Raw genomic sequence first — 55,417 nt, 5'->3', positions numbered from 1 at the left:
CTTAATGGCAATCGTCTTTCTTATGACAATGCTCATTGTTCGCCCCGATTTTGGCGAACTGCTCCGAGGCTGCATCCCGACAGTCCCGAAGGGCGGACTGATGACATGTCTTTCCCTCATCGGAACGACCGTTGTTCCGTACAACATGTTCCTGCATGCTGCAAGTGCCCAGAGAACATGGCATACAAAGGAAGAACTTCCGCTCTGTATGTTTGGCACAACCGTACCGATGATCATCGGCGGTGTTATCACAGGTTCCATTATGATCACATCCGCAGTGGTTATGCGCGGCATGAGCGTTAACAACGCAATGGATATGGCTGTACAGCTTGAAGGTACACTCGGACGTTTCGCTCAGCCTTTCATGGCATTAGGACTTCTCTCCGCAGGTATTTCCAGTGCGCTCTGCTCTCCGATCAGTGTCTCTTACGTATTAGCCGGACTTTTTGACTGGAAGACAGACGGCTCCGATAAACGTTTCTTAGGAACAAGCGCAATCATTCTGATCGTCGGAATTATTATTTCCGCAATTGGCACCAACCCGTTAGCACTGATCATGACTGCTCAGGCTGTAAATGGAATCGCACTCCCGGTCGTTGTAGGTGTTACTCTTTACCTTGCAAGCCGTCAGAGAATTATGGGTGAATATAAGAACTCCATGCTCCAGAACATTATTGGCCTGATGATCTTTGCGATCTCACTGATCCTTGGTATTTCAAGTTTTATTGGTGTTTTTGCCGGTTAAAGCATTAACACATACATGCACATGAGAGGAGGTGAATATATGCTGGAGGAAGTTGCGAAAGATGCCTGGGAGTATGGGCGAAAATTTCTTCTGCAGGGAAAAGTCGCAGATTATATCCCTGAGCTTGGGAAAGCAAATCCAGTACATTTTGGACTATGTATTAAAACAGAAGATGGCCGTCATATCGAATTTGGCGATTCCGAATGCCGTTTTACTATACAGAGTATCTGTAAAATTGTTTCCCTCGCAGCAGCACTGCAATACATCGGTGAAGAAAAGGTCTTTAAGAATGTGATGATGGAACCGTCCGGGGATGCGTTCAATTCAATTTTAAAGCTTGACACAGCGAGCAACCGCCCGTTCAATCCAATGATCAATGCTGGGGCCATTGAAGTTGTAAGTCTTCTGGCAGGGCGTTTCTCTTTCGAGAAGATGCTGGAATTTATCCGCACCTTATGTAATGACAATGAAATCGTTCTGGATGAATCCGTCTACCGCTCCGAAAAAGCGACCGGCGACAGGAATCGGGCGATCGGATATCTGTTAAAGAGCAAGGGCGTGTTAAAGGGGGATGTTCTCCAGACTCTGGATCTCTACTTTAAGCTTTGTTCCTTAAGTGTAAACGCCAGATCATTATCCGAATTAGGTCTTCTTCTTGCAAACGGAGGTATTTCCACCACTACCGGAAAACGCCTTCTCGACAAAAAAGTCGTCCGAACATTAAAAACCCTTATGCTGACCTGCGGCATGTACGACCGTTCCGGAGAATTTGCCGTTCGTGTGGGAATCCCATCCAAAAGCGGTGTCGGCGGCGGAATCCTGTCCTGCGTGGGAGGCCGTATGGGAATTGGAATCTATGGACCGGCACTTGACGAAAAAGGCAACAGCATCGGCGGCGGATATACACTGGAATATCTCTCTGAACATTTGAATCTTCACATCCTTGATTCCGCCGATGCAAAAGAAGCATAAAATTAAGTCTTTTAATGCGACATATACAGTTTTCATGTAACTGTTGACTGCTTCATAACCATAAGTAAAAAATTGCCCTCGACAATGGGGCAATTGAGCAAAGAAAGGAAATGACATTATGAAAAACAGCAAACCAACGATTTATGATCCGGCGTTTTTACCCAACAACATTTACAGCGGAGTTCCGTCCTGGCTGAATCTTCCGGTTCTTGAAAAAGAAAGTGAACTTTCCTCCATGGATGCCGTTGTCACCGGTGTTCCGTGGGAAGGCGGATGCACGATCGGCGGATACTCTTCCTGCACAGAAGGACCGAAAGCAATCCGTTCTGTATCGATCCGCTATACCGGCTATCTTCCGGACTTTGACCTTGATGCATTCGATTACTTAAAAGTCGGTGATTTCGGCGATGTCGCATGCAGAAACGGCGACTATCCGCTCACCTTTGCAGCGATCAGAGAAAGAATCAGCCAGATTGAAGATGCAGACGCTCTCCCGATCACCTTCGGTGGAGACCATGGAATTGCCTATCCGATCATCAGTGAGATTGCAAAACGTCATCCAAAGCGGGTCGGCGTTCTCCATATTGATGCCCATCTTGACAATTACTCCACCTTTGGTGATGATGAATATTCTCGCTGCTCTCCGTTCTATCAGCTTTACAATGATCCGAATATGGATTCCACAAAGATCGTTCACATCGGTATCCGCGGACCGCGTAACCATAAAGAGGAATTTGCAAATGCAAAAAAATACGGTGCAACTGTGATTCTCGCAAGAGAGATCAAAGAGAACGGCTGGAAAGAATCCATCCGAAAAGCAATTGAGATCGCCTCAAAAGATACCGATCTGATGTATATCACTGTTTGTTCAGACTGCCTTGACGCAGCGAGCATGCCGCAGGGACCGCAGGACATGTGCGGATTAACATCTTATGAATTGTGCATGATGCTTCACGAGGCCGGACTCGCAGGTGCAAAGGGCATGGATTTCGTGGAGATCTATCCAGATACTCTGAGCTACCAGACCGCCGCACACGATGCATGCTGGGCAACTCTCTATTACCTGAATGGACTTGCAGAGAGAAAGAAAAACGAGGGCGAACAGAAATAACTTCTGAAAGACGCAGCAGTTCAGCCAATCCGTGGTCGGACTGCTGCTTTTTTATAAAAAGAATCAAAAAATCAATTTTCTTACCGGTCTGTAGCAGCCGGGACTTTGTACACATGAAGGAGGAAACCACATGAAGACAATTTACGATGTACCGATCATTTTGAGAAGAGAAATTGAAGCGCTTATGGTCAAGCCATTTATCGACGCGTTTGAAAAGGAACTCGGACATGAAAAAACATATGAGATCGTAAAAAAAGTCATCTTCGACATCGCCTTTAAAGAAGGTCAGGAATATGCGGAGCTCTTCGGAAGAAATGACCTGCAGGCAATCCGTATGCAGATGGAACCCTGGTCATCGAACGGTGCCTTAAACCTTGCATGGAGCGGAGACGGAAAAAAACATCTTTGTGAAGACGTTCTGGAATGTCAGTATGTTGCCATGTATGAACGTATCGGGATGAAGGATCTCGGAGCTGTCTTATCCTGCGGACGCGATGAACCGTTTTACAAAGGCATGAATTCCAAGATCAAAATGACAAGAACAAGAACTCTGATGCAGGACGGTAAATGCTGTGATTTTGTATTTGATCTGGAGGAATAGCTGTGGACGTTCTGAAATTCGTAAAAGCGAAAAATGACTATCTCGGCAAGATCGAGGGCGGTGGACTTTCTTGAAAATTCAAATAACGAATGACATCATATTCCCCTATATCCCCCATTCCTTGCTGGAGAAATTTTCAGAATTCCATGACAGTTAAAAAGTGGGACTACTCACCGACGCTTTGCTCGCCGGACAGCAATCCCACTTTTTATTTATTGATTTCTCTGTATATGATTTTTATTATTTTTGCGAAATATCAGGCGTTCTTTTCCTTCTCTTCTCTCTCCTCGCGCTCCCGCTCCGCCTGGGACTTTCTCAGGTAGTCCGGCTTATGCTCCATGGCAGTCTCCGTCTTTCCCTCCGCAAAATAGACAGCACCGAGAGCGGCCACAGATGCGGCTCTCTGGCGGTTTACATGCGCCGGGGCAAGATCATAAGGCACGGTCATCTTCTCCGCGATCTGCTTCTCATAAACAGGCACACCGTCACCTAAGAAGATCACGCGCTCGCCCATCGCGTTCAGTTTTTCGATCAGCTCACCCATATCCATCGCATCCTGATCCATCACGGTCTCAAATTTCTTCTCAAAGCGATAGATTCCCGTGTAGACCTGGTTTCTTCTCGCATCCATGATCGGACAGATCAGTCCGGATGCACCGAACAGGTTGTACGCTGTCGCGTCAAGCGTCGGAACATGGATCAGCGGCTTATTTAATGCCAGTCCAAGTCCCTTCGCCGTCGCAGACCCGATTCTGAGGCCCGTAAAGGATCCCGGACCGCCGGATACTGCGATGGCGTCGATCGTATTCAGATCGATCCCCACAAGTTTTACCATCTCATCGATCATCGGCAGCAGGGTCTGCGAATGGGTCATCTTAAAATCCACCGTATATTCCGCCATCGTGATCCCGTCCTCATAGATGGCCGCCGATGCCACCAGTGAGGAACTTTCAATTCCTAAAATCCGCATCTATTTTTCCTCCACCGTGATCTTTCTGTAATCGAAGCCCTTTTCCAGGTTCTTCTCGATGGTGACAGTCTTCACATGCTCCGGCAGGATCTCCTCGATCATGTTGGACCACTCAATAAGAGTCACGCCTTCCCCGTAAAAGCAGTCTTCATATCCGACTTCATCCATCTCGCTGATGTCACCGATCCGGTACACATCAAAATGGTACAACGGCATTCTTCCGCTGTCATACTGCTGGACGATCGTGAAGGTAGGGCTGTTTACCGGCTCCGTGATCCCGAGTCCCTCAGCAAAGCCCTTCGTAAAAACTGTTTTTCCGACGCCGAGATCGCCGTTCAGGCAGATCACTTCGCCTGGCTTTGCCTGTCCCCCAAGCATTTTTCCAAAGGCGAAGGTCTCCTCCGGTGCGTTTGTTTCTTTTATCATGCCTTTAATCCTTTCGTCTTCTTCGGCGGAAGATTCCGCTTGCAGAAATCGACAAACTCCTGTTTTCTCCCTTCAATGGACCGGAATGGCACAAGATATCCGTTTGTCGGTCCGACCTTGATGATATACATGTTCGGGATCCGAACGACTTTCCAGATCTGATCCCATTTCAATTCTCCGGTCACACCGGCCTGTTCAACCCCGATCTGCTCATCCGAAACGTCAAGATTGATCGGCGTTGAGTATCCGGTCGTTTTCGCATGCGCCTTTGCCTTCATCCAGATCATGATCGGCTGGACAAACACAAAAAGGATGATACAGCCCAAAAGCATGACTCTCTGCATCACTGCCACTGAGCTCCATGCGTATCCGAGGATCCCGATGACCAGGATCAGGAACACGAATGTAAAGATCCCGGCAAATCCCGAATACGCGCTGTACATGGAGAAATCAAAAATATCTCTCGCTGTCATTTTTACCTGAATTTTCATACCAGTTTTTCCTCTTCAAATGCCGTCCGGATCCGGTTCATACACTCCTCGATGACGCTGCGCGGGGAAGCGACGTTGATACGCTCAAATCCGCGTCCCTCCTCACCGAAGATATATCCCTCATCCAGAGCGACCTTTGCTTTCTTCTGCATCAGTTCTTCCAGTTTTTTCTCATCCCGGTCAACGTATCCGTTGAGATCAAGCCACGCGAGGTAGGTTCCCTCCGCCTTGACGAGATGGGCCTTCGGAAGGTATTTCTTTAAATATTCGTCGATATACGCGAAGTTTCCATCCAGATAGTCCTTCAGCTGCTCCAGCCACTCTTCCCCCTCTGTGTAGGCCGCGATCATCGCCGTCATACCCAGAGCGGAAGCGCCATCCATGGACAGGCTGCCATTCACATAGTCTTTCCACTTTTTCTGAAGTTCCTTATTGTGGATCACGATGTTGGAGGTCTTCATTCCGGCAAGGTTGAAGGTCTTGCTCGGCGCCGTGCAGACAACGATCCGGTCCGCATACTCCGGAGCCACATTCATGATCGGTATGAATGTCACACCACGGCGGATCAGGTCGCAGTGGATCTCATCGCAGATGATCCATTTGTCGTACTTTTTACAGATCTCAACCGTCTTTTTAAGCTCGTCCTCCGTCCAGACACGGCCTGTCGGGTTATGCGGGCTGCACACCACGAGAACCTTGTTTGCCGGGTCCGCCATCTTTCGATCGAGATCTTCAAAGTCGATCCGGTAAGCGCCGTTCTCATAGATCAGGGCATTGTCCACCGGAATGCGGCCGTTGCTGTTGGCCTTATTCGTAAATGGATAGTAGATTGGCCGCTGGAGGACGATCCCGTCCCCTGGTTCCGTGAGGAGGTTGATGAGCGCTGCATAGGCCGCCACAATGCCCGGACAGAAAAACAGATTCTCCCTGCTCTCCTCCCAGCCGTAGCGCTTTTTCATCCAGCCTGTCACCGCGTCCATGCACTCGTCTGCCTCGTACATGGTATAGCCGAAGATCTTCCGGTCGATCCGCTCATGGAGAGCCTTTAAGATCGGTTCTGCGCAGGCAAAGTCCATATCCGCGATCCAGAGGGAGAGTGAATCCTTGTCCGCTCCCTTTGGCAGGCGCTCAACCTTCACTGCATGGGTTCCTTTACGGTCGATCACTTCATCAAAATTATACTTCATGAATGACTCCTCCATTTCTTCGGCTCGCCGGAATATTCTCCGTCTGGCCCGTGTATTCCGTCAACTAAACGTTCCTTCGTATCGATAGTTTAAAATTTATTCCTCATCCAATATCATAGATAAGGAAATCCTCTTCTTCGCCATATCCACTCCGAGAACCTTCACCTCAACGATATCCCCAACGCTGACCGCCTCAAGCGGATGCTTGATATACTTCCTGGACATCTGGGAAATATGCACCAGACCGTCCTGATGGACACCGATATCTACGAAAGCGCCAAAATCGATGACATTTCTGACGGTTCCCTTTAAGATCATTCCCGGCTTTAAGTCCTTCATATCAAGGACATCGGTCCTTAAGACCGGCTTCTGCATCTCCTCACGCGGGTCGCGGGCCGGTTTTTCCAACTCTTTCACAATATCCTTTAAGGTCTCCTCACCGACTTCAAGCTCCTCGGAAAGTTTCTTGTAATCTGTGATCTTTTTGCTGATTCCGGCCGCGCCGCCCTTCGCGATCTCCTCCGGTTCAAGCTTTGCACGCTTTAATAACTCCAGCGCTGCCTTATAAGACTCCGGATGTACGGAGGTTCCGTCAAGCGGATTGTCCCCGCCTGCGATTCTCATAAATCCGGCACACTGTTCAAATGCCTTCGGGCCAAGCTTTGCAACCTTTAAGAGCTGGCGGCGGTTCGTAAACGCGCCGTTCTCCTCACGGTATGCGACGATGTTCTTCGCGATCACCTTGGAGATACCGGAAATATACTCTAAAAGGGAGGCGGACGCCGTATTTAAGTCGACACCAACCTTATTTACGCAGTCTTCAACAACATTTCCAAGAGCCTCGCTCAGATGTTTCTGGTTCATATCATGCTGATACTGGCCGACACCGATGGACTTCGGATCGATTTTTACGAGCTCCGCAAGCGGGTCCTGGAGACGTCGTGCGATGGAGACGGCACTTCTCTGTCCCACATCGAATTTCGGGAATTCCTCTGTGGCAAGCTTGCTGGCAGAATATACGGAAGCTCCTGCCTCATTTACGATCACGTACTGGACGTGTTCCGGGATCTCCTTGATAAACTCCGCGATGATCTGCTCGGACTCTCTGGAAGCCGTTCCATTTCCGACGGAGATCAGGGAGATCTTGTATTTCTCGATGAGCTTTTTTAAGGTCTTCTTCGCGTCCTCCACCTTGTTCTGCGGTGCGGTCGGGTAGATGACCACGGTATCCAGGACTTTTCCTGTGGCGTCAACGACTGCTAACTTACAGCCGGTACGGAACGCCGGATCCCATCCCAATACCACGCGGCCTGCGATCGGAGGCTGCATGAGAAGCTGCTCTAAGTTCTTTCCGAAGATCTTGATGGCACCGTCCTCCGCCTTCTCGGTCATGAGATTTCTCACCTCACGCTCAATTGCCGGGGCGATGAGACGGTTGTAGCTGTCTGCGATCACTTCCTGTAAGACCGGAGTTGTCACCGGGTTCTCTCTGGTGATGACCATCTTATTTAAGTAGCGTAAGATCTTCTCCTCCGGAGCCGCGATCTTTACAGTCAGGATCTTTTCCTTCTCACCGCGGTTTAAGGCGAGAATCCTGTGTCCAGCGCACTTTCTTACAAGCTCCTCGTGATGATAGTACATCTCGTAAACGGACTCTGTCTTCTCGTCCTTCGCCGCGGAGACGATAGAACTTTCCTCTTTTGTCACATTGCGGATGTAGGCACGGTATTTTGCCACCTCGGAGATGCGCTCCGCAAGGATATCCTTTGCGCCGTCAATGGCCGCTTTCGCGTCTGCAACGCCTTTTTCCTCGGAGACATACTGGGCAGCCAGTGTTTCAATCGGTTCTTTTGTCACCTGCAGCAGGATCGTATCGGCCAGCGGCTCCAGGCCTCTCTCCTTCGCCATGCTGGCTCTTGTCTTTCTCTTCGGGCGGAACGGCAGGTATAAATCCTCCACCGCCACCATAGTCTCGGCTTCCTCGATCTTCTTCTTTAAATCAGCCGTCAGTTTTCCCTGATCCTCGATCGATGCGAGGATCTGAGTCTTGCGGTCTTCAAGACCTCTCAGATATTTTAATCGTTCATCCAGGTTTCTTAATACCTCATCGTTTAAGGAACCGGTTACTTCCTTCCGGTATCTGGCAATAAACGGAATCGTGTTTCCCTCGTCAATGAGCTTCACAGCCGCCTCGACCTGGCTCATTTTCACTCCCAATTCCGCAGTCAGTACGCCTAAAATGTCCATGTTCTTTCTCCTTCTAGTTCTACCCCGGAAAGCATAAAGCCGCCGGAGATGTCATTCTCCATTATAATTCAATCCATGCTCTTATGCAACTTAAATGTGGACATGGACGGCGTTTCATGTTAAACTATACGATAACTGTTCCGTATTATTTTTCTTAACCATCGAGGAGCTGACCAGCCTTTTTTATCAGGGAACAGTGCTATGAGCATTTTGGCGGCAGCGCCGCAGAATTACAACAGGAGGAATTTTCATGGCAGATTACGAAGATCAGAATTCATCTGAATATAAAGATATGAACCAGGAAACACAGGCTGCAGATCAGAATCCACAGAACGGACAGCCGATCCCGCCTCAGAATAACGGACAGGATCCATACTGGTAGAATCCACAGAATGACGGACAGATCCCGCCTCAGAATCCTGGACAGAATCCATACTGGCAGAATCAGCAGAACAGCGGACAGTTCCCACCGCAGAACGGACAGCCGCCGTATTGGCAGAATCAGTACAATAACGGACAACCGCCCTACTGGCAGAACCAGCCGCAGCGCCCGAGACGCGAAAAGAACTCCTTCGCGACGATCTCCCTGATCAGCGGGATCTTCGCTCTCTTAACGCTCTGCTGCTTCGCCTTCCCGGTCGCTATCATCTGCGGCGTCGGGGCAGTCTGCTTCGCCATCATCTCCAAAAAAGGCCAGCCCTTCAGAGGCACCGCAGCAGCCGGAATCATCCTCGGCGTTATCGCCATTCTTCTCGGCATCGGCGAGTTCTTCTATGTACTCACCATCACAAACTTAATGAAAGACCCGGCAAACGCCGCGGCATTCAACGAGTTCTTTGAGCAGTTCCAGCGACAGCTCGGAATAAACTAAACACGAAAGTCACAAAGACCATAGACACATTATTTATCAGATAGTGTCTATGGTCTTATTTCGTACTATAAGTCCGCTCAACCTGGCCACCCGCTCACTCGCAAACTCGCGATTACGCGCTCTATTGCCTGCTTCGCAGGCTGTTTGCACGTTAGTAGCGCAGGGAAAGTAAATCTCTGCTTCGCAGCCGCTTGTATTTCCTCTGCGCTCACTAAAAGAAGACCGACAGAACACGCTCACACGTATTCTACCGGTCTTCAGCGATTTCGTATTAAATTAGAATTAAACGAGCTCGATCAGAACTGCCATAGCACCGTCGCCCTTACGCTGACCGATCTTGATGATTCTTGTGTAACCACCGTTACGGGAAGCGTACTTCGGAGCGATCTCGTTGAACAGCTTGTTTGTAAGATCAACTTTCTTTGTGTTTTTCTTCTTACCAGCTGCTGCTGTCGGAACCTCTGTTACGTCATAAAGAGCTTTTACCATCTGTCTTCTTGCATGAAGTCTGGACGGCATGTCCTTCTTGATTTCCTTCTCAACTTCGTCGTATACAGTAACTTTCTTACCGTCAACAACTTCTTTTACTCTCTTGCCGTCAGCGTCCTTGCGGGCAACCTTAGCTGTAACTTTAACAGTCTCGAAGTTATCTTTCTCTTTTACTGCAAGAGCGATCAGGCTCTCAACGATCTTTCTTACTTCTTTAGCTCTAGCCTCAGTTGTAACGATCTTTCCATGATATAAAAGGTTTGTAGCCTGGATTCTAAGTAATGCTTTTCTCTGACTGGAAGTTCTTCCGAGTTTTCTATAACCTGCCATGATTTAATTTCCTCCATTTGTGGAACAGCCGCCCACGCTTCTTTGGACTTACTGGGCTGCCGCCTTTTTCTCCATAATGAGTCGCTCTACGCCCCTTCTGCGCCCTTCGGACTTACCTTCCGGGTGAATGTATCACAACCAAAATTTACTGTTCGTCACTGGAATTGAGCTGTAAGCCCAGTTCTTTTAACTTTGCAAGTACTTCCTCGAGGGACTTGCGACCAAGGTTTCTAACCTTCATCATATCCTCAGAAGTGCGGCTGCAAAGCTCTTCAACGGTATTGATACCTGCTCTCTTGAGACAGTTGTAGGAACGAACGGATAACTCCAGCTCGTCGATGTTCATCTCAAGAACTTTTTCTTTCTCGTTGTTCTCCTTTTCAACCATAACCTCTGCAGTCTTTGCATTCTCAGAGAGGTCGATGAAGAGATTCAGATGCTCGCTTAAAACTTTAGCAGCAAGGCTGACTGCCTCGTCCGGATCCAGTGTTCCGTTTGTGTAGATCTCAAGTGTGAGCTTATCGTAGTCTGTCTGCTGACCAACACGGGTGTTCTCAACAGACATATTGACACGCTCAACCGGTGTATAAATGGAATCTACAGCGAGAACTCCGATCGGAAGATCGTCGCTCTTGTTCTTATCAGCGCTTACGTAGCCACGGCCGTTGGTGATCGTAAGTTCCATGTAGAACTTGCTGTCTGCGCCGCCGCTTAAGGTTGCGATAACCTGATCCGGATTCAGGATCTCGATATCAGCATCTGTCTGAATGTCAGAAGCGTGGATCACACCCTCACCCTCGAACTCGATGTACGCAGTCTTCGGCTCGTTTGTATCACTGTTGTTCTTAATTGCTAAGCTCTTGATGTTCATGATGATCTCAGTTACATCTTCCTTAACGCCGGCGATGGAACTGAACTCATGAAGTACACCATCAATTTTCACCTGGCTGACAGCAGAACCCGGTAAAGAAGAAAGCATGATTCTTCTCAGGGAATTTCCCAGAGTTGTGCCGTAACCCCTCTCAAGCGGTTCTACGACAAACTTTCCGTATCTTTTATCTTCGGAAATCTCAGCAATCTCAATGTTTGGTTTCTCAAAATCGAACACAAAAAGCCCCTCCTTTTGGGTATGCTTTGACAAATGCCACGAAGCGTTCTTTTAGAACACAAAGCATCCGGCCGGAAATGGCCAGATACTTTGTAAAAACCGCTCCGGTGAATTATTTGGAGTATAACTCGACGATGAGCATCTCGTTTACAGGAACGTCGATCTCTTCTCTTGTCGGAAGAGTTTTGATCTCGCCCTTTAAGTTCTCATGGTCAGACTCTAACCATGCCGGAACAAGACGGCCAGCTGTGGTCTCGAGAACCAGCTTGTAGTGGTTGTCGCCTTTGTTCTTTTCTCTGATCTCAACAACATCTCCAGCCTTTACAAGGTAGGACGGGATGTTTACGCACTTGCCGTTTACAAGAACGTGCTTGTGGTCAACGATCTGTCTTGCTTCCTTTCTTGTTCTTGCGAAACCAAGACGGAAGATAACGTTGTCAAGTCTGCGCTCAAGAAGGATCATAAGGTTTTCACCTGTCTGTCCGTTTAAACGCTCAGCCTTATCGTAGTAGTTACGGAACGGCTTCTCCAGAACGCCATAGATGAACTTAGCTTTCTGTTTTTCTCTTAACTGAAGACCATACTCACTGATCTTCTTGTTTGCTCTTTTAGATTCTCTGTTGGATTTTTTATCTATTCCTAAATAAATGGGATCAAGGTCAAGGGATCTGCATCTTTTAAGAACAGGAACTCTATCAACTGCCATTTTACTTCCTCCTAATTAGACTCTTCTACGCTTTGGCGGACGGCATCCGTTGTGCGGAACCGGTGTTACGTCCTTAATGCTTGTTACTTCAAGACCACATGCCTGAAGGGCACGGATAGCAGCCTCACGGCCAGATCCCGGTCCTTTAACCATAACGTCTACGGATTTTAAACCATGTACAAGAGCTGCCTTAGTTGCAGTTTCTGCAGCCATCTGTGCTGCATATGGGGTAGATTTCCTTGAACCTCTAAATCCCAGACCGCCTGCACTTGCCCAAGATAAGGCATTACCCTGTGCATCTGTTAATGTCACGATTGTGTTGTTAAAAGATGACTGGATGTGCGCCTGTCCGCGTTCAACGTTTTTCTTTACACGCTTTTTTGTCACTTTTTTAGCAGTGGACACTTTTTTAGCCATTTTAAACTAACCTACTTTCTCATTTACTGAACCCTGTTTCCTGTCTTTAAAACATGCAACGTGATTCAAAACATTTGTTACTGATAATTATTTCTTCTTGTTTGCAACAGTCTTTCTCGGACCCTTGCATGTTCTTGCGTTTGTCTTGGTCTTCTGACCACGGCAAGGAAGACTCTTTCTGTGACGAATACCTCTGTAGCATCCGATCTCCTGAAGTCTCTTGATGTTTAAAGCGATCTCACGACGTAAGTCACCTTCAACAGTCTGAGTCTCAGCGATTACTGCTGCAATGTTCTTTACTTCGTCATCGGTTAAATCCTTTACACGTGTGTCAGGATTTACACCAGCCGCAGCAAGAATACGGTCTGCACTTGCTCTACCGATACCGTAGATATAAGTTAAGCCGATTTCGACACGTTTTTCCCTTGGTAAATCAACACCTGAAATACGAGCCATGAGTGGTACCTCCATTTAAATATTGTAGAAATAGTTATTGCCGACACAACAACGCACTCTCGCGTTTCATGTCAAAGCCGCGCGAAAAAATACAGGCAAATTGCGGCATCAGCCCTGTCTCTGTTTGTGCTTAGGATTTTCACAGATAATTCTGATACTGCCTTTTCTCTTAATAACCTTGCACTTCTCGCAAATCGGTTTTACTGATGATCTTACTTTCACAGTAATTCTCCTTTCCTTCGTAGTCCGCTTCCCTTTACTGCCGGAAACACACCGATTCCGTGCCATCTGGGAACGGCATTACGGGTTGCTATACCTGTATAAAAAGCACCTGAAAATGGGCATAATACAAGCGTTCCAACAAAGTTCGCTTGAGCATTATAACACTTCCTTGCCGGAAAATCAAGCGTTTTTATTGGTTTTCTTCAACTTTTTTAGCCCTTTGTCAAGGATACTATTTATCTCTCCAAATAATACGTCCCTTGGATAAATCGTAAGGGGACATCTCTAATGTTACCTTATCACCCGGAAGAATACGGATGTAGTTCATACGCAGTTTTCCACTGATGGTAGCTAATACCTTGTGACCATTCTCAAGTTCAACCTGGAACATAGCGTTCGGCAGCTTCTCAACAACGACGCCTTCGATTTCGATTACGTCAGCCTTAGACATAAAATTTACCTCCTGTTTCGTTTCTTAATGATCTGGACATGCTTTTTATTTTTCCGGAGGACCCGGCCGTTTTCTGCAAGCAGAGAAACGTATGTTCCAAGATCCTCCGATATGACATAAATTTTATCCTTGTCATTTCCGGCAATCGATCTTGCCAGGAATCCCGGGGTCATTTCCATGCTGGACCCTCCTATTCAAGGCCCGGGCGCAGGGAAAGGATCTCCGGCTCGCCCTCAGTGATGAGGATCGTATTCTCATAGTGAGCGGACAGGGCATGATCTGCTGTAACAACGGTCCAGTCATCGTCCATCCAGATTACATCCGGTGTGCCGGCATTGATCATCGGTTCAATGGCCAGAGTCATACCCGGCTGTAAAAGGATTCCCCTTCTCTTTGTCGCAAAGTTCGGGACCTCCGGATCTTCATGAAGGTGGGTACCAATTCCATGTCCAACCAACTCGCGGACAACGCCATAGCCGAATTTTTCGGCGTATGCCTGGATTGCCGTGGAGATATCATTCAGATGATTGCCTGCTTTCGCAAATTTAATACCTTCGTAAAAGCACTGTTTTGTGACATCCATCAGTTTCTGTGCTTCCGGGGAGACGTTTCCTACTGCCCAGGTGCGGGCTGCGTCGGAATGGTATCCCTTATAGATCGTCCCCGCATCAAGGCTGACGATATCGCCATCCTTTAAAATACGGTGCTTATTCGGGATTCCATGTACGATCTCATCATTTACGGACACGCAGATGGATGCAGGATATCCATTGTAATTTTTAAAGGAAGGAATACATCCATGGCTGCGAATCAGACGCTCTCCCAGCTTATCGATGTCCAGAGTGGACATTCCCGGGTGAACAGCTGCATGCAGCTCCTCGTGCACCTGCGCCAGAATTTCTCCGGCTTTTCGCATCAGTTCGATCTCTCTCGGCGATTTAATTGTTACTGCCATTATTTTAAGCTCCTAAAATCTTTGTGATAGCCTCAAATACCTGTTCCATATTCTGCGTTCCGTCTACGGTGTAGAGGACGTGCTTATCCGCATAGAAGCTGATGAGCGGGCGCGTCTGCTCATGATAAACAGAAAGACGTTTTGTAACAGTCTCCGGCTTATCATCGTCTCTTAAAATGAGTTCAGCGCCGCACTTGTCGCAGATGCCTTCCTTCTTCGGAGCAGCATATACGATGTGATAAGTCATTCCGCACTTTACGCATGCACGGCGGCCTGCCATACGGGTAACGATCTTTTCGTCCGGTACGTCAACATCGATCGCGAAATCGATCGCCTCTCCCTTTTTGGCAAGAGCCTCTGTGAGGGCCTCTGCCTGCGGGATCGTACGCGGGAAACCATCGAGAATGTATCCCTTTTCGCAGTCCGGCTGGCTGATTCTGTCCATAACAAGATCAACCGTCAGTTCGTCCGGAACAAGAAGTCCCTGGTCCATGAATGCTTTTGCCTTCTTGCCAAGCTCTGTTCCGTTCTTAATGTTTGCCCGGAAGATGTCTCCGGTGGAAATGTGCGGGATTCCGTACTTTTCCGCGATTCTCTGTGCCTGGGTGCCTTTTCCGGCTCCCGGTGCGCCCAACATAATGATTTTCATAATTGTAATTTCCTCCACTCGTCCTAAAAAACCGAAAAAGCGGGCGAAAAGCATCTTTCCGCCCGCTCCGATTTTCAGCACGCAGCTGCTGCTATTTCTCTATTTGATCAATCATTTAAGAATCCCTTGTAATTTCTTACAAGCATCATAGACTCCACAGCCTTGATCGTCTCGAGGATTACACCTGCAATAATGATCAGGGATGTGCCGCCGAAGGAAAGATTGCCGACAGAGAAGAGACCGGATGCGATGATCGGGATAATGCACACGATCACCAATCCGCAGGCACCGATAAATACAATATAGTTTAAGATATTGTTGAGGTAGTCTGAGGTTGGCTTACCTGGGCGGATGCCCGGGATAAAGCCGCCGGACTTCTTCATATTATTAGCAACTTCCAGCGGGTTAAACGTAATGGACGTATAGAAATACGCGAACAGTACGACTAATACGATATATACGAGCATACCAATGGAGTAAGCCGGAGCTTCCGGTTTAAACCAGTTGGATGAGCTCAACGCTAACAGGATCTTTCCACCGATGGTTGAATAATCAACGTGGAAGAACTGAGCGATCATAACCGGCATTGACATGATTGAAGAAGCGAAGATGACCGGAATAACGTTCGCGGTGTTTACCTTCAACGGAATGTAGGTAGACTGTCCGCCGATCATTCTGCGGCCCTGCATCTTCTTGCTGTACTGTACCGGGATCCGGCGCTCTGCATCGTTTAAAACGAGGACAAAGACAACGATCGCAACGATAATTGCCAGTACAATGATGCCTGATACAGTTGCGACTGCAACTGATCTGCCTGCCATAAAGCGCTCATATAATGTCATCATATCCTGCGGAGTACCAGATACGATATTGATCAGAAGTACGATGGAAATACCGTTTCCTACTCCATTGTCTGTAATCCTCTCGCCAATCCACATCAGAAGAGCGGAACCTGCGGTCATAGCGGCTACGACCGTAAGATATCCCCAGATGTTACGGTGGTCTTCGAGAAGAAGTCCCTTTCCGCCAAGGCCAACTGCCATTGCGCAGGACTCAAAGAGAGCCAGGCCGACGGTAAGATATCTGGTGTACTCTGCAATCTTCTTTCTTCCATCCTCACCGTCCTTCTGCATTTCCTCAAGCTTCGGAATTGCAATTGTGAGTAACTGCATAATGATGGAAGATGTGATATACGGGGTGATACTCAATGCGAAGATAGACATGGAGGAGAAAGATCCTCCTGTGATCGCATTAAAGAATCCCATTCCAGAGTTCTGCAGATTTGAAAAGAAATCATGCAGATAGCTCGGATCAACGCCCGGTATCGGAAGACAGCAGCCGATTCGGATGACTACAAGCATCATAAAGGTGTAAAGAAGTCTGTCGCGGACTTCTTTCACCTTAAATGCTTTCTGTAAGGATTTTAACATATTAGATCACCTCGCAGGTTCCACCTACTGCCTCAATTTTAGCTTTTGCGCCTTCACTGAAAGCATTGGCTTTAACGACAAGTTTCTTTGTTAACTCTCCGTTACCAAGAATCTTAACGCCGTCCTGCGGGTTTTTGATCACACCTGTCTCCAGTAATGTCTCAACGGATACTACGGAGTCATTCTCAAATCTCTCTAATACACTTACATTAATTCCAACGATCTCCTTGGAGTTGATGTTTGTAAATCCTCTCTTCGGAAGACGTCTGTATAACGGCATCTGGCCGCCCTCGAAACCAGGTCTCGGTGCGCCGGAACGTGCCTTCTGGCCCTTATGTCCCTTACCAGCTGTCTTACCATTTCCAGAAGCGTGGCCACGACCTCTTCTGAAACTATCACTATGCTTAGATCCTTCAGCAGGATGTAAATTAGATAAGTTCATCACTGCACCTCCTTACTTTATATCAATTAGATTTCTTCAACTTTAACCAGATGTCTGACATTCTGGATCATGCCTCTAACTGCACCATTATCCGGCATCTCGACAGTCTTGTGCATCTTCTTTAAACCAAGTGCTTCGATTGTCGCTCTCTGCTTCGGAACAGCGCCGATAGGGGATTTTACTAATGTGATTTTTAACTTCTCTGCCATTTTATTATCCTCCTATTAGCAAACAACGTCTTCAACAGATTTGCCGCGGTTCTTAGCAACCTCTTCTGGAGTCTTTAACTTTGTAAGACCTTCGATTGTTGCGAGAACTACGTTTGTCTTGTTGTTGGAACCTAAAGACTTTGTACGGATGTTCTTGATGCCTGCAAGCTCTACTACGGAACGAACCGGACCACCAGCGATGATACCAGTACCTTCCGGAGCTCTCTTGATCAGTACGGAAGCGCTTCCGAACTCGCCAAGGAAGTCGTGCGGGATGCTCTTGTTCTCATCCATCGGGATCTCTACAAGGTTCTTCATAGCAGCTTCTTTACCTTTACGGATAGCTTCCGGAACCTCACCTGCTTTACCAAGGCCTGCGCCTACGTGACCATTGCCGTCTCCTACTACTACCAGAGCGGAAAATCTCATGGTACGTCCACCTTTAACAGTCTTGGATACGCGCTTAATGGCAACAACTTTGTCATTTAACTCTAACTGACTTGCGTCAATGATTGTACGCTTCATGCTGTTTTCTCCTCTCTATTAGAATACGAGACCAGCCTCACGGGCTGCATCTGCTAATGCCTGAATCTTACCCTGATAAATGAAACCGCCTCTATCGAAAACGACCTCTTTGATGCCTTTCTCGATTGCTCTCTTAGCTACTACGGTTCCGATATATGCAGCTGCATCAACGGTATCTGTGTTCTCTAACTCTGCTTTGATCTCTTTCTCAAGAGTGGAAGCAGATACTAAAGTATGTCCAACGGAATCGTCGATGATCTGAGCATACATATGATTATTGCTTCTGAACACTGCTAAACGCGGTCTCTCTGCTGTACCAGCAAAGCGATTGCGTAATCTATAGTGTTTTTTTCTGCGGATTTCGCTTCTTGACTGCTTGCTAACCATTTTTACACTCTCCTTAAATTATTTCTTACCAGTCTTACCAACTTTGCGTCTGATAACCTCATCAGCGTACTTGATACCTTTGCCCTTATACGGCTCCGGTCTTCTCTTCTCTCTGATTTCAGCTGCATACTGGCCGACTTTCTCTTTGCTGATGCCCTTAACGATGATGATGTTCTGTCCATCAAGAACAGTCTCGATACCTTCCGGATCTTCCATCTCTACCGGATGGGAGTAACCAAGGGAAAGTGTGAGCTTCTTGCCCTGCTTCTGAGCTCTGTAACCAACACCGTTTACCTCAAGCTTCTTCTCGTAGCCTTCAGTAACACCCTGGATCATGTTATGGATTAGCGTTCTTGTAAGACCGTGTAAAGATTTCATCTTCTTTAAATCGTTCGGTCTTGTTACGACGATGTGTCCATCTTCTTCTTTGATTTCCATCTCTACCGGTAAATCTCTTACCAGTGTTCCCTTCGGACCTTTAACGGTCACATTGTTGTTCTCTGCGATTGTTACAGTTACGCCTGCTGGAATCGCTACCGGCATTCTACCAATACGTGACATGCCTTTTACCTCCTACTTAGATTCTCGGAAAGTGCTTTTACACTTTCTGTTTTCAGTTTCTATGTTATATCTGGTCTGAAGTTGCCTCCAGACGCACGCAAACTCCGCCCTGCTGGATCAATGTTCAGCTTTGCAGGCGGGGTGCGATAACATCAATGGGAATAATTACCAAACAAATGCAAGAACTTCGCCGCCGACACCAAGCTGTCTAGCCTGCTTGTCAGTGATTACGCCCTGGTTTGTGGATACGATAGCGATACCAAGTCCGCCAAGTACCTTCGGCATATCTTCCTTGCCAGCGTATACACGTAAGCCCGGCTTGGAGATCTTCTTGATTCCGGAGATGATCTTCTCGTTCTTGTCAGCGCCATACTTTAAGGAGATGCGGATTGTCTGGAATGCACCGTCCTCAACGATGTCATATTTCTTGATGTAGCCTTCTCTTACAAGGATATCAGCGATAGCTAATTTCATCTTGGAAGCCGGAACATCTACTGTATCATGTTTAGCAGTGTTTGCGTTACGAATTCTTGTAAGCATATCTGCAATCGGATCGCTCATTGTCATGATTATATTTCCTCCTAATGGATTGTTGGTTTGTCACTGTGGTTCGCGAATCATTCGCGCTGCACAGGAGTGTTGTTCGGCCTGGGGAAAACAAGTTTTCCTTATAGGCGTTGTTACGATGTATAGGGAAGTTCTTTTCCCTGTGGTCGAAGAACGGGACCAGTCAGCCTATTAAGCGCTTCTCTGCACGGCCAGGCGGGGAAACACGATGTTCCCACCTGACTTCTGACGCTTTTCTAAGCAGCTAAATCCTACCAGCTTGCCTTCTTTACGCCCGGGATCTCGCCCTTGTAAGCGAGCTCACGGAAGCAGATACGGCAAATGCCATATTTTCTCAGATATGCATGTGGACGACCACAGATTCTGCAGCGGTTGTATTCTCTTGTGGAGAACTTTGCCGGACGCTGCTGTTTAATCTTCATTGAAGTTTTAGCCATGGATAAATCCTCCTAATTACTTTGCAAACGGCATGTTGAATAATGTTAACAGTTCACGAGCTTCCTCGTCAGTCTTAGCGGTTGTAACGAAGATGATGTCCATACCTCTGACCTTGTCAACTTTATCATATTCAATTTCCGGGAAAATTAACTGTTCCTTGATGCCGAGTGCGTAGTTACCTCTGCCGTCGAATGCGTTAGCGTTAACGCCGCGGAAGTCACGTACACGCGGAAGAGCGAGGTTGATCAGACGATCAGCGAACTCATACATCTTCTCGCCGCGAAGGGTAACTTTGCATCCAATAGCCATGCCCTCTCTGAGTTTGAAGTTTGCGACAGACTTCTTAGCCTTTGTAAGGACTGCCTTCTGACCTGTGATGATCTCAAGGTCACGAACTGCAGAGTCAAGGACTTTCGCGTTGTCTTTTGCTTCGCCTACGCCCATGTTGATAACGATCTTATCGAGCTTCGGCACTTCCATGATATTCTTATAACCAAATTTCTTGATCATTGCTTCAACGATCTCGTTCTGGTACATTTCTTTTAATCTAGCCAACTTGTGTTTCCTCCTCTCTGCTATTAGTCAATTACTTTACCGGTTGCCTTAGCAACGCGGACTTTCTTACCGTCTTTAACTTCAAAGCCAACTCTTGTAGCTTTTCCGTCAACGAACAACATTACGTTGGAGATGTCGATCGGAGCTTCCTGATGAACAATTCCGCCGTTCTGGTTTGTCTGGCTCGGTTTGGTATGCTTTGTTACCATGTTGCAGCCTTCAACGACAACTTCGTTCTTCTTGGTGTCTACGCTCAGAACTTTACCAGTTTTATCTATATCTTTACCTGCGATGATCTTTACCATATCATCTTTTTTGATTTTATGCATTACCTGGCACCTCCTTATAATACTTCCGGAGCCAGAGATACGATCTTCATGAACTGTTTCTCACGAAGCTCTCTTGCGACCGGCCCAAAAATACGGGTTCCTCTTGGAGTCTTGTCATCTTTGATGATAACTGCTGCGTTCTCATCAAATTTAATATAAGAACCGTCTTTACGACGTGCGCCTTTTACAGAACGAACTACAACGGCTTTGACTACATCGCCCTTCTTAACAACGCCGCCTGGTGTTGCTTCTTTAACGGAGGCTACGATTACATCACCGATGTTAGCATATCTTCTTGTAGAACCGCCCATAACGCGGATACAAAGCAGTTCTCTTGCACCTGTATTATCGGCAACCTTTAATCTGGATTCCTGCTGAATCATGCCTGATACTCCTTCCTCGAATCAATTATCTTGCTTTCTCGACGATTTCAACAAGTCTCCATCTCTTATCCTTGGATAACGGTCTTGTCTCCATCACTTTAACTGTATCGCCGATATTGCACTCATTCTTCTCATCATGAGCTTTTAACTTATATGTCTTCTTAACGATCTTTCCGATTAACGGATGTTTTACGTGGTTCTCGATAGCAACGACGATTGTCTTGTCCATCTTGTTGCTAACTACCTTACCAGTACGTGTTTTTCTAAGATTTCTTTCCACGACGGATAATCTCCTTTCAAAATCGATTTGTTACACGCATCGGCGTGTGTCATAATGACAACTAATCAACCCGCAAGCATGCCTTGGGGTTCTTCACCGATACGGGATTAGTTAGCAACTCTTGCCTTCTCTGTGATAACAGTCTGAATTCTTGCGATGTTCTTGCGAACCTCTTTGATTCTGCTTGTGTTATCTAACTGGTTGGTTGCGTTCTGGAATCTCAGGTTGAAGAGCTCCTTCTTTGCTGCAACTAATTCTTCATTTAACTCTGCAGCGGTTTTCGCTTTTAATTCTTCTACATACTTATTAGTTTTCACTGTTATCACCGCCTTCTAAATCTGCCTTGGAAGCAATTTTACACTTACACGGGAGTTTGTGCATAGCAAGACGAAGAGCTTCCTTTGCTGTCTCCTCCGGAACGCCAGCGATTTCGAACATAACACGGCCCGGTTTAACTACTGCTACCCAGTACTCAAGAGCGCCCTTACCGGAACCCATACGAGTCTCAGCCGGTTTAGCTGTTACCGGTTTGTCCGGGAAGATCTTGATCCAAACTTTACCACCACGTTTGATATAACGAGTCATGGCAACACGGGCTGCCTCGATCTGATTAGATTTGATCCAGCACGGCTCAAGGGCAACAAGGCCATACTCACCGTTGGAGATTGTATTTCCTCTTAAAGCTTTACCGGCCATAGTTCCACGGAACTGTTTGCGGCGCTTTACTCTTTTCGGCATTAACATTATTTATCGCTCCCTTCCTTATTTCCCTTAGTCGGAAGAACCTCGCCTTTGTAGATCCAAACTTTAACGCCAAGTTTGCCGTAAGTTGTATCTGCCTCTGCGAAACCATAGTCAATATCTGCTCTTAATGTCTGAAGCGGGATTGTTCCCTCGCTGTAGAACTCTGTACGTGCGATATCAGCGCCGCCAAGACGTCCGCCAACTGCAGTCTTGATACCAAGAACGCCAGCCTTCATGGATCTGGACATTGTGGACTTCATAGCACGACGGAAGGAAACACGGTTCTCAAGCTGCTGAGCGATGGACTCTGCAACGAGCTGAGCTTCACGGTCCGGTCTCTTAACTTCCTTGATGTCTACAAATACCTTCTTAGCAGTCATCTTCTGAACTTCAGCTTTGACCTTCTCGATCTCAGATCCGCCCTTACCGATAACTACGCCCGGTTTTGCTGTGAAAACGATAATTTTTACTCTATCAGATGCGCGCTCGATTTCGATCTTGGAAACGCCGGCGCTGTATAATCTCTTCTTCAGGTAAGTTCTGATTTTGTGATCCTCGATGAGGTTGTCAGCGAAATCAGCTTCAGCGTACCATCTGGAATCCCAGTCTTTGATAACGCCGACTCTCATGCCGTGTGGATTAACTTTCTGTCCCATAACTGCCTCCTATTATTTCTCGTTCAGCACGATGGTGATGTGGCTCATTCTCTTTTCGATTCTGTAAGCTCTACCCTGTGCTCTCGGTTTTACTCTCTTCATAATCGGTCCCTGAGATGCGTAGCACTCCTCCACATACAGGTTCTCTGCGTTCATTCCGTTGTTGTTCTCAGCGTTTGCGATTGCAGATTTTAATAATTTCTCGATTAAGCTGGAAGCATATCTAGGATTGTAAGTTACAATACCAAGTGCTGTCTGAACATCTTTGCCTCTGATGGCATCTAATACGAAACAAGCCTTCTGAACGGATACTCTTGCGTAAGACAGCTTTGCAGACGGTCTTGTATCCTTCTGGGCATTTCTCTCTCTCTTAATCTGACTTCTATGTCCCTTAGCCATTACTGGAACCTCCTTTCAAAGCGTATCTATTATTTACGTCCGGACTTTTTCTCGTCTTTGCCGTGGCCTCTGTAAGTTCTTGTAGCAACGAACTCACCAAGTTTGTGACCAACCATATCTTCTGTTACGTATACCGGTACATGCTTTCTGCCGTCATGTACAGCGATTGTATGACCAACCATCTGCGGGAAGATTGTAGAACGGCGGGACCAGGTCTTGATAACCTGTTTCTGTCCTGCCTCGTTCATAGCGTCTACCTTCTTCAGTAAGCTAGCGTCTGCAAATGGTCCTTTTTTAAGTGAACGAGCCATCGTTTTACCTCCTATCGATTATGAAATCGCTTTACCATTTCTTCTTCTTACGATTAACTTGTTAGACTGTTTGTTTTTCTTTCTAGTCTTAAGACCAAGAGCAGGCTTGCCCCACGGTGTGCACGGACCCGGACGGCCGATACCAGTCTTACCTTCACCACCACCATGCGGATGGTCATTCGGGTTCATAACGGAACCACGGACTGTCGGGCGGATACCCATGTGACGTTTTCTACCTGCTTTACCAATCTTAACAAGGTTGTGGTCGCCGTTGCCTACAACACCGATTGTTGCGCGGCACTCGATCGGAACCATTCTCATCTCGCCGGACGGTAAACGAAGTGTAGCGTATTTTCCTTCTTTAGCCATTAACTGTGCAGCGTTTCCTGCAGAACGAACCATCTGTCCGCCCTTGCCCGGGAAAAGCTCGATATTGTGAACCTGTGCACCAACCGGAATTAAGGATAACGGTAAGCAGTTGCCGACCTTAGCCTCTGCGTGCTCGCCGCTCATAACCTTCATGCCATTTGTAAGGCCCTGCGGTGCAAGGATGTAGGACTTTTCACCATCTGCGTAGCAGATTAAAGCGATGTTAGCGCTTCTGTTCGGATCGTACTCGATACCGATTACAGTTGCCTGAATTCCGTCTTTGGAATTTCTCTTGAAGTCAACCATTCTATATTTCTGTCTGTTTCCACCGCCCTGATGTCTAACGGTGATCTTACCCTGGTTGTTACGACCAGCGTTCTTCTTTAAAGAAACTACTAAGGACTTCTCCGGAGTTGTCTTTGTGATCTCGGAGAAATCAGAACCTGTCATATTTCTTCTGGAAGGTGTATATGGGTTATAGGTTTTGATTCCCATTTCTGACTCCTTTCAACGCCTTCTGGCGTTTCTATTTTTCGTATCGCGGCTTTGGTTGCCGCATAGTTTCAAAAATTACAGACCCTGGAAGATTTCGATATCTTTGCTGTCTGCTGTAAGCTTAACGATTGCTTTCTTAGTCTTAGCAGTCTTGCCTACTACCATGCCACGTCTGCGGTTCTTACCGTCAGCGTTCATTGTGTTTACGCTGTCAACCTTTGTTCCCGGGAACATTTTCTCAACAGCTTCTTTGATCATGGTCTTGTTTGCTTCCGGATGTACGAGGAATGTGTATTTCTTCTCGCTCATAGCGTTCATGCTCTTCTCAGTTACAACCGGTTTGAGGATTACGTCGTAGTACTGTACGTTTGCCATTATGCGTATACCTCCTCGATAGATGCTACAGCAGCCTTAGTAGCTACTACAGTGTTGTATTTCAGAATGTCGAATACATTGATTGTATTAACAAGGGAAGTCTTAACTTCCGGGATATTTCTTGCGGAAAGAACTGTGTTCTGATCGTTGTCAGCAAGAACAACAAGAGCCTTGGAAACTTTGAGGTTGTTCATAACAGCCTTGAAGTTCTTTGTCTTGATCTCGTCGAACTTTAACTCGTCAACAACTACGAACTTGTTCTCGTTTACTCTGCTTGTAAGAGCGGACTTAAGAGCAGCTCTCTTCTCTTTCTTGTTAAGAGTGATTGTGTAATCTCTCGGAGTCGGAGCGAATACCATTCCGCCGCCTGTCCACTGCGGAGATCTTGTGGAACCCTGTCTAGCGTGACCTGTTCCTTTCTGTCTCCACGGCTTTCTGCCGCCACCGGAAACCTCAGAACGTGTTTTTGCTTTCTGTGTTCCCTGACGTTTATTTGCAAGCTGTGCAACAACAGCCATGTGTACGAGATGCTCGTTCACTTCAACGCCAAATACAGCGTCGTTCAGCTCGATTGTGCCAACTTCTTTACCTTCCATATTGTATACGGATACGTTTGCCATTTCTGTTTCCTCCTTTCCTGTAAAAGCTTATTTGTTAGCCTTTACTGTTTCCTTTAATGTTACTAAGGACTTCTTCGGTCCCGGTACAGCGCCTTTAACAAGGATCAGGTTGTTCTCAACGTCAACCTTGACAATCTCGAGGTTCTGAGTGGTAATCTTCTTGTTACCCATCTGACCCGGCATGCCTTTGCCCTTGAATACGCGGCCCGGAGTTGTTGCGGAACCATTGGAACCCTGATGACGATGGAATTTAGAACCATGAGCCATCGGTCCTCTGCTCTGTCCAAGTCTCTTAATAGCGCCCTGGAAACCTTTACCTTTGGAGATAGCAGTTGCATCAACCTTATCGCCAGTAGCGAAGATATCAGCTTTGATTTCGTCTTTTACGTTATACTCTTCAGAATTCTCAAAACGGAACTCTCTAACGAATCTCTTGTAAGATACGCCAGCCTTGTCGAAGTGACCCTTTACCGGCTTGTTTACAAGTTTCTCTCTCTTATCTACAAAGCCAACCTGTACAGCTTTGTATCCATCGTTCTCCTCTGTCTTAACCTGTGTTACTACACACGGACCAGCCTGAAGAACAGTTACCGGAACAAGAACGCCTTCATCGTTGAAGATCTGAGTCATTCCGACTTTTGTAGCTAAAATCGCTTTCTTCATTGTTTTTACCTCCTGTTACTAATCTACAGCGGAACGCAAAACAGAATTTTCTGTGCGTTCATCCTAGAGCAGCCCAACATAGGTGGAACACTATGACATTACATATTGTAATGATGTTGATTCCCTTTCAGGATGAGTAGTGTTGCTTTTATATCAGAACCATTCAGGATTTCTAATTTTAGTGGCTACATTTCAGTAGCATGAAAAGTAAATATTTTTCAATTATTTATTTTTCATTTTGATGTCGATATAAACACCAGCCGGCATTTCCAGTCTGGACAGTGCATCTACTGTCTTCTGGCTCGGGCTTGCGATATCGATGAGTCTCTTATGAGTTCTCTGCTCGAACTGCTCTCTGGAATCTTTGTACTTATGAACAGCTCTTAAGATTGTTACAACCTCTTTCTTTGTCGGCAGCGGAACCGGACCACTCACCTGTGCTCCTGTTTTCTTTACTGTCTCGATGATCTTTCCAGCGGACTGGTCGATCAGCTGATGGTCGTAAGCCTTTAATGTGATTCTCATAACCTGACTTGCCATAAAAAAAGTCGCCTCCTTTTCGCACTTTTAATCGAAGTACGACAAGCGGTGACTGTACACGGTCTCGTGTGTATCATGTCGATTCACACGTTGTTACTGCCCCTTACCCTGAGCAGCTGTTAATTTGGTACAGTGACTTGTCGCCAGTTTCCTAACTTGACATTCGCTCCACGGAACACCTGCCATTCTCAGGCAGCAACCTCTCGTTTCAACGCTATCATGTCACAGCCAGATAAGAATAACACATCGAAATCGAAAAATCAAGCTTTTTTTGCTTATTCTTCAAGGGTTTTTTTCAATTTGTGGATAACCGGCAGGAGCATGTTCAAATCATGGTTTTCCATGCACAGATTGAAACGAAAAAGAGGAAAAAGTACACTTCATATTAATTTTCAAGTGTCTTTTTCCTCTTTGATGAGCTGTATAATGCACTGTTTCTTCTATATATAATATAGTAGAAACGCAAATTTATCTGCCGGGCAGATTCTACTGCGCAGCCCCTGCTTCTTTCTCGATCTCCAGATTCTCCTTCACCTTCGCCTCAAAATCATCGTCCGCGGTCGCTGTCTCCCCGTTCTCTGCGGAGATCTTTTCATTTACGGCATCCACGCCTTCATCGAAGACCTCCAGAGCTGTCTGAAGCTGGTTGTCCTCATCCTTCGGGATCTCGATCTTTGACTTTAAGTCTTCGTCGAGAGCTACGGTCACATCCGGCTCAATGCCAAGTTTGTGGATGCACTCGCCTGACGGGGTGTAGTAGTATGCCGTTGTGAGCTTCAGACCGCTGCCGTCCGGCAGGTTGAAGATGCCCTGAGCGATTCCTTTTCCGAAGGTCTTCTCGCCTACAATCGTTGCCCAGGCATTGTCCTTTAAGGCACCTGTCAGAACCTCGGACGCACTGGCGCTTTCACCGTTTACAAGAAGAATGATCGGGACATCTACCTCATGTCCGTCATCGGAAGTATAGACGCTGTCATCGATTCCTTTTCCCTTGAAGCTTACAATGGTCTTTCCATCCGGAAGCAGGTAGTCCGCAATATCCTTCGCCGCCTGAACAACGCCGCCGCCGTTGTTTCGAAGATCGATGATCAGCTTGTCCATTCCCTTGGATGCCAGATCATCCACAGCGCTCTTAAACTGTTCAGAGCTTACCTCCTCAAAGGAAGAAAGTGAAATGTAGCCGGCATGATTATCCAGCAGTTCATACTCTACTGTTGGGTTCTCCACCATACGGCGCTCCACGTCCATCTCTACATACTCATCCGTGGACTGGCGGTACACAGTCAGATGAACCTTCGTCCCCTCCTCACCTCGGATGTGGTCACTGACGAGAAGAGACAGGTCCTCTCCGGTAGCCTCGATATCTTCTACTTTATAGAGGATATCTCCCGGCAGCATTCCGGCTTCCTGGGCCGGGGAGTTCTTGAACACGTTGACCGCTGTGATGATTCCTGTGTATACATTCTGGCTCACTTGTACACCAATTCCGCAGTAAGTTCCGGAAGTCTCCTCATTCAGGCTTGTGTACTCGTCCTTATCGTAATATACGGAATACGGATCGTTCAACGAGGACATGTAACCGCGGTAGATCCAGTCTTCCGCCGTTCCGTTCTTTGCCTGTTCTTCCTCCGTCATGTTCTCATCGAACAGGAAGTACTTATCGATCAGTGCCTCCATATACTGAAGCTTCGGCGTGATCTTGTTCATATCCAGCTGAGTGCCGGATGTCTCCGCGGTCTGTGTGCTCTGGCTCTCAGATGCACGCCTTCCTACGGTCCAGATCCCCGTTGCAACACCTACGACTGCAAGTCCGGAGAATGCTGTCACAAGGACGCCGACAAGGACGCCTTTCCAAAATTTATTTTTTGTCTCTTTCTCTTCCAATGTCTTTTCTCCTTCATCCCAGGGCAGCCAGATCTCATCCGATAAAAACTGTGCCAGGATCTTTATGTAAAAAGTCTACAGGTCATATTTCCCTGCATTCAGCACCGCAGGCTCTCTTTTCTGCCTGTCAGTCCCTACGGGCTCACATATTTCGTCGGATTCACATAGGACCCGTTCACCCGGACTCCGAAGTGGAGATGAGACCCGGTGGAGTATCCCGTCGAACCGACCTTCGCGATGGTCTGTCCCTTTTTCACACTCTGCCCCTGTGATACAAGCAGGCTCGATGCATGCATATAAACTGTATACACGCCGCCGCCATGGCTTATCATCACATAATTTCCTGCAGAAGAACTGTAAGTCGCGATCACGACCTCACCCGCAGCAGCAGCCACGATCGATGTTCCCGTCGGCGCGCTGATATCAATTCCCTGATGGTTCGAGGACGCGCCCTTCGTCGGGGATTTTCGCCCTCCAAAGCCGGAAGTAATCCGCCCGCTGGCAGGACACGGCCATGTAAAGCTAATGTCCCCAAGACTCACGGTTTTATACGTCTGTGCCGCCTTGTTTGCCGCTGCGGCCTTTTTCTTTTCTTCCTCGGCTTTCTTTCTCGCTTCCTCTTCCTTCCGCTTGATCTCTGCCTCGATGGACTTGATCTGGTTCTCCTGGGCCTCGATGGACTTCGCGTACTCGGAGATCTGTCCCTCCGCGGAGGCGATCTTCGTCTCGTAGTTCTGAAGCTCCGTCTGTTTTGCAGCCAGAAGCTTCTCCACGGACGCCTGTTTTGCCTCCGTCTCGTCCTGAAGCATCAGGAGCTCGGCATGTTCACTCTCTAAACTCTTTTCCTTCTCCGCGATTTTCTCCTTCGTAGCGGCATATTCATCGAGCTTCTGCCGGTCGTAGGACGAGATCTTTGTGATGTACTCCGCCTTGCTCAAGAGCTCCGAGAGGGAGCCGGACTCCATGAGTAGGTCCACATAGGTGCTGTCGCCCTTCTCATACATATATTTTATCCGCAGCTTCATGGATTCATACTGGCTTTTCTCTGTCTCCTTCGCCTCGGATAATTCCTGTTTCGTCGTATCGATCTGTTTTTCCTTCGCGTCTATGTCATCGCCAAGCTTTGAAAGCTCATTTCCGATGGACTCCAGGCTGGAATCCAGCTTTTTGACATAGGCCGTCGTATCGCTTTTAAGGTCTTCCAGGTTCTTTAGCTCCTGTTCCGTCTTCTTTTTTTCCGCCTCCAGCGCCGTCTTTTTGCTCTTCGCGTCACTCAATCCGCTCTTTGTCGCCTGGGCAGAAAGCGGTGTCGCAAGAACCAGGGCAAAGGACAGGGCCGCAGCCAGAAATCTTCCTGATTTTCTCATATGCTGTCCCCTCCTACACACGCAGCTCTTTGCGGATCGTAAAGAAGCTTACAAAAAATCCAAGTCCGCCGCCCAGCGCCAGGGCGATCGCCGCCATCATCGGATAGAAGGTTCCAAGCGGCAGGAACTGGATGATTCCGGAGAGAAGTTCAAACCGGTTCGTCACATACTCCACCGTCTGTCGGTAGACGAAAAGCATAACCCCCAACGGGATCGCCGCTCCGACAAGCCCCAGGATCGTTCCTTCTACCACAAACGGGGCCCGGATCATAAAGTTCGTCGCTCCGATAAGACGCATGATCCTGTTCTCGTTCTTCCGGAATTCAGCCGCAACGGAGATCGTATTGCTGATCAGGAATACCGCAACAGCCAACAGCATGGCGATCAGGACGCCGAACAGCAGGCCCAGGATCTTATTGAAGCTTGCAAGTCCCGTAGCCGCACTGTTGGAATAGTTTACTTTCCGCACACCATCAATACTTTCCAGGTATGCCACCATTCCATCCTGATCCGTAATATTGTTCAGGCGGATCTCGTAGGAAGAGGAGCCTGCAAGCGGGTTGTCATCCGCAAAACCTTCCGCTAAGGCTTCATCCTCACCGAAATACTCTGTCTTAAAGCCGTCCCACGCCTCCTCAGCGGAGACGAATTTTATCTCTTTTATCATTCCCGACTTGTCCGACTCGATCTTCGCGCCGATGTCTTTGATCTCGTCCTCCGTCAGGTTCTCATCAAAAAATACCGTGATTCCCATTGTGGTCTCCGCCGTGCGGACCATATATTCGATGTTGGTGATCACGGAGAAAAATACGCAAAATAAAAAAATACATGCAGAAATGATCGCGGTCGACGCAAGGGAAAACCAGATATTTCTGCATATATTTACCAGTCCCTGCTTCATGCAGAACCAGAATGTACTAATCCTCATAACGGTACCCACTTTCCTCCTCATCACAGACCACCATTCCGCGGTCGATCGTGATGACGCGTTTCTTCATCAGGTCCACGATCTCATGGCTGTGTGTGACAACGATCACCGTTGTTCCACGTCGGTTGATCTTCTCCAGGAGTCCCATGATCTCCATCGCATTGTGGGGATCCAGGTTTCCTGTGGGCTCATCGGCAAGCAGGATCTCCGGGCGATTGATCAGTGCCCGGGCAATCGCCACGCGCTGCTGTTCTCCGCCGGAGAGCTGATGCGGGAAAAACTTATACTTGGAAGAAAGGCCTACCATCTTTAACATCTGCGGAACCGATTCCCGGATCGTCCGGCTGGACTCCCCGATCACCCGCTGGGCAAATGCCACATTCTCATAGACCGTCTTATCCTTTAAAAGACGGAAATCCTGGAATACGACACCGAGACGCCGGCGATACTTCGGAACATATCTTCGCGGCATCTTTCTGAGGTCCATGTCATTAACGACAACACGACCGGAGGTCGGCTCCACTTCCTTCAAGAGGATCTTGATCAGTGTAGATTTTCCGGAACCGCTCCGGCCGGTTATGAAGACAAATTCCCCGTCATCGATGGTGATGTTCACGTCCTTCAGGGCTTTCGTACCCCTGTCATAGGTCTTTGTCAGTTTTGAAATTTCTATCATAATTTAGTAGTCCAGATTCTCCATGTACTTCATGTACTTTACAACCATCAGGGCAATTTTGAAGGTGATCGCATCCTCAAATACTCGCAGATCCAGTCCGGTGCTCTTCTGGAGCTTATCCAGACGATAAACAAGCGTATTTCTATGGATGTAGAGCTGTCTTGATGTCTCGGAGACATTCAGGCTGTTCTCAAAGAATTTGTTGATCGTTGTGAGTGTTTCCTCGTCGAACTCATCCGGGTTCTTTCCATCAAAAATTTCTTTGATAAACATCCGGCAGAGTGGAAGCGGAAGCTGATAGATCAGACGGCCAATACCGAGGTTGGAGTACGCTACAACGTTCTTGCTGCTGTAGAAGATCTTTCCGACATCGAGAGCCATCTTTGCTTCCTTGTAGGAACGGGAAACATCCTTGATCTCGCCAACGATGGTACCGAACGCGATGCGCACTTTGGACATCGCCTCTGTGTTCAGCATATCTAAAATCGTATTTGCTGTCTTCTCGAGATCTTCATAGGTCTCACCCGGTTTCACCTCACGGACAAGAATGATATTCTTCTCGTCGACTGCGGTGATAAAGTCTTTTGTCTTTGTGGAGAACAGGCTGCGCATGGTCTCCAGGGCATTCGTATCTTTCTCATTCTTTGTCTCGATCAGGAATACGACACGTTTTACATTTGTCTCGATATGAAGTTTCTTCGCCCGGTTGTAGATATCAACGAGCAGAAGATTATCAAGAAGCAGGTTCTTGATGAAATTATCTTTATCGAATCTTTCTTTGTAGGCCACCAGAAGATTCTGGATCTGGAATGCTGCCAGTTTGCCTACCATATACACGTCATCGCTGCCGCCTTTTGCAAGCAGGATGTACTCAAGCTGATGTTCATCAAATACTTTAAAGAACTGATAACCGGAAATCACCTGGCTGTCCGCCGGAGAATCCACAAACGCAAGTATGGAACTTTCATACTCTTCCGCATGCTCGAATGTGGAAGCCAGGACCTTTCCCTCCACATCACAGACGCACAGGTCAATTCTTGTAATCTCTTTCAGTCCTTCGATATTCGACTGTAAAATCTGATTTGAAATCATAGCGCCCTCTCCTTTTCGCAGTATGGACATATCCACATTTATTCTAATGCAAAATCACAAAAAAGAAAAGATTTTTTTTTGTATTTTTTACTAAAAAACATGGAAAAAGGCAGACCGGATTTCCCATCTGGAACCGGTCTGCCTGATATTTTGGTTATTCGTAACTATTCAGTACCTTCATATGTTTCCTTACAGTCAGCGCAACAAGTGCGCAGACCTACTGAACAGTTATGGTTATTCTTTAATAATTTTTTCTGTTTCTTTGTCGAAAAGGTACACATCGTCGCCGGAAATCGCAAAGGACATTTTCTTTCCGGATGGCTTTTCGCCGTCGGATGCTTTTGCAAGAAATTCGTTTTCTCCAACACGGAAACGGATGTATGTGGCATCCTCGATCTCTTCGCTGCCAAGAATCTCTCCGGTGATCTCACCCTTTCCATCCTTCGCCGGAACAATTTTTTCCGGTCGAACGCCTGTGAAGACTTCTTTTCCGACATAGTCGAGTTTCTTTAACTGTTCAGCCTTTTCTCCGGAAAGCCGGATCTTTCCTGACGCAAACTCCAAAACAATATTTCCGTTCTCCTCCAACACCCTGGCAATAGAGAGATCCATTCTCGGTGTTCCGAAGAATCCCGCCACAAACAGACTCTCCGGATGGTCATAGATATTCTGTGCGGAGTCTTCCTGGCAGATCTCACCGTCGTTCATAACGATCGTTCTCGTTCCTAATGCCATTGCAGTCTTCTGGTTGTCCGTTGCGTAGATCACGGTAATTCCAAGCTCACGGTTGATATTTGCGAACTCTTTTCTCATCAGTTCCTGGACATCCGGATCTGCTTCCGCGATAGTGCGGTCCAAAAGCAGGATCCCCGGGCGGCGCATCAGGGCACGTCCGAGAAGAACGCGGTATGTATCAGCTGCTGAAAGCTCCTCCGGCATTTTTTCAAGGATTCCCTCGATTTTCAGGATTCCCACGGTCTCATCCACTCTTCTCGCGATCTCTGCAGCCGGCATCTTTGCCATTCTGAGGGAGAATGTAAGGTTGTCCTCCACGCTCATTCCCGGATAGAGCACACTGTTCTTAAAAAGCATTGCGACATTTCTCTCTTTCGGATCTGCATCCGTCATATCCATTCCATCGATCATCAGACTGCCGGAGGTGATCTCCTCCAGGCCGCCGATCATCCGGAGCAGCGTCGATTTTCCGCACGCCGTCGGACCCACCAGGATCAAAAACTCCCTGTCCTTCACTTCCAGGTTGAAATCCCGGATCGCCTGCTGGTCACCCGGGAACGTCTTGTTGATATTCCTTAACACTAAACCGGACATTGATTTCCTCCTGATCTGTATTCTCACGGTTAACTGCAGAATTGCAGACTTAACCTATTTTTATATCTGCTGCATCCATCATACACAATTAGTACTTGTTTTTCCATATGGTTATTCCACAAAAAAATTTCGTTTTTTCCATGCATATTCCATATAGTGGATTTAAGTTTTTGACAAATATACCCTTTTTTTCATAAAAACAGGCAGGAAGATAGTTAAATCATTATCAAAATTGCCAAAAAAAGCAGCGGCCGTCATTTTCTGACAGCCGCTGCTCAGGTTCCAAAAATTTTATAACTGCTCAGTCCATTCACAGTCACACAAAAAATCCATTCCAGCCCTGCTTATTTTACAGCAATTGCCTCCATCTCAAGCAGAACATCCTTCGGAAGTCTTGCAATCTCCACACAGGAACGCGCCGGGCAGTCTTTTTCGAAATATTTCGCGTAGATGCCGTTGATGGTTGCGAAATCATCCATATTTTTGATAAATACGCTTGTCTTTACAACCTGGTCGATGGATGTTCCTGCTGCCTCGAGAAGATTCTTCATGTTCTTCATAACCTGCTCCGCCTGTGCTTCGATCCCCTCCGGGATCTCACCTGTCTCCGGATCTACCGGGATCTGTCCTGACGCGAATACAAAGCCATTTGCCTCGATTGCCTGAGAGTACGGTCCGATTGCTGCCGGTGCTTTTGTTGTGCTGATTACTTTCTTCATGTGATTGTCCTCCATTTTTTACTTATTTATCGATTTTTCGGATGCTCTTCTCCGTGATCTCGATCTTTCCTTCTTTTAATAAGTGGCCCACCGCGCGCTTGAAGGCATTCTTGCTGAGTTTAAATTCTCTCGCGATGACTTCCGGTGATGCCTTATCATTAAACGGCAAAACACCGTCAAATTCTTCGATGACCTTCATGACAAGATCGGAGTCAGAAAAGATCTGGCTGCCTGCCTTGTCGCGTGTTGTGAGGTCAAGCTTTCCATCCCCACGGACTCTCGTCACACGGACGCGGACCTCATCGCCCACCCGGTATCCGGAAAAGAGTTCCTTTTTCGGAATCAGGCCGTGATAGATGCCATCGACTGCAACAAAGGCACCGATATCCGGATTGATCTCAAATACGAAGCCGTCCGCCTCGTCACCGGTGTGATACGGGGAGTCGCTTCTCAAATACTGGTATGCCTTCATAGTTGCGGCAAGGCGCCTGCTCTTATCGACGTAAAGAGCCACAAGGCACTTCTCACCTTTACGCACCTGATGGGTCTGCTCCTTAAACGGGAGAAGAAGATCCTTTTCCAGTCCCATATCGAGAAACGCACCGATCTTGGAAACTTCCTTGACCTCAAGGACAGCCGTCTCACCGAGAGTCACCTTCGGTTTTGATGTGGTGGCGATCAGGCGGTCCTCAGAGTCCTTGTAGAGGAATACCTCCAGCTCATCACCGATCTTTGTTCCTTCCGGCACCTGTTTTTTGGGGAGAAGAACACCCTGGGCGTCCGCCTTGTCCCCGTCAGAAAGGTAAATTCCGAAGTCTTTCTCCTTGACCACCTTCAGTTTCTGAATTTTTCCGATTTCCATCATGTCTTTCGTCCTCCCGCAGCCGGACACTTTTACGGCTGCGTCCTCTCTTTTAACTCAATATTTGCGAACACATCACCATTTGTATTGCAAAGAGATACGAGATGCGATCTCCCCTCTCTTGCGCTCTTGACAACGATCTCGTCCCCGAGCACCGCCGCCTTCCGGTACTCTGCCCTGATCTCGCCGATCTCGGTTCCCGAAGGGACAAGCTCTCTCGCGATATCCACATACTGGGCGTTATTTACATGGAGATTTGTATCCAGAAGATGTTTCATGACCACCAGACGTCCAGTCTCTTCCATCTCCTTCGGCACGGCGATCTTTCGTCCCGCGTCCTCCATCTCGATCTTCGGATTAAATTCGCCGTACGGATCAGTATCCGCATCCGTAATCCTCATAGGCCGGCCAGTCTCCGTATTCATCAGGAACCAGTAGGAATTGGCTTTTACCAGATATTCTCCTTTTTCATCGAGGATTGCGAAATTTCTCAGCGCGTAAAGTCCCTTGACTGCATAGGGCCATGTCAGAACCTTGATCCGTTCCCCGAGGACCGGACGGCGTCCGATCACGATCTGCCAGGAGGATAAAAGCCACGCCTTCTTTTCCCGTCCAAGATATCCGATCCCGACGCCGGCATCCTCCGACTGCATCGTCGAGCAGTCCTGCATATAATTCATAATTCCGGTCAGGGACAGCTTCGCGTCAATATCCGTCTCGCTGTACCGGACCCGGCTGTTTAATTCGTACATAGTCTAACCTCATGTTGTTGTCTCAATCTGTCTCTAACTTCCCGCTCATAAACACGGGCCTTCAATGCTCAGATGTCTGTCAATGCAAACCGTCCTTTCGCACCACTACCTTAACACAAATGCCTGCCAAGCGCAAGAAAAAAGACCATTAAGCCTTGCATTCACAAAGATTAACAGCCTTTTGTTAGCTGGGCTACAAGGATTCGAACCTTGAAAATGACGGAGTCAGAGTCCGTTGCCTTACCATTTGGCGATAGCCCAATAATATGTGTCTGAAACACTTGGACAATATTTAGTTTTTAAACTGGGCTACAAGGATTCGAACCTTGAAAATGACGGAGTCAGAGTCCGTTGCCTTACCATTTGGCGATAGCCCAATGCATCAACAGGTTGTATTATAACGCAACGACTCTGATCCGTCAACTGTTTTTTTTCAATTTTTTTACTTTTTTAATTCTGATTTTTCGGATTATCCGGATCTTCAAATCCCGGTCCCCTTAAGTACGCCGGTGTTTTCGTCTCCGGCGTCAGTATTCCGGACGCGGCGGTAGTCTCTGTGACCGCTGCTGTTGTCTCCGGGGCTGTCGGCGGTGCAGTTTCCGGCGGCACAGTTTCCGATGCTGTAGTTCCCGGTTCCGCAGTTTCCGGTTCCGCAGTTTCCGGTTCCGCAGTTTTCGGTTCCGCAGTTTTCGGTTCCGCAGTTTTCGGCTCCGTAGTTTTCGGTTCCGCAGTTTTCGGTTCCGCAGTTTTCGGCTCCGTAGTTTTCTGCGGCACAGTCTCTGTCGGAGAGGTCCGGGAATTCGATGAATGCCGGTCTTTCTCATCCGGATCGCCCAGCTCCCTGTTCGTCTCCTGATCCACCCAGTCCACGCTCTCCCCGGCCTCCAGAGCTTTTCTCCGTCTCTGCATCTCGGAAAGTCCGTCATTTTTCGTGGATTCTCTCTCCTCACCCGTATCCAAAGCCCCAGATTTCTGTTCCGACACAGCTTCTGTTGTCTCTAAAGCTGCTGTCTCCTCCGGTGTACTCTCCTCCGTGGTCTCTTCGCTTGCTTTTTCGAAAGTTGTCTTTACGACCACCGGTTTTAAGGATATCTGATATTCCTGCTCATTGATCTCCCGGATCAGGCGTTTTGAGGAATACCCGGCAAGTTCTTCCTGCTTTCCTATCGTGATCCCCGGATTTTCCGAAAAAAGATGCTTTAAAAATTCTGCCTTCGTCACCGTGATCCCATATTTTTCCGCAATCTCCCGGGTTTTTGTGTCCTCTTCTGACTCAAACACATAGACCGTCGCCCTGGACTCCTTTTTCTGAAGCTCGGATTCCGTCTGCTTTTGCAGCTCTTTTACGATCTTTTCCGGTGACGCCTTTACTTCCGCGCCGGACTTCCGGACGGAGATCAGGATTCCCCCATCCTCTCCGAGACTGTTGTTATCCGCAAGCCTGTCAAAGATCTTCCCCACTGCGATTCCAAGGCTTTTCCCCTCAAACACGGTCATGGAGACTGCCTCATTTGATCTGGCCATCATTCCCTTTGCAGATAACACGGATCCCCGCCGGTTCATGGTAAATTCCATCATAATATCCGAATTTACTTCCATGATCAGTGACTCCTTCCGGTTCTTCCCCATCATCAGCACCGCCATCAGGCATACTGCTGCCGCGCAGATTGACAGAGCTCCTCCGGCCCGTCTGAACCACTTTTTCAGGGAGTCCATAGAGAATTCACCGTTTACGTCCATCCCGGCTTCCCGTAACTCCTGCTTCTTTTTCTTTTCCTTAACTGGCATGTCCTCATATTCTTTGTTCTGATTCATCATACCGTTTCCCTTTCGCCCTCATAGCCCACGTGGAGAAGGAATAATCCCTCGGGCGGAGCTGTTCTTCCCGCCATATCACGGTTTTTCGCTGCAATGATCTCTTTCATTTTCTCCGGTCTCCGCGTTCCACTGCCGACCTCCAAAAGCGTTCCCGTTAAGATCCGCACCATGTTATAGAGAAAGCCGTTTCCTGTATACAGGAATTCGAGCTTCGTTCCATGTTCCACGATCCGGATCTCATCGATCCGGCGCACCGTGCTTTTTTTCATTCTGCGGTTCGCGCAGAAGCTTTTGAAGTCATGTTCGCCGATAAGAAATTCCGCCGCCTGTCTCATCGCTTTCACATCCAGCTTCTTCCCGCAGCCATAGACATATTTTCGTTCGAATACGTTTTTCTTATCCCCGGTCTCCACATAATATCCATATGTCTTTGATGTGGCAGACAGGCGGCTGTGAAACCGTTCCGGCACGATCTTCGCAGAGAGGACCCTGATATCATCCGGAAGATACCGGTTCAGATATTCCCGTGCTGCCTCTCCGTCCGGACAGATTTCCGCATTAATATGGAAATTAGCTACCTGACCTCTCGCATGGACCCCGGCATCCGTTCTTCCGGATCCATGGACCTCTATCTCTTCTCCAGCCATTCTGAAAAGCACATTTTCCAGTTTTCCCTGAATCGTATTGTCGGTATTTCCCTGTTTCTGCCACCCATCATACCGGCTTCCGTCGTATTCCAGAGTAATGCGGATATTCTTCTTCATGATTGTTCCTTCCTGATCTCCAACTGAATGCGGCCCGTCACATTCAGATGTCCCCGCAGTCGCTTATTTTCTTTTAAACCAAAATTCCCGGCAGAAATTTCTCCTTATCCGCCGGGAATGTCTGGCTCATCTGCCTGTTACCGTTTGAAAAAGACTACTGATCTTCCAGAACCGATGTACAATGCGGACAGCGTGTCGCATGAATATTGATTTTCGTTTTGCAGTACGGGCATTCTTTTTCCGCAGATTTCACCATTATTTTACCAATTTTTTTCTCTGTTGGGAATACCCGGAGACCGTTTTTTTATCTCTGTGCCTGTTTTTTTATCATTCCGCCGTTTTAGACGGGTTGAATATATGTGTCAGGAAAATAAACATCTCATGGGCGAACAGCGGCATGGCCGCAAGCACGAGCAAAGTTTTCCATTCCCCGGCATTCAAACGCACCGTCTGAAATGCCGCAACCAGAGCCGGCTGTTCCGTCACCATAAGCTGCAGAGCAAATCCAATGAATACTGCAGCAATCATCAGAGGGTTCCCTCCATGATCCATCCGAAATACAGATTTTTCCACATCACGCATTCCGATCGCATGAAAAAGCTGTGACAATCCAAGAACCGTAAATGCGTATGTCTGGCAGCATGCAAGAAGCTTTGGAGACTGTAAGACGTCCGCCACCGCTGCCGGGGTCAGCTGCCGTCCGCTGCTTACAAGAAGCTTTGCAGGAACGATCAGAAACGCGGTCAGACTGATCAATGCGATCAGGAAACCGTAAAACAACGTACAGACTCCGCCGCCATGCGCAAACAGGCTCTCTCCTTGCTTTCTCGGTTTTTCTTTCATCAGTTCTCTCCCGTCACATACATCTGTCCCCAGGGCCAGAGCCGGCAACGAATCCGTGATCAAATTGATCCACAGGATATGACTTGCCTTAAGAGGTGCCGGAAAGGAAAAAAGGATCGCAAAAAACATGGTCATGATCTCACCAAAATTCGATGATAAAAGAAAAATGACTGTCTTTTTAATATTGGCATAGATCTCTCTTCCTTCCCGGACAGCTTCCCGGATCGTTGCAAAATTGTCGTCTGTCAATACTATATCTGCTGCCTGCTTTGCCACATCCGTTCCGCTCATTCCCATCGCGATCCCGACATCCGCCGCTTTTAAAGATGGGGCATCATTGACTCCATCCCCGGTCATCGCCACGATTCCGCCGTTTTTTTTCAATGCCCGGACGATCCGTACCTTATGATCCGGAGAAACTCGTGCAAATACCCGGATCTCCAAAATCTTATCAGCAAGCTCCCCATCGCCCAGGCAATCCAACTCTGACCCTGTCATGCACTGAGAGGGAGAATCCGCGATCTTAAGCGTTCTTGCGGTCGCAAGTGCCGTATCCTTATGATCCCCTGTAATCATGACGGTCGTAACACCTGCATGGCGGAATTCTTCCACTGTTCCGGAAACCTCCGGACGGACCGGGTCCTCAAGCACTGCCATTCCCAGAAAGGTCATTCCCTTCTCGGAAAGATCCTTTCCCTCCTTTACCGCCGCCCCAAGAACACGCCCACCGGACGCAGACATTTTTTCTGCCCGCCTCATGTACCATGTTCGTTTCGATACTCCCATCGGATGAACTCCCATTTCGTCTCGGTAGGAGGTGCAATTTTCAAGGATTATGTCCGGTGCACCTTTCGTGAACGAAACTGTCCGCATTCCGTTTTGATGCACCGTTGTCATACACTTTCTCTCCGAGTCAAACGGACGCTCCGCAATTCTTTTCCACGCATCCCGGATCTGTTCGGACTGTTTTTCCCCATTCCTTGCATTTTTATCCGCATATAAAAGAAAAGCTGCTTCTGTAGGATCTCCGATGATTCCGTGCTTTCCCCATCTTGCATCATTGCAGAGTAAAAATGTTCGTAAAAGCCACTCTCTGTCCCCATCCAGATTCCGCACCGTCATCTGATTTTTTGTCAATGTCCCCGTTTTGTCCGAGCAAACCACATTAACCGCTCCAAGAGTTTCCACAGAAGGAAGACGTCTCACGATCGTATGTACCTTCGCCATCCTCGAAACAGAAAGCGCAAGGACGATCGTCACCACAGCCGGAAGTCCTTCCGGAACTGCTGCCACAGCCAAAGAGATCGCTGTCAGAAACATCTCCCCAACATCCCGCTTCTGCCAGACTGCCGCCAGAAAAAGGATCGTACAGAGACCCACAGCCAGAATACTAAGAAATGTTCCCAACTCTCCCAACCGTTTCTGAAGCGGTGTAATCTCTTCCGGTGTTTCATGGATCATTTTCGCGATTCGTCCGATCTCAGTTTGCATCCCGGTATCTGTAACAATCCCTTCACCGCGTCCGGCAGTCACAAAGGTTGACATATATGCCATATTTTTTCGATCACCGAGAGGTGTTCCGGTCGAAGCCACATACTGCGCATCCTTTTCCACCGGTACAGACTCTCCGGTAAGTGATGCCTCCTGTACCTTCATATTTTCCGAACGGATCAGTCGGAGATCCGCCGGTACCTGCTGCCCGGCATTTAAAAGCACCCTGTCGCCCGGCACCAGCTCCGCCGCGTCCATCTCCAAAAGCTTTCCGTCCCGCCGGACAAGCGCCTTCCTTGTTGTCAGCTTTTTTAATGACTCCAGCGCTTTCTGGGCCTTTCCCTCCTGAATCACACCAACCGTTGCATTGAGCAGCACAACTGCTGCAATGATCACCGCATCTCCTCGTTCTCCAAGAAATACAGAAATTCCTCCTGCCGCCAAAAGTACATAAATCAGCGGATCCATCAATTGCGAAAGCATCCGTTCTGCCACAGACGGAGGCCTTTTCTCCTCCAGCTCGTTCCGCCCATACTCCCGAAGCCGCTTTGTCGCTTCCTTCCCACTCAATCCCCCGTCATCCGACGATCCCAGCAGCATTTTTGTCTCAAAAACAGAGCACCGTTCAAAATCCCCCGGCTTTTCCATAAAAAAATTCTCTCCATCCTCTTTTGCTCAAAGCAAGTTTATGAGGATGGAGAGGAAATCATGCCTGCATTCCCATTCTTCGACTGACCGATCAACGAAATTTATAATTTTTTATGATCGCCTGCAAGGTACGTGTCCCATTATATTCATTTACATCCGGATAATAGATCATGTCGATCGTATTCTGCCCTGTCTGCTCTTCCAAAAAAAGATCTCCATCTGCAAACAGCAGACCATCGAACGGATGTCCAGTGTTCGTCACCAGATTCATTTTCACGACATTTCGATTTTTTCCAAGAACACGTACATTTCGAATCGTCAGACTTTTCTGGGCAAACAACGGTTTTTCATTTCCCTGCCCGAATGGTTCCAGACCTTTGAGCTCATCCACGATTTTTTCATTCACATACTCAAACGGCATCGGAACATCGATCCAGATCTGCGGAACGAAATCATCTTCCGTAAGCTTTGCATTTTCATTCAGTCTTCTCCGGAACTCATCAATATCACTTTCCTCAATGGAAAGTCCCGCTGCCATTGGATGTCCGCCAAATTTCACCAGCAGATCCGATACCTCGCAAAGCCCCTGGTACATATGGTATGCCTCTATGGAACGTCCGGATCCCTTCGCACTCTGCTCGCCTCTCGTCAGCACAAAGGATGGCTTATGGAAATGCTCCCGGAGTCTTCCGGCTATGATCCCGGCAAGTGATTCATGGCACTCCGGTAAGAACACCACCAGCACCTTATCCGACATATAGAAACGTTCTACCTGTTCGATAGCCTCTGTTTCTCCCTTTGCCGTCATATCCTTTCTCACATCATTGAGTTCCTTTAATTCATCCGCCAGCCCACTGACTCGGTCCGGATCCTGTTCTAACAACATCCGGAGCGCGACCTTCGCACTTTTCAACCGTCCACCTGCATTTAAGCACGGTCCGATCACAAAACCAATGTGATATGCGCTCAGATTGTTTATATCCAGATTGTTTTTCTCTACAAGCATTCTGAGACCGGTGTTCTTCGTCGAACCGATCTTTTTCAGTCCATATTTGACGATCAGACGGTTTTCATCCTGCAGCTTCATGACATCTCCCACGGTCGCAATGGCCGCAAACTCCAGAAGCTCCATCCACTCATGCTCCGGAATTCCAAGATCCTCATAGATCACGTTTATAAGCTTCCATGCTACGACCGCACCGCAAATTTCATGGTACGGATACGTCTCCCCGTCCTGCTTCGGATCAACCACTGCATCTGCCGGCGGCAGAATCTGTCCATAAGCATCTACCGGTACTTCATGATGATCGGTCACCACAACCGTCATGCCAAGCTGCTTTGCGATGCTGATCTCCTTTAATGCCGCGATTCCATTATCACAGGTCACAAGTGTATCGATCCCGTCCTCTGCTGCCTGACGGATGATGGATTCATTGATCCCGTAGCCATCCCGGATCCGGTCCGGTATCTCATAATCAATCTGCCCATTTCCGGCAGCACGGTGAAAGCCCTTGAGAAGAATATATGTTGAACAAACACCATCAATATCGTAGTCGCCGATGATCCGGATTTTTTTCCCTTCTATCAACTTCTTTTCAATGATCCCCGCAGCGGTCTCCATTCCCTTCATCTGTCGCGGATCATAAAGATCATCCAGTGTCCCGTAAAGATACTTTCTCATCTCACGTTCATCCAAAAGACCTCGGTTTCGCATGATCCGAACAGCCACCGGACTCACCCCCAGACGCATCGCAAGCCCGTTAAAATCTGCCCGTTTTGTCTGAAGCATCCAGATTTCTTTCTTTTTCTGCATCGTTTCTCTCCCTCTTTGCGCTTCCTCATTCCGGCACGTTCAATACTTCTGGCCATTTTCCTTCAGCCATTGCCGCCGTTTTCGATAATCCGGCAGATTCTTCTCCACTTCATCCCAGAATTCCGTGCTATGGTTCATCTGGAGCCGATGGGCAAGCTCATGGACCACAACATAGTCCAGAATCTCCTCCGGCATCAGAACCAGCTTCCAATTAAAATTCAGGTTTCCCTTTGCACTGCAGCTCCCCCAGCGCGTCTTTTGCTCCCGGACCGTGATCGATCCATAGGAAACGCCCATGAGCCCTGCGTAATAACAGCATCGTTCTTTTAACACGTTTTCCGCTCGTTTTTTTCCTTCAAGACGTTCCGTTTCTGTGTAGGACGGACGCACTGCAAGGATCTGTTCTCCGGCACGGAGCCTCACCTCGATCCAATCCCGATGACTCTCCACAAACCAATCCGCAGTCTCCGGCGGTGTCCGGAAAGGAGCACGCACCGTAATCGTTCCGTCAAGCTCCACCTTCAAAGACATGGAACGGCGCCTGGACCGGACCAGCTCATATGTAAAATGTTCCGTTCTTCTTTTCATGATTTCCTCCAGAAGCTTCTTCCTTTTTCACTGCACAAGTTTCACAGAAAGTTCCATCAAAAGTTCCCATGAAATCGAAAAAAGGCATCTGCAATTGCAGATGCCTTAATCAGCGCGCCAGAGAAGATTCGAACTCCCGACACTACGGTCCGTAGCCGTATGCTCTATCCAGCTGAGCTACTGACGCACGCTCTCTGAGTTTCAGATGTCTGTCACTCAACAAAAAATATTCTACTATATATTTTCTTCTTTGTCAACACTTTTTAAATTTTTTTCAATTTTTTTCTTTTCCCTTACACCAATATCATAAGCCGCAAAAAAGCTTTGGGGCCATCACGCCAAAGCGTAACAGCCCCGTCCTTTTTTACTTCTCGTAATAGCAATCTCCCAAATAATGGAAGGACGTATTTTTGTTAAATTTGAATCCCTTAAGGTCTGATCTTCTTCCTACCATGCTATATTTGTAATACAGAGGTACCCACGGACAGAGCTCATTTAAGCGAACCTGAAGGTCTTTATATATCTGGAGGCGTTTTTCTTGATTTGTTTCCACCGCTGCAGCATCGATCATTTCATCTACCTTATCATCTTTGAGATATGCACGATTGCCGCTCATTCCACAGTTTCTTGAATGGAATAACTGAGTTACACTATATGCCGGATCACAAGTAGTATTTACCCAGCCAAGAATCAGGAGATCATGTTCTCCGGCATTGATCGCATCCTGAAATGCTCCCCATTCATACACATTGATGTCTACATTAATGCCAACCTGAGCTAACTGAGCCTGAACTACCTGTGCAGCACGACTTCGTACTTCTCCGGATACGTACATCTTAAGATCCAGTCCATTTTCATATCCTGCTTCTGCAAGAAGTTCTTTGGCTTTTTCCAGATCCTGAGGATATGGCTTTACGTCCTCATTCCACCCAGGCACAGTCTTTGCAACAACGGAGGTGGCTACTTCACCGCGACCTTCTACAATCGTATCTACGAATTCCTGACGATTCGTGGCATAATTGATCGCCTGACGTACCCGGACATCATCCAATCCTTTTTTAGTTGTGTTCATAGCCATAAATTCTACAGAAGGTGCCGGCCAGCTTTCCAGAACAAGATCTTTACAGTTCTCAATATTGACAGCATCCACCGGATCTACGGCTAAGATCACATCAATCTCCCCTGTTTCCAGTGCGATTGTACGAGCACTTCCTTCCGGAATGATCCGGGTTGTAATCGAAGTGGCTGTAGCAGGTCCATCAAAGTAGTCATCAAACCGGACCAACGTCCAGTGGTCATTCGGAACCCACTCTTTAAACATAAACGGACCTGTTCCGATCGGAGCTTCTCCATATGTATCGCCAGCCTCTGTTACTGCCTTCTCTGATAAGATCTTCATACTGGTATCATTAAGGATATACAGGAATGCTGGACACGGATTTGAAAGATGGATCGTCACCTCGTAATCCCCGTCAACAGAAACATGATCAATGGCTGATGCATTAGACATTGCTTTTGGCATGGTCTTGGCACGCTCTAAACTGAATTTCACATCGCTGGCCTTCAGTTCATCTCCATTGTGAAACTTTACGCCTTTCCGCAGTTTAAATTTGTACTTTGTGTCATCCACAATCTCAAAACTCTCTGCCAGATCCCCTACAGGCTCACGGTTATCATCAATTTTGATCAAACCATTATAAATATGGAAATTCAGCGTTGCAGATGGTGAATCCACCCCCACCTGTGGATCCATAGACCGGATATCGCTGCTATTCGCCGAAATAATGTCTGTCCGTCCAATGGACTCTGGTTTTTTCTCTGACGATGTTTCCGCACCGGATGAAGCTGATGTCTCCGCCTTTGAATCCGCTGTCGATGTACCGGAGTTTCCCCCACTCTGTCCGCAGCCCGACAATACCATAGCCCCGGCCAATGCCAATGCCGTCAGTTTTCCATATATCCTTTTTCTCATGCACATGTCCTCCTTGTTATTATATTGTTACATAATTTTTTCCTTCTCACTTTATTTCCCCCATCCAGAGATCCATTTCCGGCAATTCTCCGCAACTACGTTCATCTGTCCTGTAAGCCGGTTTCTCTGACGCACAAATCTTGTCTGGACTGCCAAATAATAATCTGCTTCTGTATTTTCCCTTGTCAGACCCTCTGCCATAGCAAGTCCGGCAAACACCGTTCCCTTTACCGCCGGATCCTGATGGTATGGGCTGGATGTCGTGTACATGATCCTTGCCAATTCTCCCGCTATTTCCATGATGACATCGTCTGTATGTTTCTGATTCTCCATAGCGTTTTCAAGATCTGCAACCGCTTCCTTCAGGCTGCCGATCGCCCTCCAGACCGGAGAAAGATCAAATTCCGCACTAAGCTTCTGTTCTATAGAACGAAGCTCGTTTTCCATAAAGCTGACAAACCCGCTCATCTCTGCAGGAAGCTTCTCACAATTAGCGAAAATGGCGGTCAACTTTGCAATGACTCTTGTATCTCGCAGTGTCACCTCCGGATCTACCTTATCAAAGGTATCCTCTTTCGTATGCCACCAGGAAAATATTTTATGATCCTGTTTTATAAACTGCGGCATCATAGCAAACGGAATATCCGCTCCCCAGAAGGTCTGATCTGCGAATCGTACCATCGGCGTCGGTGCCTCCGGTTCTTTATCATTAAACTCCCTTAAAAACTCTCGGTCAAAGGCTTCGCCCTCCAGCATAGATGTCCGCATTCCAACCACATCCGAACCTTTACAGCCGCAAATATCCATATTAATGTGGGCCACACAATTTTCTTTCAGATCTTCCCAATGGTGATCATAATACCAGGTCGATCCGGAATAACGGGCATCTGAATGACCGGACCACCAGGCAAGCACTACAGACCGCTCCAGATGTTCCTGATTTTCTTGAAATACCCTGGCAATCTCCATCATAGCAGCATTGGCAACGCCATTATCCGTTATCCCCTCATACCAGGAATCATAATGACCGGAAACCAACACATACTTATCCGATCTTCCCTGAATACGTGCTACCGGCATGGTACTGGAAACGATTGACTGACACATTTCAACGTTAAGGCATGCCGTCAGTGGACTTTCTTCCAGTTTTTTCTGCAATTCCTTTCCTGCACTTTTTGTGATTTCCACAAACGGAATTCTCGGATAATGACAAGCCAGATCCTCCGGCTCAGGTGTTCCCCATACACCTCCAAGCGTTCCATGGTGTGCCAGATCCGCATGCCAGATTGTGATCACGCCCAAAACTCCGGCACGTTTTGCCTCACATGCAAACGCAAAGCTGTTCTCATATGTCAGAACGATCTTTCCGGCAAATTCTGCCATTCTTGCTCTCTGCTCCTTCTGGCTGCAGCCTCCGGTTGCGCTGATCCGGTCGAAAACCAGTTCAGCTTCCAGATTTTCCGCTGTTCCACTATACACATACGGAGTCAGAGGCACGATTGCTTCCGAAGAATCCCCTTGGATCCGTATGGATGCTTCTCCCGGAAGGCTTCTATATACCTGATAAATTTCCCGCTCTACCGGGATTCCCAGTTCTTCCATTCGTTTTGCGATTCGTTCTGCCGCTTTCTCTCCATCCTCAGAACCTGTATAGCGGTCCAGGTGACTGAAACACTCTACATCCTTCATGATTCTGGATGTTTCTAAGGCTTTATCAATTTTTTCAATAAGCTTATTTCCTTCCGATGAACAAAGACTCATACCCTGCATGTTCTAATTTTCCCTTCTTCTTTCCCCATTCATTTGGGCACGATCCATTTCTTGTGTATTTGTCTGTTTTGTTGTAAAATAGTTATTTTCGTCCTCAGTATTTAAGCATATTATACAATGTCGATTCTTATATCATCTAATGCTTAATTCGAATATTATATATAATTTTTGCGAATACGATATAATATACTGAAATTATATTCAATTTGTACTATATGCAAAAAGCCCCCGGAGAATCCATATCTGATTCTCCTGGAGCTTTTCCCTAACGCTAAAATATCTAAAAAATGACTATGTTTTTACCACAGCCCCGGTTTTACTTCTGGTGGAAGCGGATTCGGATATGTTTCACCGTCCAGCTCTTCCAACCAGTCCTTATGAGCCTTTTTGATGAGCTCCGGATTTTCCAGAAGATCCGCTCCTGTGCATGCCATGACTTTTGCCGCCGTCAGCATGCCCTTATGGGCAACACTTGCCTTTCCCTGAGCAACAGCCTGCCAGGAATGAAGTGCTGTTCCTGCCGCATAGCAGCACACATTTGTCTGCACCGTCGGAACCACCCAGCTCACATCACCGACATCGGTAGAGCCACCACCGCCATATGATTCGCTCCGGTCCAGCTTAAAATCCAACAGTGGCATATCCAGGACTTCCTTCCGCTTGTCCTTTTCAACGACATGAGCGATCATGTCCTTTAAGCCCTCTTTGTCTAACTCCGTAACGACCTCTTTGAATTTTCCCGCGTACGCCAGCTCCTCTTCCGTATATCCGATCGGAATAAAATGGTCAAGATTTTTGTCCATGACCTCTTCCAGAACATCATTTCCGATCACGTTGGAATAAGCGGCAACCTGACGAATATCCACAGTCGTTCCCGTGATCAGCGCCGCGCCCTTCGCGATATCGCACATCCGCTCATAAAGCTTTTTGACCTGAGTTACCTTTGGTGCGCGGATCGCATAGAGTACCTGTGCCTCCGCTGGAATCACATTCGGGGCAATTCCACCGGTGTTTGTGATCGCACCATGAACTCTCGCTGCGTCGATCATATGCTCTCGCATATAATTCACGCCAATGTCCATGATCTCCACTGCATCCAGCGCAGAACGTCCAAGCTCCGGCGCTCCCGCCGCATGGGAGGAGATTCCATGGAAGGTAAAGAACACACGGAAATTGGCAAGGAATTTATCGTCTCCCATTGTTTTGTTCGTCGTGCTTGGATGCCAGGTGATAGCGATATCACAGTCATTGAAATATCCGTCCCGGACCAGATATGCCTTTCCGCCCGCATTCTCCTCCGCCGGACAGCCATAGTAGCGGATCGTTCCCTTCAGGTCTTTTTCTTCCATATAGGACTTTAGTGCATCGACAGCCGCCACAGATGCCGTTCCGAGAAGATGGTGGCCACAGCCATGTCCATCTGTTTTTCCTGCGATCGGACGACGCTCCGTGCAGTCTGCTTCCTGCTGAAGACTGGAAAGAGCGTCAAACTCACCAAGAAATGCGAGGACCGGCTTTCCGCTTCCCCACTCGGCAATAAACGCTGTCTTCTCTCCGGCAAGGTCCGCCCGGATTGAAAATCCGCGAGACGCAAGGTATTCCTGTTGTACCCTCGAAGATTCATATTCCTGAAAACGAGGTTCCGCATATCCCCAGATCTCATCCGCCATAGATGTATATGTGTCCTTCTGTTTCTCCACCAGTTCAGAAATTCTATCTTGATTCTTTGTTTCCATGCTGTCCACTCCTTCCTGTGTAATCCTTGTTCCTGCCACACACATTTCCATCAACAGGCACTATGTGCAACACTTCCATAAGCAGAAGCTTGTTATACCTATTTTTTTAGGCAGTCTTCTGAAAACCATCGCCCTTGATGGTTCTCATTCCGACTGCCTGATCTATCCTATTACCAGATCGATGGTTTTAAATCTGCCGGAAGCGGATTCGGATATGTCTCTCCGTCAAGCTCTTCCTTCCAGTCTGCCTTTGCCTTCTCAATTAATTCCGGATTCAGAAGAAGTTCCGCGCCGACATACGCCATAACCTTCGCTGCCGCCAACATCCCTTTGTGAGCAATCGAAGATTTTCCCTGTGCAACAGCCTGCCAGGAATGAAGCGCTGTACCTGCTGCGTAACAGCTGGTATAGACCTGTGCTGTCGGAACGACCCAGCTGACATCTCCGACGTCCGTGGAGCCGCCACCGCCGTAAGCACTGTTTTTATCGACAATAAGATCCCACATCGGCTGCTCTAAGAGCTCCTGTTTATGCTCTTTTCCTCCGATCACTGCCGCCTGATCCTTCATTCCTTCTTTATCCAGCTCTGTGATCACACCCTGGAATTTCTTTGCATATGCAAGCTCTTCCTCCGTATAGCCGATCGGAACCACATGCTCCAGATTCTCCTGAACAAGATCCGCCAGTGTATCATTATTGATCAGGTTGGAATATGCTGCAACCTGCTTGATATCAACGGTCGTGCCTGTGATCAGAGCCGCACCCCTTGCAATATCGCACATCCGCTCATAAAGCTTCTTGACCTGTGTTACCTTTGGTGCACGGATCGCATAGAGGATCTGTGCCTCAGCCGGGATCACGTTCGGAGCGATTCCGCCGGAGTTTGTGATCGCGCCGTGAACTCTCGCTGCATCGATCATATGCTCTCTCATATAGTTCACACCGATATCCATGATCTCAACGGCATCCAGCGCGGAACGTCCAAGCTCCGGCGCCCCGGCCGCATGGGATGAGATTCCGTGGAAGGTAAAGAATGCCCGGAAGTTTGCCAGATGGAATCCGCCCTTCATAACTTTATTCATTGTGTATGGATGCCAGGTAATCGCGATATCACAATCATCAAAATATCCATCCCGGACCAGATATGCCTTTCCACCCGCATTTTCCTCCGCCGGACAGCCATAGTAACGGATCGTTCCGCTCATGTGATTCTCTTCCATATAAGTTTTTAACGCATCAACAGCCGCTACCGACGCTGTTCCGAGAAGGTGATGACCACAGCCATGTCCGTTTGTCTTTCCCTCGATCGGGTGACGTTCTGTGCAGTCTGCCTCCTGCTGAAGGCTGGAAAGTGCGTCAAACTCACCTAAAAATGCGAGGATCGGCTTTCCGCTTCCCCATTCCGCGATAAATGCGGTCTCTTCTCCTGCGAGATCTGCCTTGACGGAAAATCCTCTCGCTTTTAAGAACTCCTGCTGAAGCTTCGTGGACTCGTACTCCTGAAATCTCGGCTCCGCAAAACCCCAGATCGCGTCACTGATTTTTGTATATTCATCGCGTCTCTGATCGATCGTCGTGCCGATCTCTTTTCTAAAATCTGTTCCCATATGTATATGCTCCTTTCTATGTTTCCCTTATCCATCAGAACCATACAGGCACGTTTCCGGCTCTCTTCACCTCTTTGTCCCTCATGGGCTTCCATTCGTGCACACACCCGTCCCTCATGTTATTCATGTCTTTTTCCGGTGACGTTCTCAGTTACGATCTTCCAGACCGTCACTGCGTTCACCATTGCCTCCGCGAACGCGTTCTCTTCGAATGCCTTCTTCTGACTCATCTGATTCATGAGGCTCGCCAGAGCTTTTTTCTTCGATGTGAGATCTTCCACGAAATATGCAGTTCCGTTTCCGCAGATACTCTCAAAGCTTGTCGTCGACTTGCAGGCTGCGTCATAATCGATCTCCAGGCTATTTTTCCCGTAAATACAATATGAAACCTGAGGATTCTCTCTGATCTTATCGATCTTCGTCCCTTCCTTCGCTCCGTGAAAATACAGAACCAGCTTTCCTTCTTCCACTTCTGCACCATAATTCAATGGAATTAAATAAGGACATGACTCATCGTGGAACGCAACGGTGCACACAGTCTCCCGTTTCGCGATCGCCACAATATCAGCCATGTCCTTCAATTCTCTGTCACTTCGTCTCATCCAGACCTCCATTCCAGTCATAAAGATCCTACACTTTTGCCATTCTCCATTTCGATCCTTCAGGATTTTCATCGAAATTCCGCATTCAGTGCCATCCGCCAGACTTCCCGTAAGATGAGACTATCATATCATAATTTTTTTAATACCTCAAGTAATATACCGTTATCTTGTTCCTTCTGTCTGAAATTATCCCTCAATTCAGAATACTAAATTGCAGTTCCAGCACCACCGCAGACTGATCATGACCCATGATCACAATTCCAGAGCTTTCTCCTCTTATCCTAAAATACGGCCTGAATCAAAAACATATAAAGTACAGTTCCTGCCGCAATACTGAGCAGTGTATTCCTCTTCCATACGTGCAGCCCGACAACCACTGCGGAAGCTGCAATCTCCGGAATTCCATGAGATCCCGCAAAAAAGCTCACATTTTTCAGGCAGTACACCACCAGCATCCCCATGATCGCATACGGAAGAACTCCCGATAAATATGTAATGTATCCGGGGATCTCCTTCTTCCTGCCGAATATCACAAACGGAAGAAATCTTAAAACAATCGTTACTGCAACGCATACCGCGATCAGTGTGACCGCCCTCAAATCCATCCTCTCTATTCCTCCTAAATCAAGCAAAATCCACCGCTACCGCTGTATTGTACGGAATTTTCAGTTCGGAAATTTCCTACCCGTGTGCAGCAACCTGGGCACTGTTTTCATACTATTTCCTGTCCTTCGGAAAATATCATGAATTATGCCGTCGTCTGGCTGCTCTCAGTTTTCTTACTCCCACGCATCAGCGTCAAAATCACCGTGATAGAGATCATCGACGGGATCAGAAAGGCTGATGCCCCAAAGATCAACAGACAGATCACGGATGCAGCAACACCTGCAACGGCGCTTCTGTGATCCTTCGTGCTCATCCACTGTTCCGTAAATACCACCAGAAACAGAGCTGTCATCGAGAAATCGATCCCTTCCGTATTGATATTCAATACACTCCCGAGCACCGATCCCATCACGCTTCCAATCACCCAGTAAATCTGATTCAACAGCGAGACAAGGAAGAAATATTTCTTCTCCTCGACCCCCTCCGGTACATCTCCACTGCACACCAGCGAATACGTCTCATCCGTAAGCGCAAAGATCAAATACGGCTTATATGGTTTTGTGTCCTTATATCGCTCCACCATGGAGATTCCATAAAATAAATGTCTTGCGTTGACCATCAGTGTCATAAGTGCCGCTGAGATCAGCGATGCGCCACCTGTTATCAGATCAATTGCCACATACTGCATTGACCCCGCATAAATGAACACACTCATCGCGAGCGCCCAGGTGATGCCGTAGCCCTTCGCTCCCAGCAGCATTCCAAATCCGATTCCCAGAACGATATATCCCGCCATTACCGGAATTGATCGTTTCAACGCATATCGAAATGTCATATCTGTTCTCCTATCCATATTATTTCGAGATCTCTCCTGTTCATCTCCATCACGCTCCCATAATTCGGGTTTTTCGTTAAACAAAAAAAGAGCTTGCAAAACAAGCTCTTTTCATGCCGGTGACCGGACTTGAACCGGTACGAGGTTGCCCCCGAGGGATTTTAAGTCCCTTGCGTCTGCCTATTCCGCCACACCGGCAGACATATAAATATGTCGATGATGGTTTCCCATCAAATGGGACCTATAGGGCTCGAACCTATGACCCTCTGCTTGTAAGGCAGATGCTCTCCCAGCTGAGCTAAGATCCCAGATATGAAATTAATAATCCTTATTTCTAAGGAAACGACCCGGATGGGATTCGAACCCACGACCTCCGCCGTGACAGGGCGGCGCTCTAACCAGCTGAGCCACCGGGCCAAATATTTTATCAGTTGTATGAAGCTTTTACCAGGTAGAGTGGACCTTCAGGGACTTGAACCCGGGACCGACCGGTTATGAGCCGGTTGCTCTAACCAACTGAGCTAAAGGTCCATAAGTTTAGGACTGAAAGCCGATGATCGGACTCGAACCGATAACCTGCTGATTACAAATCAGCTGCTCTGCCAATTGAGCCACATCGGCACATCAATGACCCCAAGGGGATTCGGACCCCTGTTACCGCCGTGAAAGGGCGATGTCTTAACCGCTTGACCATGGGGCCGCGTTCATTATTTGTACCAGAAGCTCATATCCATGAAACTGGCAAAATAAAAACTCCCCGAGTAGGACTCGAACCTACGACAGCGCGGTTAACAGCCGCGTGCTCTACCGACTGAGCTATCGAGGAATATTTCCTTTGTTCTTAGCTGTTCCTTAAGAACAGTGCTATTATATAATATGTTTTCGCATCTGTCAACCCGTTTTTTATATTTTTTGAAAAATTTCTACACTTTATTTTCCGGTATGTTTTATCCTTATTTTATCAGTATTCTCACCCGTTCATGCCTTGCTTTGAATTTCCAGTAACTATTCAGTACCTTCATAGTTACAAGCAAAAATCCATTTCAGATCGGCTGCACCGATGGGATTTTTGTCTTCCAGATTATGTTTTCTTACGGTCTGCGCAGCAAGTGCGCAGATCTACGGAACAGTTACAATTCCCATTCTAAAAAACCGCTGTACTTTTCTCTCATAAATTGGTAGGATAAACTCATCAATCCTCTGGACTCATCAAAAAACACACCCTATAGGTCAATTTACATATCGGGAGGCAAACATTCATGGATAAACGTTTAAAACAACAGTTAGATTTTGTACTTGAGATTGATAAAGAAAAGAATATCCTGCGCCAGACACATCTCTCCGGCCATGGCCGCCGGGAAAATGACGCAGAACATGCCTGGCATATGGCCATCATGTCCTACCTTCTCCGTGAGTATTCCAATGAATCCGTAGATATCGCAAAGGTCATGCTGATGTGCCTGATCCACGATATCGTGGAGATTGATGCAGGTGACACCTTCGCCTACGACGAGGAAGGTCGCAAGACCCAAAAGGCCCGCGAAGACGCTGCTAAAGAGCGTATCTTCTCCATCCTACCGGAGGATCAGAAAAATGAGCTCATCGCTCTCTTCGACGAGTTTGAGGACTGCGAAACATCTGAATCCAAATATGCCCATGCCATGGACAATCTTCAACCGCTTCTCTTAAATCACAGCAATAACGGTGATGACTGGAAGCAGCACCAGATCACCTCCGAGCAGGTCTACGGCCGCCAGAGCAAGACGAAGCTCGGCTCCGAGCGTCTCTACGAAATTACGGATCATCTGATCCAGGATGCGATCAAGAAAGGTTTTATGAAAGAATAATAAAAAGAGTCCTCATAATAACACTTCAAATCAATTTAAAGCTACTACTATGAGGACTCTTGCGTCAATCTGCGCTTTACAAAAAAAGACCAGACATCTCTGTCTGGTCTACTCACACATACCTTCAAAACCACATATTGAAATCCATCTTCACCGTTTCATCAATCAACCAGACCTTCCTGGATA

At 47.6% G+C, this 55,417-nt stretch carries 65 protein-coding genes and 10 tRNA genes (1 of these 75 cut by a window edge); 6 read left to right on the top strand and 69 right to left on the bottom strand.

Annotated features, from left to right (window positions below):
- The 4 genes from DWY93_RS09350 to DWY93_RS09335 form a co-directional block, all read left to right on the top strand.
- Positions 1-745 carry the 3' portion of an Nramp family divalent metal transporter gene (locus tag DWY93_RS09350; RefSeq protein WP_015553811.1) on the top strand. Its footprint begins 497 nt before the window's first position, so the window shows 745 of its 1,242 coding nt (coding positions 498-1,242); its start codon lies beyond the left edge, outside the window; the stop codon is at positions 743-745.
- Between the two features lie 39 nt (positions 746-784).
- Entirely contained in the window at positions 785-1,717 is a 933-nt protein-coding gene (gene glsA / locus DWY93_RS09345; RefSeq protein ID WP_117470165.1) for a glutaminase A, read from the top strand.
- 118 nt (positions 1,718-1,835) lie between these two features.
- A complete protein-coding gene (locus DWY93_RS09340; protein WP_117470164.1) occupies positions 1,836-2,828 on the top strand; it encodes an agmatinase family protein in 993 nt (330 codons plus the stop codon).
- Positions 2,829-2,958: 130 nt separating this feature from the next.
- On the top strand, positions 2,959-3,429 hold the full coding sequence (locus DWY93_RS09335; protein WP_117470163.1) for an L-2-amino-thiazoline-4-carboxylic acid hydrolase: 471 nt from the start codon (positions 2,959-2,961) through the stop codon (positions 3,427-3,429).
- A 256-nt stretch (positions 3,430-3,685) separates the two neighbouring features.
- Here DWY93_RS09335 and tsaB read toward each other — a convergent pair whose 3' ends face one another.
- The 5 genes from tsaB to DWY93_RS09310 form a co-directional block, all read right to left on the bottom strand.
- A complete protein-coding gene (gene tsaB / locus DWY93_RS09330) occupies positions 3,686-4,399 on the bottom strand; it encodes a tRNA (adenosine(37)-N6)-threonylcarbamoyltransferase complex dimerization subunit type 1 TsaB (protein ID WP_015553815.1) in 714 nt (237 codons plus the stop codon).
- Positions 4,400-4,825 (bottom strand): tRNA (adenosine(37)-N6)-threonylcarbamoyltransferase complex ATPase subunit type 1 TsaE, encoded by a 426-nt coding sequence (tsaE, locus tag DWY93_RS09325; RefSeq protein WP_117470162.1) that lies wholly within the window; start codon positions 4,823-4,825, stop codon positions 4,400-4,402. It abuts the gene before it with no gap.
- The gene (locus DWY93_RS09320; protein WP_021905509.1) at positions 4,822-5,316 is read right to left on the bottom strand and encodes a YcxB family protein; all 495 of its coding nucleotides are present in this window, start codon (positions 5,314-5,316) and stop codon (positions 4,822-4,824) included. The genes tsaE and DWY93_RS09320 overlap by 4 nt, the downstream gene beginning before the upstream one ends.
- Positions 5,313-6,503: a MalY/PatB family protein gene (locus DWY93_RS09315; RefSeq protein ID WP_117472252.1), complete on the bottom strand. Its 1,191-nt coding sequence runs from the start codon at positions 6,501-6,503 to the stop codon at positions 5,313-5,315. Before DWY93_RS09315 ends, DWY93_RS09320 begins: the two co-directional genes overlap by 4 nt.
- A gap of 96 nt (positions 6,504-6,599) precedes the next feature.
- Positions 6,600-8,750 (bottom strand): Tex family protein, encoded by a 2,151-nt coding sequence (locus DWY93_RS09310; RefSeq protein WP_117470160.1) that lies wholly within the window; start codon positions 8,748-8,750, stop codon positions 6,600-6,602.
- A gap of 250 nt (positions 8,751-9,000) precedes the next feature.
- On the opposite strand from DWY93_RS09310, the gene DWY93_RS17790 reads away from it, so the two are divergent.
- Positions 9,001-9,132, top strand: coding sequence for a hypothetical protein (locus DWY93_RS17790; protein WP_278286477.1), 132 nt, complete (start codon positions 9,001-9,003; stop codon positions 9,130-9,132).
- Between the two features lie 143 nt (positions 9,133-9,275).
- On the opposite strand, the gene DWY93_RS09305 is transcribed toward DWY93_RS17790, so the two are convergent.
- The 64 genes from DWY93_RS09305 to DWY93_RS08990 form a co-directional block, all read right to left on the bottom strand.
- Entirely contained in the window at positions 9,276-9,479 is a 204-nt protein-coding gene (locus DWY93_RS09305) for a hypothetical protein (RefSeq protein WP_207658697.1), read from the bottom strand.
- A gap of 424 nt (positions 9,480-9,903) precedes the next feature.
- Positions 9,904-10,440, bottom strand: coding sequence for a L17 family ribosomal protein (locus DWY93_RS09300; RefSeq protein WP_015553821.1), 537 nt, complete (start codon positions 10,438-10,440; stop codon positions 9,904-9,906).
- Positions 10,441-10,585: 145 nt separating this feature from the next.
- On the bottom strand, positions 10,586-11,548 hold the full coding sequence (locus DWY93_RS09295) for a DNA-directed RNA polymerase subunit alpha (RefSeq protein ID WP_117470158.1): 963 nt from the start codon (positions 11,546-11,548) through the stop codon (positions 10,586-10,588).
- A gap of 112 nt (positions 11,549-11,660) precedes the next feature.
- A complete protein-coding gene (rpsD, locus tag DWY93_RS09290) occupies positions 11,661-12,254 on the bottom strand; it encodes a 30S ribosomal protein S4 (RefSeq protein WP_015553822.1) in 594 nt (197 codons plus the stop codon).
- A 15-nt stretch (positions 12,255-12,269) separates the two neighbouring features.
- Positions 12,270-12,671: a 30S ribosomal protein S11 gene (rpsK, locus tag DWY93_RS09285; RefSeq protein WP_015553823.1), complete on the bottom strand. Its 402-nt coding sequence runs from the start codon at positions 12,669-12,671 to the stop codon at positions 12,270-12,272.
- Positions 12,672-12,758: 87 nt separating this feature from the next.
- Positions 12,759-13,127, bottom strand: coding sequence for a 30S ribosomal protein S13 (gene rpsM / locus DWY93_RS09280; RefSeq protein ID WP_015553824.1), 369 nt, complete (start codon positions 13,125-13,127; stop codon positions 12,759-12,761).
- 108 nt (positions 13,128-13,235) lie between these two features.
- Entirely contained in the window at positions 13,236-13,349 is a 114-nt protein-coding gene (rpmJ, locus tag DWY93_RS09275) for a 50S ribosomal protein L36 (RefSeq protein ID WP_003022746.1), read from the bottom strand.
- A gap of 232 nt (positions 13,350-13,581) precedes the next feature.
- Entirely contained in the window at positions 13,582-13,800 is a 219-nt protein-coding gene (gene infA / locus DWY93_RS09270; protein WP_015553825.1) for a translation initiation factor IF-1, read from the bottom strand.
- A 5-nt stretch (positions 13,801-13,805) separates the two neighbouring features.
- Positions 13,806-13,979, bottom strand: a complete 174-nt coding sequence (locus tag DWY93_RS17170) for a hypothetical protein (RefSeq protein ID WP_015553826.1) — start codon at positions 13,977-13,979, stop codon at positions 13,806-13,808.
- Between the two features lie 11 nt (positions 13,980-13,990).
- Complete coding sequence (map, locus tag DWY93_RS09265) at positions 13,991-14,755, bottom strand: type I methionyl aminopeptidase (RefSeq protein ID WP_015553827.1); 765 nt, start codon at positions 14,753-14,755, stop codon at positions 13,991-13,993.
- A 4-nt stretch (positions 14,756-14,759) separates the two neighbouring features.
- Entirely contained in the window at positions 14,760-15,404 is a 645-nt protein-coding gene (locus DWY93_RS09260; RefSeq protein WP_117470223.1) for an adenylate kinase, read from the bottom strand.
- 107 nt (positions 15,405-15,511) lie between these two features.
- Positions 15,512-16,834 (bottom strand): preprotein translocase subunit SecY, encoded by a 1,323-nt coding sequence (gene secY / locus DWY93_RS09255; protein ID WP_117470157.1) that lies wholly within the window; start codon positions 16,832-16,834, stop codon positions 15,512-15,514.
- 1 nt (position 16,835) lies between these two features.
- Positions 16,836-17,276 (bottom strand): 50S ribosomal protein L15, encoded by a 441-nt coding sequence (rplO, locus tag DWY93_RS09250; RefSeq protein WP_015553829.1) that lies wholly within the window; start codon positions 17,274-17,276, stop codon positions 16,836-16,838.
- A 26-nt stretch (positions 17,277-17,302) separates the two neighbouring features.
- On the bottom strand, positions 17,303-17,485 hold the full coding sequence (rpmD, locus tag DWY93_RS09245; protein ID WP_015553830.1) for a 50S ribosomal protein L30: 183 nt from the start codon (positions 17,483-17,485) through the stop codon (positions 17,303-17,305).
- A 15-nt stretch (positions 17,486-17,500) separates the two neighbouring features.
- The gene (gene rpsE, locus DWY93_RS09240; RefSeq protein ID WP_015553831.1) at positions 17,501-18,010 is read right to left on the bottom strand and encodes a 30S ribosomal protein S5; all 510 of its coding nucleotides are present in this window, start codon (positions 18,008-18,010) and stop codon (positions 17,501-17,503) included.
- 18 nt (positions 18,011-18,028) lie between these two features.
- On the bottom strand, positions 18,029-18,397 hold the full coding sequence (gene rplR, locus DWY93_RS09235; protein ID WP_015553832.1) for a 50S ribosomal protein L18: 369 nt from the start codon (positions 18,395-18,397) through the stop codon (positions 18,029-18,031).
- 18 nt (positions 18,398-18,415) lie between these two features.
- Positions 18,416-18,958: a 50S ribosomal protein L6 gene (gene rplF, locus DWY93_RS09230; RefSeq protein ID WP_015553833.1), complete on the bottom strand. Its 543-nt coding sequence runs from the start codon at positions 18,956-18,958 to the stop codon at positions 18,416-18,418.
- 165 nt (positions 18,959-19,123) lie between these two features.
- Complete coding sequence (gene rpsH, locus DWY93_RS09225; protein WP_117470156.1) at positions 19,124-19,525, bottom strand: 30S ribosomal protein S8; 402 nt, start codon at positions 19,523-19,525, stop codon at positions 19,124-19,126.
- A gap of 251 nt (positions 19,526-19,776) precedes the next feature.
- Positions 19,777-19,962, bottom strand: a complete 186-nt coding sequence (locus DWY93_RS09220) for a type Z 30S ribosomal protein S14 (protein ID WP_008396318.1) — start codon at positions 19,960-19,962, stop codon at positions 19,777-19,779.
- Between the two features lie 16 nt (positions 19,963-19,978).
- On the bottom strand, positions 19,979-20,518 hold the full coding sequence (gene rplE / locus DWY93_RS09215) for a 50S ribosomal protein L5 (protein WP_021905519.1): 540 nt from the start codon (positions 20,516-20,518) through the stop codon (positions 19,979-19,981).
- A gap of 23 nt (positions 20,519-20,541) precedes the next feature.
- Positions 20,542-20,847 (bottom strand): 50S ribosomal protein L24, encoded by a 306-nt coding sequence (gene rplX, locus DWY93_RS09210; protein WP_117470155.1) that lies wholly within the window; start codon positions 20,845-20,847, stop codon positions 20,542-20,544.
- Positions 20,848-20,861: 14 nt separating this feature from the next.
- A complete protein-coding gene (rplN, locus tag DWY93_RS09205; RefSeq protein WP_015553836.1) occupies positions 20,862-21,230 on the bottom strand; it encodes a 50S ribosomal protein L14 in 369 nt (122 codons plus the stop codon).
- A gap of 25 nt (positions 21,231-21,255) precedes the next feature.
- Positions 21,256-21,510, bottom strand: a complete 255-nt coding sequence (gene rpsQ, locus DWY93_RS09200) for a 30S ribosomal protein S17 (protein ID WP_021905520.1) — start codon at positions 21,508-21,510, stop codon at positions 21,256-21,258.
- A gap of 107 nt (positions 21,511-21,617) precedes the next feature.
- The gene (gene rpmC / locus DWY93_RS09195; protein ID WP_021905521.1) at positions 21,618-21,827 is read right to left on the bottom strand and encodes a 50S ribosomal protein L29; all 210 of its coding nucleotides are present in this window, start codon (positions 21,825-21,827) and stop codon (positions 21,618-21,620) included.
- Positions 21,817-22,254, bottom strand: coding sequence for a 50S ribosomal protein L16 (gene rplP, locus DWY93_RS09190; protein WP_015553837.1), 438 nt, complete (start codon positions 22,252-22,254; stop codon positions 21,817-21,819). The genes rpmC and rplP overlap by 11 nt, the downstream gene beginning before the upstream one ends.
- Positions 22,254-22,910 (bottom strand): 30S ribosomal protein S3, encoded by a 657-nt coding sequence (gene rpsC / locus DWY93_RS09185; RefSeq protein WP_015553838.1) that lies wholly within the window; start codon positions 22,908-22,910, stop codon positions 22,254-22,256. The genes rplP and rpsC overlap by 1 nt, the downstream gene beginning before the upstream one ends.
- 12 nt (positions 22,911-22,922) lie before the next feature.
- Positions 22,923-23,309: a 50S ribosomal protein L22 gene (rplV, locus tag DWY93_RS09180; RefSeq protein WP_015553839.1), complete on the bottom strand. Its 387-nt coding sequence runs from the start codon at positions 23,307-23,309 to the stop codon at positions 22,923-22,925.
- A gap of 29 nt (positions 23,310-23,338) precedes the next feature.
- Positions 23,339-23,620: a 30S ribosomal protein S19 gene (gene rpsS, locus DWY93_RS09175; RefSeq protein WP_015553840.1), complete on the bottom strand. Its 282-nt coding sequence runs from the start codon at positions 23,618-23,620 to the stop codon at positions 23,339-23,341.
- Positions 23,621-23,638: 18 nt separating this feature from the next.
- Complete coding sequence (rplB, locus tag DWY93_RS09170) at positions 23,639-24,484, bottom strand: 50S ribosomal protein L2 (RefSeq protein WP_117470154.1); 846 nt, start codon at positions 24,482-24,484, stop codon at positions 23,639-23,641.
- A gap of 75 nt (positions 24,485-24,559) precedes the next feature.
- Complete coding sequence (gene rplW / locus DWY93_RS09165; RefSeq protein ID WP_117470153.1) at positions 24,560-24,859, bottom strand: 50S ribosomal protein L23; 300 nt, start codon at positions 24,857-24,859, stop codon at positions 24,560-24,562.
- The gene (rplD, locus tag DWY93_RS09160) at positions 24,859-25,479 is read right to left on the bottom strand and encodes a 50S ribosomal protein L4 (RefSeq protein ID WP_117470152.1); all 621 of its coding nucleotides are present in this window, start codon (positions 25,477-25,479) and stop codon (positions 24,859-24,861) included. The genes rplW and rplD overlap by 1 nt, the downstream gene beginning before the upstream one ends.
- A 27-nt stretch (positions 25,480-25,506) precedes the next feature.
- On the bottom strand, positions 25,507-26,142 hold the full coding sequence (rplC, locus tag DWY93_RS09155; RefSeq protein WP_117470151.1) for a 50S ribosomal protein L3: 636 nt from the start codon (positions 26,140-26,142) through the stop codon (positions 25,507-25,509).
- 222 nt (positions 26,143-26,364) lie between these two features.
- Positions 26,365-26,682 carry a 30S ribosomal protein S10 gene (gene rpsJ / locus DWY93_RS09150; protein WP_015553845.1) on the bottom strand — a complete coding sequence of 106 codons (318 nt, stop codon included), beginning with the start codon at positions 26,680-26,682 and terminating at the stop codon, positions 26,365-26,367.
- Positions 26,683-27,168: 486 nt separating this feature from the next.
- A complete protein-coding gene (locus tag DWY93_RS09145) occupies positions 27,169-28,566 on the bottom strand; it encodes a S41 family peptidase (protein ID WP_117470150.1) in 1,398 nt (465 codons plus the stop codon).
- A gap of 134 nt (positions 28,567-28,700) precedes the next feature.
- Positions 28,701-29,933: a M23 family metallopeptidase gene (locus DWY93_RS09140; protein ID WP_117470149.1), complete on the bottom strand. Its 1,233-nt coding sequence runs from the start codon at positions 29,931-29,933 to the stop codon at positions 28,701-28,703.
- 13 nt (positions 29,934-29,946) lie between these two features.
- Positions 29,947-30,861, bottom strand: a complete 915-nt coding sequence (locus DWY93_RS09135) for a permease-like cell division protein FtsX (RefSeq protein WP_117470148.1) — start codon at positions 30,859-30,861, stop codon at positions 29,947-29,949.
- Positions 30,851-31,537, bottom strand: coding sequence for a cell division ATP-binding protein FtsE (gene ftsE, locus DWY93_RS09130; protein ID WP_015553848.1), 687 nt, complete (start codon positions 31,535-31,537; stop codon positions 30,851-30,853). The genes DWY93_RS09135 and ftsE overlap by 11 nt, the downstream gene beginning before the upstream one ends.
- 3 nt (positions 31,538-31,540) lie before the next feature.
- On the bottom strand, positions 31,541-32,629 hold the full coding sequence (locus tag DWY93_RS09125; RefSeq protein WP_015553849.1) for a helix-turn-helix domain-containing protein: 1,089 nt from the start codon (positions 32,627-32,629) through the stop codon (positions 31,541-31,543).
- Positions 32,630-32,863: 234 nt separating this feature from the next.
- Positions 32,864-33,958, bottom strand: coding sequence for an ABC transporter ATP-binding protein (locus DWY93_RS09120; RefSeq protein ID WP_117470147.1), 1,095 nt, complete (start codon positions 33,956-33,958; stop codon positions 32,864-32,866).
- Between the two features lie 344 nt (positions 33,959-34,302).
- Positions 34,303-34,677 carry a RidA family protein gene (locus tag DWY93_RS09115; protein WP_117470146.1) on the bottom strand — a complete coding sequence of 125 codons (375 nt, stop codon included), beginning with the start codon at positions 34,675-34,677 and terminating at the stop codon, positions 34,303-34,305.
- A gap of 22 nt (positions 34,678-34,699) precedes the next feature.
- Positions 34,700-35,542, bottom strand: coding sequence for a S1-like domain-containing RNA-binding protein (locus tag DWY93_RS09110; RefSeq protein WP_117470145.1), 843 nt, complete (start codon positions 35,540-35,542; stop codon positions 34,700-34,702).
- Positions 35,543-35,571: 29 nt separating this feature from the next.
- A complete protein-coding gene (locus tag DWY93_RS09105; RefSeq protein WP_117470144.1) occupies positions 35,572-36,291 on the bottom strand; it encodes an acyl-ACP thioesterase domain-containing protein in 720 nt (239 codons plus the stop codon).
- A gap of 188 nt (positions 36,292-36,479) precedes the next feature.
- Positions 36,480-36,552 (bottom strand) — tRNA-Gln (locus DWY93_RS09100).
- 43 nt (positions 36,553-36,595) lie between these two features.
- Positions 36,596-36,668, bottom strand: a tRNA-Gln gene (locus DWY93_RS09095).
- Between the two features lie 73 nt (positions 36,669-36,741).
- Positions 36,742-38,106 carry a hypothetical protein gene (locus DWY93_RS17470; RefSeq protein ID WP_242990575.1) on the bottom strand — a complete coding sequence of 455 codons (1,365 nt, stop codon included), beginning with the start codon at positions 38,104-38,106 and terminating at the stop codon, positions 36,742-36,744.
- The gene (gene truA, locus DWY93_RS09085) at positions 38,106-38,873 is read right to left on the bottom strand and encodes a tRNA pseudouridine(38-40) synthase TruA (protein WP_117470143.1); all 768 of its coding nucleotides are present in this window, start codon (positions 38,871-38,873) and stop codon (positions 38,106-38,108) included. The genes DWY93_RS17470 and truA overlap by 1 nt, the downstream gene beginning before the upstream one ends.
- A gap of 327 nt (positions 38,874-39,200) precedes the next feature.
- A complete protein-coding gene (locus DWY93_RS09075) occupies positions 39,201-41,855 on the bottom strand; it encodes a cation-translocating P-type ATPase (RefSeq protein WP_015553856.1) in 2,655 nt (884 codons plus the stop codon).
- A gap of 91 nt (positions 41,856-41,946) precedes the next feature.
- The gene (recJ, locus tag DWY93_RS09070; protein ID WP_015553857.1) at positions 41,947-43,668 is read right to left on the bottom strand and encodes a single-stranded-DNA-specific exonuclease RecJ; all 1,722 of its coding nucleotides are present in this window, start codon (positions 43,666-43,668) and stop codon (positions 41,947-41,949) included.
- 39 nt (positions 43,669-43,707) lie between these two features.
- Positions 43,708-44,256 carry a M48 family metallopeptidase gene (locus tag DWY93_RS09065; RefSeq protein ID WP_117470142.1) on the bottom strand — a complete coding sequence of 183 codons (549 nt, stop codon included), beginning with the start codon at positions 44,254-44,256 and terminating at the stop codon, positions 43,708-43,710.
- A 113-nt stretch (positions 44,257-44,369) separates the two neighbouring features.
- Positions 44,370-44,443: transfer RNA gene (locus DWY93_RS09060), tRNA-Arg, on the bottom strand.
- A gap of 177 nt (positions 44,444-44,620) precedes the next feature.
- Positions 44,621-46,228, bottom strand: a complete 1,608-nt coding sequence (locus DWY93_RS09055; RefSeq protein WP_181968523.1) for an ABC transporter substrate-binding protein — start codon at positions 46,226-46,228, stop codon at positions 44,621-44,623.
- Between the two features lie 51 nt (positions 46,229-46,279).
- Positions 46,280-47,998: a M28 family metallopeptidase gene (locus DWY93_RS09050; protein WP_117470140.1), complete on the bottom strand. Its 1,719-nt coding sequence runs from the start codon at positions 47,996-47,998 to the stop codon at positions 46,280-46,282.
- Positions 47,999-48,297: 299 nt separating this feature from the next.
- Entirely contained in the window at positions 48,298-49,734 is a 1,437-nt protein-coding gene (locus tag DWY93_RS09045) for a M20 family metallopeptidase (RefSeq protein ID WP_117470219.1), read from the bottom strand.
- A 170-nt stretch (positions 49,735-49,904) separates the two neighbouring features.
- Positions 49,905-51,341 carry a M20 family metallopeptidase gene (locus DWY93_RS09040; protein WP_117470139.1) on the bottom strand — a complete coding sequence of 479 codons (1,437 nt, stop codon included), beginning with the start codon at positions 51,339-51,341 and terminating at the stop codon, positions 49,905-49,907.
- A gap of 119 nt (positions 51,342-51,460) precedes the next feature.
- Positions 51,461-51,943, bottom strand: coding sequence for a pyridoxamine 5'-phosphate oxidase family protein (locus DWY93_RS09035; RefSeq protein ID WP_165860002.1), 483 nt, complete (start codon positions 51,941-51,943; stop codon positions 51,461-51,463).
- Positions 51,944-52,224: 281 nt separating this feature from the next.
- Positions 52,225-52,548: a branched-chain amino acid transporter permease gene (locus tag DWY93_RS09030; protein ID WP_015553864.1), complete on the bottom strand. Its 324-nt coding sequence runs from the start codon at positions 52,546-52,548 to the stop codon at positions 52,225-52,227.
- Between the two features lie 143 nt (positions 52,549-52,691).
- Entirely contained in the window at positions 52,692-53,384 is a 693-nt protein-coding gene (locus DWY93_RS09025) for an AzlC family ABC transporter permease (protein WP_117470137.1), read from the bottom strand.
- Between the two features lie 114 nt (positions 53,385-53,498).
- Positions 53,499-53,582, bottom strand: a tRNA-Leu gene (locus tag DWY93_RS09020).
- A 37-nt stretch (positions 53,583-53,619) separates the two neighbouring features.
- A tRNA-Val gene (locus DWY93_RS09015) sits at positions 53,620-53,692 on the bottom strand.
- Positions 53,693-53,727: 35 nt separating this feature from the next.
- Positions 53,728-53,801: transfer RNA gene (locus tag DWY93_RS09010), tRNA-Asp, on the bottom strand.
- Between the two features lie 40 nt (positions 53,802-53,841).
- Positions 53,842-53,915, bottom strand: a tRNA-Ile gene (locus tag DWY93_RS09005).
- A gap of 17 nt (positions 53,916-53,932) precedes the next feature.
- Positions 53,933-54,005: transfer RNA gene (locus DWY93_RS09000), tRNA-Thr, on the bottom strand.
- Between the two features lie 7 nt (positions 54,006-54,012).
- Positions 54,013-54,084: transfer RNA gene (locus DWY93_RS08995), tRNA-Glu, on the bottom strand.
- Between the two features lie 53 nt (positions 54,085-54,137).
- Positions 54,138-54,210: transfer RNA gene (locus DWY93_RS08990), tRNA-Asn, on the bottom strand.
- A 433-nt stretch (positions 54,211-54,643) separates the two neighbouring features.
- Between DWY93_RS08990 and DWY93_RS08985 the strand changes: the two genes are divergently transcribed.
- On the top strand, positions 54,644-55,231 hold the full coding sequence (locus DWY93_RS08985; RefSeq protein WP_117470136.1) for an HD domain-containing protein: 588 nt from the start codon (positions 54,644-54,646) through the stop codon (positions 55,229-55,231).
- The last annotated feature ends 186 nt before the right edge of the window (positions 55,232-55,417 follow it).

It is taken from the genome of Clostridium sp. AF28-12, from assembly GCF_003435225.1.
Classification (GTDB): domain Bacteria; phylum Bacillota; class Clostridia; order Lachnospirales; family Lachnospiraceae; genus Pilosibacter; species Pilosibacter fragilis.
Note: the sequence above shows the minus strand (reverse complement) of the source record. Positions and strands in the feature narration are given on the sequence as shown.

Bases quoted from the DNA above. Each gene is read 5' to 3' on its own strand.
- tsaE (WP_117470162.1), bottom strand. From the start codon at position 4,825: ATGATAAAAGAAACAAACGCACCGGAGGAGACCTTCGCCTTTGGAAAA.
- DWY93_RS09220 (WP_008396318.1), bottom strand. From the start codon at position 19,962: ATGGCTAAAACTTCAATGAAGATTAAACAGCAGCGTCCGGCAAAGTTC.
- DWY93_RS09320 (WP_021905509.1), bottom strand. From the start codon at position 5,316: ATGAAAATTCAGGTAAAAATGACAGCGAGAGATATTTTTGATTTCTCC.
- DWY93_RS09075 (WP_015553856.1), bottom strand. From the start codon at position 41,855: ATGGAAAAGCCGGGGGATTTTGAACGGTGCTCTGTTTTTGAGACAAAA.
- DWY93_RS17170 (WP_015553826.1), bottom strand. From the start codon at position 13,979: ATGGAAATGACCCCGGGATTCCTGGCAAGATCGATTGCCGGAAATGAC.
- rpsD (WP_015553822.1), bottom strand. From the start codon at position 12,254: ATGGCAGTTGATAGAGTTCCTGTTCTTAAAAGATGCAGATCCCTTGAC.
- DWY93_RS09125 (WP_015553849.1), bottom strand. From the start codon at position 32,629: ATGATTTCAAATCAGATTTTACAGTCGAATATCGAAGGACTGAAAGAG.
- rplO (WP_015553829.1), bottom strand. From the start codon at position 17,276: ATGAACTTATCTAATTTACATCCTGCTGAAGGATCTAAGCATAGTGAT.
- DWY93_RS09310 (WP_117470160.1), bottom strand. From the start codon at position 8,750: ATGGACATTTTAGGCGTACTGACTGCGGAATTGGGAGTGAAAATGAGC.
- tsaB (WP_015553815.1), bottom strand. From the start codon at position 4,399: ATGCGGATTTTAGGAATTGAAAGTTCCTCACTGGTGGCATCGGCGGCC.
- DWY93_RS09140 (WP_117470149.1), bottom strand. From the start codon at position 29,933: ATGAGAAAATCAGGAAGATTTCTGGCTGCGGCCCTGTCCTTTGCCCTG.
- DWY93_RS09025 (WP_117470137.1), bottom strand. From the start codon at position 53,384: ATGACATTTCGATATGCGTTGAAACGATCAATTCCGGTAATGGCGGGA.
- rplV (WP_015553839.1), bottom strand. From the start codon at position 23,309: ATGGCTAAGGGACATAGAAGTCAGATTAAGAGAGAGAGAAATGCCCAG.
- DWY93_RS09300 (WP_015553821.1), bottom strand. From the start codon at position 10,440: ATGGCAGGTTATAGAAAACTCGGAAGAACTTCCAGTCAGAGAAAAGCA.
- DWY93_RS09305 (WP_207658697.1), bottom strand. From the start codon at position 9,479: ATGATTCCGGCTGCTGCGGTGCCTCTGAAGGGCTGGCCTTTTTTGGAG.
- map (WP_015553827.1), bottom strand. From the start codon at position 14,755: ATGGCAGTAACAATTAAATCGCCGAGAGAGATCGAACTGATGCGAAAA.
- DWY93_RS09115 (WP_117470146.1), bottom strand. From the start codon at position 34,677: ATGAAGAAAGTAATCAGCACAACAAAAGCACCGGCAGCAATCGGACCG.
- DWY93_RS08985 (WP_117470136.1), top strand. From the start codon at position 54,644: ATGGATAAACGTTTAAAACAACAGTTAGATTTTGTACTTGAGATTGAT.
- DWY93_RS09120 (WP_117470147.1), bottom strand. From the start codon at position 33,958: ATGTCCGGTTTAGTGTTAAGGAATATCAACAAGACGTTCCCGGGTGAC.
- DWY93_RS09045 (WP_117470219.1), bottom strand. From the start codon at position 49,734: ATGGAAACAAAGAATCAAGATAGAATTTCTGAACTGGTGGAGAAACAG.
- DWY93_RS09135 (WP_117470148.1), bottom strand. From the start codon at position 30,861: ATGAGGATTAGTACATTCTGGTTCTGCATGAAGCAGGGACTGGTAAAT.
- rpsC (WP_015553838.1), bottom strand. From the start codon at position 22,910: ATGGGACAGAAAGTTAATCCACACGGCATGAGAGTCGGCGTTATCAAA.
- rplW (WP_117470153.1), bottom strand. From the start codon at position 24,859: ATGGCAAACGTACAGTACTACGACGTAATCCTCAAACCGGTTGTAACT.
- rplB (WP_117470154.1), bottom strand. From the start codon at position 24,484: ATGGGAATCAAAACCTATAACCCATATACACCTTCCAGAAGAAATATG.
- DWY93_RS09030 (WP_015553864.1), bottom strand. From the start codon at position 52,548: ATGGATTTGAGGGCGGTCACACTGATCGCGGTATGCGTTGCAGTAACG.
- rplP (WP_015553837.1), bottom strand. From the start codon at position 22,254: ATGTTAATGCCGAAAAGAGTAAAGCGCCGCAAACAGTTCCGTGGAACT.
- rpsS (WP_015553840.1), bottom strand. From the start codon at position 23,620: ATGGCTCGTTCACTTAAAAAAGGACCATTTGCAGACGCTAGCTTACTG.
- rpsJ (WP_015553845.1), bottom strand. From the start codon at position 26,682: ATGGCAAGTCAGGTTATGAGAATCACATTAAAGGCTTACGACCATCAG.
- recJ (WP_015553857.1), bottom strand. From the start codon at position 43,668: ATGCAGAAAAAGAAAGAAATCTGGATGCTTCAGACAAAACGGGCAGAT.
- rpsE (WP_015553831.1), bottom strand. From the start codon at position 18,010: ATGAAGCGTACAATCATTGACGCAAGTCAGTTAGAGTTAAATGACAAA.
- DWY93_RS09335 (WP_117470163.1), top strand. From the start codon at position 2,959: ATGAAGACAATTTACGATGTACCGATCATTTTGAGAAGAGAAATTGAA.
- DWY93_RS09065 (WP_117470142.1), bottom strand. From the start codon at position 44,256: ATGAAAAGAAGAACGGAACATTTTACATATGAGCTGGTCCGGTCCAGG.
- rplC (WP_117470151.1), bottom strand. From the start codon at position 26,142: ATGAAGAAAGCGATTTTAGCTACAAAAGTCGGAATGACTCAGATCTTC.
- rplX (WP_117470155.1), bottom strand. From the start codon at position 20,847: ATGCATAAAATCAAAAAAGATGATATGGTAAAGATCATCGCAGGTAAA.
- DWY93_RS17470 (WP_242990575.1), bottom strand. From the start codon at position 38,106: ATGAATCAGAACAAAGAATATGAGGACATGCCAGTTAAGGAAAAGAAA.
- infA (WP_015553825.1), bottom strand. From the start codon at position 13,800: ATGTCTAAGGCTGACGTAATCGAAATCGAAGGCGTCGTTGTTGAGAAG.
- rpsM (WP_015553824.1), bottom strand. From the start codon at position 13,127: ATGGCTCGTATTTCAGGTGTTGATTTACCAAGGGAAAAACGTGTCGAA.
- rplN (WP_015553836.1), bottom strand. From the start codon at position 21,230: ATGATTCAGCAGGAATCCAGATTAAAGGTTGCCGATAATACAGGTGCA.
- rpsK (WP_015553823.1), bottom strand. From the start codon at position 12,671: ATGGCTAAAAAAGTGTCCACTGCTAAAAAAGTGACAAAAAAGCGTGTA.
- DWY93_RS09340 (WP_117470164.1), top strand. From the start codon at position 1,836: ATGAAAAACAGCAAACCAACGATTTATGATCCGGCGTTTTTACCCAAC.
- DWY93_RS09110 (WP_117470145.1), bottom strand. From the start codon at position 35,542: ATGATGGAAATCGGAAAAATTCAGAAACTGAAGGTGGTCAAGGAGAAA.
- rpsH (WP_117470156.1), bottom strand. From the start codon at position 19,525: ATGACAATGAGCGATCCGATTGCAGATATGCTTACAAGAATTCGTAAC.
- DWY93_RS09035 (WP_165860002.1), bottom strand. From the start codon at position 51,943: ATGAGACGAAGTGACAGAGAATTGAAGGACATGGCTGATATTGTGGCG.
- rpmD (WP_015553830.1), bottom strand. From the start codon at position 17,485: ATGGCAGAGAAGTTAAAAATCACATTAGTAAAATCCCCTATCGGCGCT.
- rplD (WP_117470152.1), bottom strand. From the start codon at position 25,479: ATGGCAAACGTATCCGTATACAATATGGAAGGTAAAGAAGTTGGCACA.
- rplR (WP_015553832.1), bottom strand. From the start codon at position 18,397: ATGGTTAGCAAGCAGTCAAGAAGCGAAATCCGCAGAAAAAAACACTAT.
- DWY93_RS09105 (WP_117470144.1), bottom strand. From the start codon at position 36,291: ATGTACGAATTAAACAGCCGGGTCCGGTACAGCGAGACGGATATTGAC.
- glsA (WP_117470165.1), top strand. From the start codon at position 785: ATGCTGGAGGAAGTTGCGAAAGATGCCTGGGAGTATGGGCGAAAATTT.
- ftsE (WP_015553848.1), bottom strand. From the start codon at position 31,537: ATGATAGAAATTTCAAAACTGACAAAGACCTATGACAGGGGTACGAAA.
- DWY93_RS09315 (WP_117472252.1), bottom strand. From the start codon at position 6,503: ATGAAGTATAATTTTGATGAAGTGATCGACCGTAAAGGAACCCATGCA.
- DWY93_RS09050 (WP_117470140.1), bottom strand. From the start codon at position 47,998: ATGCAGGGTATGAGTCTTTGTTCATCGGAAGGAAATAAGCTTATTGAA.
- rplF (WP_015553833.1), bottom strand. From the start codon at position 18,958: ATGTCACGTATTGGTAGAATGCCGGTAGCGATTCCAGCAGGCGTAACT.
- secY (WP_117470157.1), bottom strand. From the start codon at position 16,834: ATGTTAAAATCCTTACAGAAAGCATTTAAGGTGAAAGAAGTCCGCGAC.
- truA (WP_117470143.1), bottom strand. From the start codon at position 38,873: ATGAAGAAGAATATCCGCATTACTCTGGAATACGACGGAAGCCGGTAT.
- DWY93_RS09040 (WP_117470139.1), bottom strand. From the start codon at position 51,341: ATGGGAACAGATTTTAGAAAAGAGATCGGCACGACGATCGATCAGAGA.
- DWY93_RS09055 (WP_181968523.1), bottom strand. From the start codon at position 46,228: ATGAGAAAAAGGATATATGGAAAACTGACGGCATTGGCATTGGCCGGG.
- DWY93_RS17790 (WP_278286477.1), top strand. From the start codon at position 9,001: ATGGCAGATTACGAAGATCAGAATTCATCTGAATATAAAGATATGAAC.
- DWY93_RS09260 (WP_117470223.1), bottom strand. From the start codon at position 15,404: ATGAAAATCATTATGTTGGGCGCACCGGGAGCCGGAAAAGGCACCCAG.